Source organism: Aeromicrobium duanguangcaii, assembly GCF_024508295.1.
GTDB lineage: Bacteria > Actinomycetota > Actinomycetes > Propionibacteriales > Nocardioidaceae > Aeromicrobium > Aeromicrobium duanguangcaii.
This window is the reverse complement of record NZ_CP101990.1, coordinates 1,465,988-1,521,435: the sequence shown is the minus strand read 5'-3', so window position 1 is coordinate 1,521,435 and position 55,448 is coordinate 1,465,988. Positions and strand designations below refer to the sequence as shown.

Here is a 55,448-nt window from a genome sequence, read left to right as displayed (position 1 = left end):
CGGCGCTGCCAGGTTTCCCAGGTTCATGGTCTTGAGAGTTCTGGCACCTGTAGTCCCGTTGTCGCCGATACGCTCCGACTTCCTGAACCTTCAAGCGATGAGGCAACATGAGCGAGTTTGGCCGCGAACCTGGACCGGATCAGCCGCCCTACGTCTCCGTGACAGTCCTATCCGAGCGTCAGTCCTTGCCCGAAGTCATAGAGGCACTCTGGATCCTGGATCGAACTTGGACTCTGGCGGTAGGCCTAGCCACGGTAGATGAAGCGCTCCAGAGCTTCGATGCGCTGGAAATGTTCCCTGACCCGCCGACTCCCCGGACGAAAAGTCAGCAGTTCGCGCGTCCGTTGGCCGTCCAACCCGACGAGATTGGTGCCTTGCGATCCTCTTATGCTGGAGAACGTACGGTTCTGCGTCCACGAGTATCACTGTCAAAGCAATCGCCGCTGGTCGTCGAACTTTCCGGATGGATCGCCGGTGGATCACTCGGCGGGGTGGCTGCGTGGCAGGCCTTCAAGTACCTGGTAAGCAACGCAGAGAGCATCGCGGGATTGCCTCACAGGTTACGTTCCGGATGGTTTCTGTCGCGGACGAACGCCGATGACGCATCTCTTGTCGCGCGTGCGGTCCGCATGCGTCGAAAGTTGCTGGAGCTGGAGCTCGCGGAGGCTGAACAGGTCGAAGACATCGCACGGGCCCTTCGAGGACTAGGGCCACTTGACGTGGCTTCGAACGTAAGTGATGACCAATCCTTCTCCTGATATCGACCTGAGGTGCTAGGAGAACGCCGTCGGGCCGTCCCTTCACGGCGGGTGTGTGGGGTGGGGTGATTCCTCTCGCGCCGGGCAGGACCAGAGCCGACACCTACCTCACTTCCCCGCTCGCGTCGGCTGCGTGCGACCACCCACAAGCTTGCGGTCATCCGATATGCGCGCGCCTTCCAGGTGGTTAGGAATCGTCGCAGTGAGACAAGTTGGCGGGCCAACCGCATTTGCCATTGCCGCCTTTGAAGTAGACCAATCCGCGTGAGCCGATACTGGAGACGACTTGGCGATCACTCCAGTCATGCACTTCGCCGGTGCTGTGGTCCGCCCACGTCTGCTTGTGGACTACTTGGTCTCCCGCCGAGAGCCTTAGCTCCTGCAGCCTGTCTGCGGTGCGGACAGCCAAGTAGTGCTTGATCCACGCCGATGCAAGGCTCTTCCCGAGTGGCCCTCCCTCGAACGACCGGTCGTGGGCGATCGCCATTAGGAATTCGCGCTGCTTTTGAGTTGCGGGCGCGTCCTCGCGGCTGAGGGCCCCCCAGATTCGCGGGCGCAGATGCTCTTCGAGCATCGCTGCGGCAACGCCGCGAGGCACGTCGGCAGAGAGTGGAATTCCGACTTGCACCCCAAGTTCCAGTTGCTCGACCAGGACTGGGCCTGACTCCTCCCGCAACAAACGGACGGGTTCGATCCAGTCAAGAAACGTCATGAGAAGGATCATGACCTATTGCGTCGACGGTGACTGCTGCCGTGGCACAAGAAGGTGCTTTTATCCGCCGCGTTGGACGTATGACTCGGTAGGTGAGTCATTTGCGTCACTTCTCGCGGAGACGCAAGGATGTCGCCGTGCTCGCAAACCAAGCTAGGACCATCTCCAGTCGGGACGACCATCAACTTTTGTCGAGCGAATTGCTAGACGTTCGTATCCACCAGTTCTACGTGCTTCTCAAGAACCGCAACGCGTGGCACTCGACGACATCAAGACGGTATGACGGAGCCGAAGGACTGTTCACAACATCGGCAGATGCGAAGCACGCGGCTGAGGCTCTCCGTAGCAGGGGTTCATGGTTCACGGTTCTCAGCGTTCCTGCGATCAGTCTCGTCGCTGAGTTGGGAGCGATGGGCCTAGCTGACCATCACGCTCTCAACTCGTTCGGGAAGTGGGACCGCGAAAAAGGAGGCGCCTTCCTGCGGGTCGGCACACCGCTCAAGCAAACGCTCGCAGCATTCGAGGTGGATGGGTTGTGGCGTAGCCGGGTGAATGAACACTCGCTCATCGCTGGAACCCTTGAGCGCGTGACTGCACACGATCTGCTGGAGCAGGACCCGGCTTGGGTGTCATGGGATTCATACTCCCACGGCTCCGGCTACTACATGGGATGGACCGAACGCCAGAATCATTACGACACGTCGGCGGTTGAGAGCATCCGGTACCAGTTTGAGTCGGTGAATGGTCTCCAGCTCACTGGACTGAGCGGGTAACACCACGCGTCAGTCGACGCTCACAAGGCGCCCTTGGTCGTGACTGCGGGACGAAGTAATCGGATCCACGGCTAGCTAATGTGCGCAGATCGAGCAGGTTCTCGTTGTAACCACGCTCAACTGACGCAACTGCATCATTTCGCCGCAAATCTTCGTAAAGGCGGATTGCCAGCCTGCTTCTCGCCTTCTCTGCGCCGTACGGTGCTCCCATGGGAAGCCACCGCCGCGGAATCACTGCTGACGAACTCCAGCGCGACATGGAAGCGCGGTACCGCAACGACCCCGCGTATCGCGCCCAGGTTGACCGTGTCGAAACCGAGCACCAAGCGCGCAGTGAAGAACTGCGTCGAGCTGAACGACCCCTGATCGAAGAGTTGAGATCGGCCGGCGTGTTGGTCAGTTCTGTATGGCAGCTGTACGCGCATCCCGACAAGGGTGAGGTGGCGTTCCCCATCCTGCGCAGGCATCTCCTGCTGGACTACCCGGATCGGATTCTTGAGGGGATTGCCCGGGGCTTCACGAGGCAGGCCGTGCGGCAGAACTGGGCGCAACTGCTTGAGATCTACCTGCGTGAATCCCGACCCCCTGTGAGAGATGGCCTAGCAGCGACCCTGAGTATGCACGCCGTCCGGGCCCACTATGAGGACCTCATAGGGATCCTTGAGAACGAGGCACTCGGAGAGACACGGATCTACTTCCTGAGACCAGTCAACCTCATCGGGAACCGAATGGAACCGGGTCGCGGTCGCCAGGTCGTAGCGCAGGTTGCGGCTGACCCCCAGTTAGTGCGCGAGGCGACCGCAATCCTGCAGGGGCGCGATCGCAACCGATAAGCGAAACGATCTGCTGCAATCAACCTCCCGCGTCAAACCGCCGCGAGTGGCGCGAGCGGGCGTCCGCCAGGAACAGTTGTCCGCACATGACTACTCGGAACGCACTGAGATCGTCTCGCCCGTCGTAGGGTTCGGTTTATGAGGAGACGCGGCGAGTTCGCCTCTATCTCCGAACCGGAGAAACGGCCGTTGCGTACGACGATCCTGGTCTGGGTATCTGTGCTCTTGATCGGTGCCGCGATGATGGTCCTGTGTGGTGCTGTTCTCGCGGTTCTCATGGTCGAGACGGTTGATTTCTAGCGGGACCGATTCGGGAACTCTCTCTGCCTCCTGCCGAAGCTGACCTGAGGACCACGAGTGCCCCACTCCGCCGCGTAGGCAGCGGCCCGGATGCTGCAGGCCGTTTTCATCCGGCGACAGTCACCTGTCACACGATCTACGCACTTCGCAACCATCCACGTAGACACTGTCGTAGATTCCGGCCCATGACGACACCGGCTAACTGGTTTGCGGATCCAACGGGTCGCAATGAGATGCGTTACTGGAATGGTGATCAGTGGACTGAGCACGTCTCCAACCGCGGGGCGGTGGCGCGAGACCCAATCGAACTTTCAGAAGCCCAGGGGGACGCCGACCGAGCGAACAGTGAGGATGTAGCGGGGACAGGCGCGGAGGTGGAACTCACTGCTGATGTCACGCCCGGCTTGGCTCAGGCTGAAGCGAGGCAGGAATCGTCAGCGCTAGAGCCTCAAGAGCGCCGTGGCCCGAAATCGGAAGAACCTCAGTTCAGCCGGGAGACCGATCCCGCTAAGCCTGCGACGGACGAAAGCTTGCCCGATCTGACCCAGAGCGAAGACCGAGAAGAGGGCGAGACTGACACGACCATCCCTCGCCCGACGGTTCTCGACACGTCACCGACGTTCTTCAACGCCAAGGCTGTGGCTCAAACTGCGCTGGACGAACTGCGTACATTGTTCGACCGGGCCCAGCGAATGAGCGAGACTCTGTCGACTCAGTCCAGAGCTATCGCTCGGTTCGGGCTCGAAGATGTTGTCGAACGTGAGGCGCAAATCGACTCGCTACGTTCTGAGCTCACGCAAATCGAAGACGACCTCGCACGCCTCCGAAGCCAAGTGGCAGCGGCTGAGAAGGAACTTGTAGCGACACGTCAGCAAGTCGAGATGCAGTCCTTGGGCCTCTTCGACTTCGAACACCCAGCTGAGTCGTCTGCCGTCTTGGCGGACGAGCTCGCAAGGCTGCGGGCGGAGATCAGACAAATGAACAAGATCGGCCACGCGACAACGATGAACGAGAACTGGACAGTGAACGGTTCTGCCGCCGAGGGCAAGAAGATGTCCAAAGGGATCGCCCGCTTGATGTTGCGTGCTTACAACGCTGAAGCCGAGAACTGCATCAAGACCGTGAAGGCCGGAAACCTACACACGGCGCAAGCCCGCTTGCAGAAAGCTGTCGAAGCCGTCCACAAGAACGGTGTCATCATCGGCCTCGAAATCACGCACAAATTCCACAAGCTCCGTCTCGAAGAGCTCGCGCTCGCTTCCCAGCACCTCCAGACTGTTCAGGCCGAGCGAGAACTCGAGCGGGAGCGCAAAGCCGAACTGCGCGAACAGGCAAAGGCGGCTGCCGAACTCAAGCGTGAGCACGATCGGCTCGAAAAGGAGCGCAGCCACTACTTGAATTCGATCGCCGCCCTCGAAGCCAAGGGTGACGCCGAGGGTGCGGAACGACTCCGCGGCGAGCTCGCCAGCATCGACAGAGCCATCGATGATGTCGACTATCGAGCCGCGAACATCCGTGCCGGTTACGTTTACGTCATTTCGAACCTCGGTGCCTTCGGGGAAGAACTGGTCAAGATCGGAATGACACGACGGCTAGACCCGATGGACCGCGTCCGCGAGCTCGGCGACGCGTCCGTTCCGTTCCAGTTCGACGTTCACGCGCTGTTCTTCTCAAAGGACGCGGTTGCGGTCGAAGCGATGCTTCACCGGCATTTCGCAGATCAACGGATCAACAAGATCAATGCGCGCAAGGAGTTCTTCAGGGTCAAGCCGGCTGCGGTCCTCGAGGTGCTGAAGGACAACGACGTGGAAGTCATCGAGTTCGACCCAGAACAAAAAGCAGAACAGTTCCGTCTGAGCTGGCCGGACATGGCACTGGAGGCAGATCGAACGATCTGAACTGGCCGTCGTCGCGAACGGGCCGAGTCGCTGCCTTCCGCGGCGAAAGAGTCACTCTGGCCGATTTCCGCAAGCAGGGACCGATTACGCCCCGGCCGGGCAGGTCAGGCAGATGCAGCGGCAGCGTTTGACCCGCTGCGCAACCTGCTCGCCTCACCGCCCGACCTCCCGGTCAACGCCGGGCCTGGCCGCTCTCGACGAGACGCTCCGATTCCACGGAGTCGCGGTGGTCCACGCACCGCCAGGTACCGGCAAGACGGCCTTGGTCCCTCCCGCGGTCGCCGACGTCGTCAGCGGACGGGTCACGTGGCCCTGCGACCCCCGCACCGCGCCGGCCCCAGCGCACGAACACGAGGCGACGGTGACTGCAGGATCGCGCCTGCTCAGAGCCCCGGCTGCCGACTGGTCGGTGGACGTTCGTTGGCCCCCGGGTAGTCCGGCAGGGGTTGCGGCCCCTCAGTCAGGAGGTGGTGGTGCTTCCAGGCCCAGTACACGAGCTGCCCAGCGGCCACCGAGCCGAGCGAACCGAGCGCGAGGTCGCCCAGCGTGTCGGCATACCGATCGACGAAGCCCGAGGTGCTGAGGAAGGCGTAGTACTCGGCGATCTCCCAGACGAGCGCTGCGGTCACCCCGAAGGCGAGGGAGCGCTCGAACACCTGTGCACGCGTCGCCCGCCGCGGCAGAGTGAGGAGGATGAACGCCGCAGTCAGCACACCGGTGTTGACGAAGTGCATCACGTCGTCGAACCGTCGGACCGTGTCGTAGAGATCCATCCGGTTGCCCAGTGTGTCCGTGAAGCAGGTGAGGGTCACCAGCAGGTCCACGAGCCACGGAAACGTCACCCGGCGACGCCAGACCAGGAACCATGCGGCGGGGATGATGAACGCCGCCAGTGGATAGCCGACCGCCCGCGCGGTGGCGCCCTTGCCCTCGAGGTGGCCGAGCTCGGGATACCGGAGCGCGGTCATCAGCAGGAGCAGGAGCATCACCTTGGCCGCCACGTCGAGGACGATGACGACCCCCCGAAACGAAGGGCGGGCCGGGACCACGGTGAGTTCGCTCACGCGACCCACGCTAGCCGGATTTCACGAAAGCGGACCGACGAGTTGGGACCCCAACCGTCCCAAGGTCGACGGCCGGGCCATTGCAATTTGTCGTCGAGGGCGAGTTGCGGGTGCTGCGCCGCAGTGCCGGCGACCATGACGTCTACAAGAACCCTTGAGCCGCCGCCCTGCAGCAGACTCCCCATCAACTGCCCGGTGAGGATCGCCCATCGGGAACCTACCCTCCACGCGCCAGCTGGCGACGGGACCCACGACCCCCCACTGGGGCTGATCCCGGCCCATATGTCGGCCGAGGCATCCGGATCTGCCGTGCTCAGTGCGTCATTTCGCCGCCCAACTACGCCCGCCAGCAGCGCATCACTTCGCCGCGTATCGTCAAGGAACTTGGCGAAGGCAGCACGTCGGTACAGGTTTGACTGCGACGATCGCGATGTGACAGATATAGAGATTGCCCAAGTTGATGAGCGCGACAGTTCTTGGGAGGACCACCATCCTCGTTTCCGGGTCTACCTTCACGGCAGTGGCGAATCGTCGACCTACGGCTGGACCGATACCTACGACGTGACCGGGGCGGACGTCCTTCAGGTGATCGATTGGGCGCAGCGACAGGCAGGTGGTCTGCTGACTTACGCCGTCGCTCTGGTGTCCGACCTCGACAGTCACGCCGAAAAAGTCGAGGTTGACCGTGGTCTCACATGGCTGGTGGGAATCGACGGCAATGACAATACGGACCGCGACCCCCGCGGGGCCGAGAGTCAGCTTCGCATGCTCGCCCGCCGCCATGACCCCGTCATCATCCCGGCGAAGGATCGCCTGCCAGATGGCTTGCCCGCCCCGTACAACGACGGCACCGAAAGTCGCTGAACATTGGTCGGCTGAGCCGCCGAGCTAGTTTCCGGAATGCAAGGTGCCCCATTCCCCCGCGAGTGTGCGCATACGCAGGAGGACCGAGACAGGACGGTGCCGAGTTAGGAGATGAAGGCGTTCGTGAGACACGCCTCGGGTGTCTGGCTGTAGAACGGGTCGTCCTCGTCGAGCTGGATCCACCACCCACCGACGGTCACGTGGTCGCCAAGTTGATAGGTGCGTCCTTCGCTGTACACGGTGTACGGGTCGGACCCGACAGTCGTCCCCGGCGGCCAGATCACCACGGCCCTGCCTGACTCGGCTGCCTCGATCAGGGAGCGGGGATCGCGGCCACGGACGGGCACGGGAGCCGCGTCGACGATCCCCAGGCAGCCGTCGACGTCGGCCAGTCGTCCGGTGACGGAGTGCTGATAGGCGTCGCCCCCCAACCGGATCAGCACGGCCGGCCCATCTGACGTCGTGTGGACGCGAGCGAAGTCCTCGTCACCGGCGGCAGTCGCCTTGGAAACGACGACGCTGACCGGCGAGGCCACCACGACGGCCACCAGGAGAAGGCGCGACCCCGGCACGAACCTCGAGGTCATTCGGGCCAGAGCCCATGCCACGGCCCATCCCGCGGCAGCACCCACGGCACACAGAATCAGCGTCCCCAGGAGCAGCCCCAGAATCATGAGGAAAGCGAGGCTGAGAACAACGCTGAGGACCGAAGCACTCGCCGCGACACGGAAGCCGAACGACAAAGACTGGACACGGCCCACCGCCATGCCCACCAGGAGCGGGACCCACACGATGCTGCTGCGTTCGTCGTCCGACATGAAGAACACCGACCCGTAGCGCGACTCGAGGATCGCGTACGCGACCACGTAGTTGAGCGCCACGCACACGCCCAGGCCCACGCCCGACGGAACCGTGCGGCTCAGACCAGTCAGGACACGGGAGGTCGCCACGCGGTCATCCTAGGTTCGAGGTTCTTCTGGTGTCCCTTGATTCAGATCGCGACACAACGACGAAGCGGCCCACCGGTGCGAGACTCGAAGCATGACCTCGCCCACGTCTGACGCCGGGCCCGTGATGACGCGCCGTGACTGGGCGGCGCTGCTCACCATCGGTTTCGGCGTGTCGCTCGTCATCATGGACGCCACGATCGTGAACGTGGCGCTGCCGGTCGTCATCGAGGACCTCGACATGACGGCCACCGAGGCGCAGTGGATGAACGCGGTCTACGCGCTCGTGTTCGCGGCGCTGCTCATCACCGTCGGCCGCATCGGGGACCTGAAGGGCCGACGGCTGCTGTTCCTCATCGGCCTGATCCTGTTCATGGTCGCGTCGGTCTTCGCCGGCCTCGCGGTGAACGCGCACATGCTGATCGGCGCGCGATTCGTCCAGGGCGTCGGTGCCGCGATGATCCTGCCGACCACGCTGTCGAGCATGAACGCGCTGTTCGTCGGTCGCGCACGCGTCATCGCGTTCGCCGTCTACGGCTCGGCCATCGGCGGCATGGCGGCCATCGGCCCGCTGCTGGGCGGCTGGCTCGCCACGGACGTGTCCTGGCGCTGGGCGTTCTGGCTCAACATCCCCGTCGGACTCCTCGTCGCGTTCGGCATCGTCCGATCGCTGCCCGAGACCCGCGACCCCAACGCCCAGCCCAGCGGCGACTACCTGGCCATCATCCTCACGATGGTCGGCATGGGCGCCACGGTGTTCGCGCTCATCGAGTCCAGGAACTACGGGTGGTGGCGCACCGACAGTGGCACCATCTCGCCGGTCCCGATCGTGCTGGCCGTGGGCCTGGTGTCCCTGCTGCTCTTCGTACTGCACGAGCGTCGCCGCCGAGTCGCTGGCAAACCGGTGCTGGTCGACCTCACGCTGTTCCTCATCCCCACGTTCAGCGCGGGCATGCTCGCCGCTCTGATCGTCGCGCTGGGCGAGTTCGGTCTGCTGTTCACCCTGCCGCTGCTCCTGCAGGGCGCGCTCGGTTACACCGCTCTGCAGACCGGCTGGATCATCCTCGCGCTGGCGATGGGCACCTTCCTCATCTCCAGCGTCCTGCCGCGACTGTCCGACCAGCTGTCCCAACGCTCCGTGGTGCAGATCGGCCTCGCGCTGGAGACCGTGGCCGTCGGCGCGCTGGCCCTGCTCATCTCGAGGAACGTCCCCGCGTGGCACCTGGTGGTCTGCCTGTTCGTCTACGGCGTCGGAGTCGGCATGGCCACCGCCCAGCTGACCTCGCTGCTGCTCAAGGACGTCCCCGTCGACGAGAGCGGCCAGGCGTCCGGCCTGCAGTCCAGTGCCCGCCAGCTCGGTTCGGCGCTCGGCGTCGCGGTCCTCGGCGGTCTGCTCATCGCCAACCTCGGCCGCACCACGGAGGCCAACCTCAAGGCACTGTCCCTACCCGGTGAGACCGTCGACAAGCTCACCAAGGCCGTCGCCGATTCGGCCGGCATCGCCATCGAGGGCCTGCAGCGTCAGCAGGGCAGCACCGCGATCGCGGACGCGGCCACCGACGCGATGATCCACGCCAGTCAGCTCACCACGGGCTTCGCCGCACTCGCGCTGTTCATCGGCCTGCTGGCCACGTTCCGCCTGCCGAAGTCGACCGACAGTGAGGAAACGCCTCCGGCTGGCTGAATCACGAGGGCGGCGCTACGTGGGATCAGTAGATCTCAAGTGGGCGAGCTCGACCTTGATTTCATCGACCTGCGCCCGGATCCATGCCCTCTGTTCGCGAGGGATCCGGCGGAGTTGAAGATCTGCCACAGCGGTTGCTTGGGTCTCGTCGATCCCCAGCAGTTCACCGAGCTGGGTGATGAACTCTTCGGTGGATTCTGCTTCCCAGGCAAGGGCTGAGACCTCTGGCCACCGTTCCAGAGCGCTGTCGAGGGCTTGCATGATGTGGAGACGATCAGTGGCCTGGGCGAGCATCTCCGCGTGACTCGGCTCTCGGTGGCGGCGCATGACGCCATCGTGGCACCGATGGTGGCGACGGAGGCAGAGAACTGGCCCTACCGGTCGGTGTTCTGAACGAACGCGGACCATTCGGGCATGACATGGTTCAGGCGTGATCGCAGCCCTGACGACTGACGTGCTCGCTGCTTGCGTCTCTCTCTACGTCGACACTTTCAGTGCGCCGCCGTGGAACGAACCGTGGAAAGCCGACGATGCTGCGCAGCGGCTCGGCGACTTCCTCGCCACTCCTCGTGCCCACGGTGTCTGCTTGTGGGACTCCGAAGGCGAACTCCTCGGGTTCGCTCTCGGGCATCTGGAGCGCGCTGGAGCCGACGATCACTTCCTCCTGAAGGAGATGTGCGTCCGTGCAAGCGAGCAACGCAGGGGCCACGGCACCCTGCTCCTCGAAGCTCTCACCGCACAGCTCCCAGACGTGCGGCACTGGTATCTCCTGACTGCCCGTGACAGCTCCGCGTCGGCCTTCTATGAAAAGAACGGCTTCCGCGCCGCCGGCCGCATGGGCGTCTTCGTCCGACCGTGACGAAATGGAAAGACTGTCGAGTTGACCACGCACCGGCTTGGGCGAGCCAGCGCTGTTCGACCCGGCCGCGCCGGTAACGTCCGGAGGTGGCCAGTTCTCGCCGATCCAGCACTCGTCGACGCAGCGCGTCCCCGCGTCGCAGCGGGACGCGACAGCCGGCGCGGCCGTTGCCGGTGGCCGGTCCGGGTGAGCGGGTGTGGGTGCTCGATGTCCCGTACGGGACCCAGGTCGACGGCGCCGCGTGGCACCCGGCGGTCAAGACCCATCTCCACGTAGGACGTGACCTGCCCGCGCACCTCGCTCCCTACTCCCCCGGGCCGTACACGCTCGGTCGGTTCATCGAGAACTCGCTGAACCCCGACGACGCGACGCCGAGCCCCGAGGCGACGGGCGCTCTCGAGCCCCGGCAACTCCAGTACGAGGCAGCCGACGCAATCGCGGCACGGGCCGCTGCGGGCGGCCGACAGTTCCTGCTGGCCGACGAGCCCGGCGTGGGCAAGACGATCTCGGCCGTCCTCGGCGCGACAGCGGTGGGCGACCTGCGTGGTGCTCAGCGGGTGCTCGTCGTGGCCGACCGGCCCGCCGCGATCACCATCGGGCACTGGTGCCGCACCATCGGGGCGCTGGGCGACGGCGGCCTCGAGTGGGTGGTGATCACGTGGGACCGGTTGGAGAAGGTCAAGGACCACACGTGGGACGTGATCATCGCTGACGAGGCGCACGCGCTGCGACGCACGACGACGAAGCGGTGGAAGCACTGGGCGCGGATCTCGGGACACGGAAAGCCACACGACAAGGCGCCGTTCGTCATCGCAACGACCGCGACGCCCGGACACACGCCACTCGAGCTGCCCTACCTCGCTCCGGCCTATGCGCAGGTGCTCGACGAGCCGATGAAGGACTGGACCTCCGCCACGCAGCCCGGAGCGACGTTCGCCACCGCGCTCGAGCGCCACGGCGTCGGCGTGGAGCACGGCCGTTACGGCGCGACCTGGACCACCGATCCCGCCCAGCGCGCGGCCGATCTCAAGCTGGTGCGCGGCTGGCTGAACGACGAGCAGCCGCCCGCGATGCTGCACCGCGCCGCGCCGTGGGGGCCGGTGCCGATCTCGGGCATGCCCGTGACCCTCACCCCGACGGAGCGGAGCGCCTACGAGGCCGAGTGGGGCGAGTTCTGCCGCGAGATGGACATCGCCCGGCGCGGCCGCAGCGTCGCGAAGGGCCGGTCCGCGCTGCTGCGCTTCCGGCAGAAGGCGGGACTGATCCGCGTCGACTCCACCGTCGCCTGGATCGCCCAGCAGGTCGAGGCCGAGCGCCAGGTGGCCTGTTCCGTCGAGTTCGTCGGCACCGCCGCCGACCCGATCGCCGACCGACTGCGCGACAGCGGCATCGAGGTCGCCACGATCTACGGCCGCGACCGGTTCGACGTCGAGGCCGAGCGGCTCCGGTTCCAGACCGGGCAGGCGAAGGTCTGCGTGTTCACGACGGTCGCCTCGATCAGCCTGCACGCCGGCGAGACCCTGGCCGACGGCCGCCAAGCGAGCACCGAGCCGCGGGTCGGCGTCTTCCACCAAGCGCGCTTCTCGGGCATCGCCGGGCGCCAGGTGACCGGCCGGACGCACCGCGACCACCAGGTCTCGCCGTGGCACATCGCCTACGCCGAGGGCACCGTCGAGGAACACGTCGGCAAGGTCATGGTCGAGCGGATCGCCGCCGCCTCCGACACGGCCGGGAGCGACACCACCGGCCTCACCGAGCTCGCTGAGCTCCTCGGCGCCGACTGGCTGCCGCCCACGGCACTGACCGAGGACAGTCCCTGAGCCGAAGCACCTCTCCGGTTTCGTCGGTCACCGGGTCGTCGCGTACCTGAGCCTGATGGCGAAGTAGTCCTCGAGGTCCTTGAGGGTCTCTTCGTCGAGCGCGTCCTCCGGGTTGGCCGCGACGTCTCGCTGCATCCGCTCACGGGCCGCCTCGTAAACCGGGTCGCCCAGCGCGTACTCGAGATTGCGCACGTACCACCCCCGGAACCTGCGCGCGCCCAGTCGTTGAAGCGCCCGCGCCAAGAAGCCGGGCCGACCCCTGCGGACCCAGAATCCGACGGCCCGCCCGACGGCGAACGCCAGCGCCATCGACAGGGCCATGACGGTGATCGTCGCGACGATCTCGTCGCTCGCAAAGTTGTCCACCGCTGCCGACATGGCTCTGTAGTAAGCGCGGACCAGGATCTCGACCTTGTCAGAGAGTGGACCGAACTTCTCGGCCGTGTCTACGAGTTGCCGGATGGAGTCCAAGTCCGGCTTGGCGTCCCAAGCCTCCTTGAAGTGTCCGGCAGCACCAATGGGATCGGGTAGCGAGTCCTGCGCTCGCTCGAACTCCTCGTAGGTCGTCTCGATGCTTCGGAGGGTTCCGGAGCTCTTGTCGAGAGTCGCTTGGAGTTCAACTTGTTCCGGCGTCTGGTTTTCGAGGTAGTCGAGCGCGGACTGAATCTCCTCGCGGTGCTCGACCACGAACTTCGCGTCGTGGTACCTGTTCGCAAGCGTAGGGACGGACTTGAGCGCCACCTCGCCCTTCCCGCCCGCTGTCTCAGCATTGCCGATAGCGACACTCGTGGCGGCACCTACTCCGTACGCCTTGATCCCCATCTCAAGCAGGGACCCGAGGATCAGTCGCCCGGTCTCAGTCCGACGCCGCGGCGACGGACGATCGTTTCCAGTCTTCACAAGCAGCCCCCGAGAATCCCCGCGTCGAACGGTCGAATCGGCTCACGACCAACGGGAAAAAAGAATCTCAGATAGGTCGGCCGCGCGCAGGCGTTTCACTGTCACCGCCGGCACATCGAATTGCGTGCACCTGTAGTCCGAACATGAGCTACGCGGCAACATCCAGCACCGCGGGTATGCCTGTCAGGTCTCCTTCAGCGCGAAGGTCGCCAGCGCGTGCACGAGCGACTTCCCGTCCTGCTCGATCTCAGCCTCACAGATGGTGAGCCGGTCCCCGCGCTTGCGCACCGTGGCGGTGACCGTGAGCGGACCGGGCTTGCCGGGACGGAGATACGTCACCGTCAGCTGGCTCGTGGCGGGCACCTCGTCGTCCACGATGCTGAGGATGGCGGCGCCCATGGTCGTGTCGACCAAGGTGGCGAGCATTCCGCCGTGAACCGTGCCGGCGGGGTTGAGATGCTCGCTGCCGGCATCCATGGTCAGGGTCGCTTTTCCGTCGGCCGCTTCGTGCGTCGGAGCGCCGATCGTCGAGAGGAACGGGTGTTGGGTATCGGTCACCTGATCCCTGTACCCCGGGGCCCGCAGACGAATCATCCGTGACGCATGGCGGCGCCCCGAGCCGCGTCGGGCAGACTTCAGGAGTGTCCGACCCGCTGCGCAGCCTGCTCGCCGCACCGCCCGACCTCCCGGTCACCGCGGGACTGCCGGCGCTCGACGAGGCGCTCCGCACCAGCGGCATCGCGGTGGTCCACGCTCCTCCTGGCACCGGCAAGACGACCCTGGTCCCGCCCGCGGTCGCGAACGTCGTCACCGGACGGGTCGTCGTCACCCAGCCCAGCCGCATCGCAGCGCGCGCCGCCGCCCGCCGGTTGGCGCACCTGCTGGGTGAGCAGGTGGGCGAGACGGTCGGCTACTCGGTCCGCGGAGACCGGCGCACCAGCCGACGCACGCGGGTCGAGGTCGTCACCACGGGCCTGCTCCTCCGGCGGATCCAGCACGATCCCGAGCTGGTCGGCGTGGGCGCCGTCGTGCTCGACGAGGTTCACGAGCGCCATCTCGACGCCGACCTGACCCTGGCGCTGCTCGTCGACATCCGGACCAACCTCCGCGAGGACCTCGCGCTCGTGGCGATGTCGGCCACCATCGAGGCCGAGCGGACAGCCGCGCTGATCGGTGGCGCTCCGGTGATCAGCGTCCCCGGTGCCCTGCACCCCGTCGAGACGGTCTGGTGCCCGCTGCCGCCGGGGTCGCGCCGCACCGACGACCGCGGCATCACCCCGGCCTTCCACGATCACGTCGCCGCGACCGTGCGCCGGGCGCTGGCCGAGCACGAGGGCGACGTCCTGGTCTTCGTGCCGGGTGTCGCCGAGGTCGACGCGACCATGCGCCGCCTCACCAGCGTCGACGCCGACGTGCATCCCCTGCACGGACGTCTGTCCGGCGCCGAACAGGACCGCGCCCTCACCGAGGGCCCGCGTCGCCGCGTGATCGTCTCGACCGCCGTCGCCGAGTCGTCGCTGACGGTGCCCGGCGTGCGCGTCGTCGTGGATGCCGGATTCTCACGCGAGCCCCGCACCGACCACCGTCGCGGACTGGCCTCCCTGGTCACCGTCGCCGTGAGCCGGGCCTCGGCCGAGCAGCGCGCGGGACGCGCCGGTCGCCTGGGTCCGGGCGCCGTGCTGCGGTGCTGGTCCAAGGCGGAGCACGCGCATCTGGCCGCTCATCCCGAGCCCGAGATCGCCACCGCCGACCTGACCGCCTTCACCCTGGAGGTGGCGTGCTGGGGCACGGACGACGTGCGCGACCTGGCGCTGCTCGACCAGCCGCCGGAGCACGCCATGTCGGCCGCTCGGCAGGTGCTGCTGGACCTCGGAGCGATCACCGAGGACGGACGCGCCACGCCTCGAGGCCGGGTCATCGCCGGCGTGCCCGTCGATCCCCGGTTGGCTCGGGCGCTCATCGACGGTGCCGGCCTCGTCGGGACGAGACGGGCCGCCGAGGTCGTGGCAATGCTCAGCGAGGACGTCCGCGCTCCCGGAGCCGACCTGGTGGCTGCGCTCCGCTCCTTGCGCGGTGGTCACCGGGCGGGCGCGTGGCGCACCCAGGTGACCCGGCTCGAGGCCATCGCGAAGGAGCACGGCGCCCACGGCCGTGGCGCGGCACTGACCGACGACGTGGCGGTGGGGCTGGTGGTCGCGCTGGCACACCCGGACCGGATCGCGCGGAAGCGCTCCGGCTCATCCAGCTACCTGATGACCTCCGGCACGGGCGCAGCGCTCGATCAGCGCGACCCCGGTCCCCTGGCCGGCCTGGAGTGGCTCGCGATCGGTGATGCGGATCGGCGGTCCGGACAGCGGGAGGCCCGGATCCGGTCGGCGGCCCCGCTGACCGAGGACCTTGCGCTGGAGGCGGCGGGGTCGCTGTGGACCGAGGTCGACGAGGTCAGCTGGACCGGCGGGCGCGTGCTGGCGCGCCGGCGCACGCTGTTGGGTGCGATCGAGCTCAGCTCCGTCCGGCTCGAAGATCCACCGGCCGAGGCCGTGACCGCGGCCATCCGGGAGGCGCTGGAGAGCGAGGGAATCGGTCTCTTCACCTGGTCGGAGGCGGCCACAGCGCTGCGCGCTCGGCTCGACTTCCTGCACCGAGCGCTGGGCGACCCGTGGCCCGACGTCAGTGACGAGGCGCTGACCCAGAACCTCCAGTCATGGCTGGGGCCGCAGCTGGCGCGCGTCCGGTCGGCGCAGGACCTCCGCCGCATCGACATCCTCGGCGCGCTGCGGGCCTTGTTGCCGTGGCCCGAGGCCAGCAGGCTCGACGAGCTGGCCCCGGAGCGCGTCGAGGTCCCCAGCGGATCGGTCGTGCGGATCGACTACTCCCAGGAGCAACCCGTGCTCGCGGTCAGGCTGCAGGAGGTCTTCGGCTGGTCATCCGCGCCCGTCCTCGGCGGTGGCCGGGTGCCGCTCCTGCTGCACCTGCTCTCCCCCGCCCGCCGCCCCGCAGCCATCACGGCGGACCTCGATTCCTTCTGGGACACCGGCTACCCGGCCGTGCGGGCGGACCTGCGCGGCCGCTACCCCAAGCACTCCTGGCCCGACGATCCGCGCAGCGCACCGGCCACCCGACGGACGAACAAGCCGCGCCCTCGTTGACCATCATCAGCGCCATGACCTCTGCACGCGCCGACCACGTCCGGGCCCTCTACCAGTCGTTCAACGATCGAGACCTCGACGCCGTCCTCGCGGCGATGGCGCCGGACGTCGACTGGCCCAACGGCTGGGAAGGCGGGCGGTTGGCCGGTCGGGACGAGGTGGGGGCCTACTGGGAGCGGCAGTGGAACGAGATCCGACCGACGACCATCGTGCGGGACATCAAGGATCGCTCGGACGGAACCGTCGAGGCCCGCGTCCGCCTCGTCGTTCGCGACCCCGCCGGGAACGTGCTGGAGCGTTCCGAGGTCACTCACGCTATGAGTTCGTGGGTCCCCACGTCCAGCGCATGACGATCGAGCCGTAGAGCAGAAGATTCGCCGCCGGCCCGGCCACCAGCCAACGCGGTTGATCGTGCACAGCCCAGAGTGCCGACGCCGAGCTGGTTGCCGCCCAGTTCCTCGGAATGATCTCCAACGTCCGCTGCTGTCCACGTCGACTGGTGCCCGGATGGACGGCGAAGAAGGTCCTACTTGGCGGTCAGCTTCATGACGGTTCCCGACTGCTGGGTGCCGGTCTGGAAGAGGTGCCGGCCAGAACGGCGATAGGTGACGTCCGCGCCGTCGATCTCGAGCCGTCCGGGCTTCGTGGCGGTCAGCTTCATGAGCAGCTGCGAACGCCTCCCGTCCTGCAGACCGAACGATGCCCCGGCCGTGGGCCGCGTGCTGGCACAGAGTCGAGGAATATCCCCTTCGTCCGTCGCGCCGATTCCATCATCGGCATCCTTCAGGACACACGTCACGAACTCGTAGCGCGCAGCCGTCTCGTCACGCACGATGTGCGGCTCGATGCGGAGCACGCGGCTGGTCTCGTCGTACCCCGCCAGGTGATCCGCGATGTCGAAGACCTGGGTCTCTCCCACCGCGAGCTCGCCGCCGATCTCGGCCCCATGGGAGAGGGCCTGGGGGTGCGTCCACCAGTAGCCACCGCCCACCAGGGCGAGAACGGTGAGCAACGCGATCGCTCCGACACCGAGCCGTCGGTACGAGTCTGGACGGGCGGGACGCATGTCGAGCACTCTCCCAGGGGTGCCGGACGACGTCGTCCCCTCGTGGTCCACCGCTCAGTGGTGGTGGGGGTTGAGCGCCTGGAACATGGTGTGGTCCTGCCAGCTCCCGGCGATCTTGAGGTAGGCCGGCGCCACCCCGAACCGAACGAACCCGTTCTTCTCCAGAACGCGTTGTGATCGGACGTTGTGAGCCAAGGTGCCTGCCTCGATGCGGTGGAGCCCGAGATCGGCGAAGGCCACGTTCTTGATCGCCTGCAGCGCTGCGCTGGCGTGGCCACGACCGTTGGCATGCTGGCTCACCCAGTACCCGACGCCGCACGACTGGAAGGGGCCCAGCACCACGTTTCCCAGATTGATCCGCCCGATGATGCGAGCTGAGGCGTCGAGGATCACGTGCGGGTACGTGAGTCCTTGGCCGTGGCGCTCCAGCGCTTCCTCGAGGACTGCACGCTGTCCGTCGGTCGAGAAGAAGTCGTCCTCCCGGTCAGGCTCCCACGGCGCCAGGAAGCCGCGATTCGTCGCGAACAACGCCGCGAGTTCAGCGGCGTCATCCATCGTCACCAGCCGTATGGAACTCATCGGACGATGATCGCGGACCATCCAGCGGCGGCGGCAACCGGGCTCAGGCGCCGAACTCCTCCCCCAGAGCCGCGAGGAGGTCGGGCGCCGCCTCGAAGAACGGGTCCTGCCCCTCGTCGCCGATCTGGATCAGCGCGAGGTCGGTGAACCCCGCGTCGGCGAACGGCCGCACGGCCTCGATCAGCGCGTCGATGTCGTTGCCGCAGGGGATCTGGTCGGCCACGTCCTCAGGCCGGACGAACTGAGTGGCGGCGTCGAACGCCGACGGGCCGGGCAGCTCGGCGTTGACCTTCCACCCACCGGCGAACCAACGGAACTGCTCATGGGCCCGGGTGACGGCCCGGTCCGCGTCGGCGTCCCACGAGATCGGCAGTTGACCGACCTTGCGTGCCGGCGTCTTCGCGCGGGTCGCCTCGTCGAACGCCATGGCCGCATCGCCGTCGGGCTCGACCGCGATCATGAAATCGGCCCACGGAGCAGCGACCTCGATCGACTGCGGGCCACTGACCGCCACACCGATGGGCACCCGCGACTCCGGCAGGTCCCAGAGCTTCGCGGAGTCGACGCGATAGTGGTCGCCGACGAAGTTCACGTACCCGCCGTCGAAGAGTTCGTTGATGATCTGGAGCGCCTCGGAGAACCGCTCATGGCGCACGTTGACCGGGTCCCAGCCCTCGCCGATGACGTGCTCGTTGAGGTTCTCGCCCGCGCCCAGGCCCAGCGAGAAGCGTCCCTCGCTCAGGACCCCGAGCGTCGCGGCCTGCTGCGCCACCACGACCGGGTGATACCGCCCGATCGGGCACGTCACGTACGTCATCAGCTCGAGCGTCTGCGTCGCCTGGGCGACAGCGCCGAGGGTCACCCACGCGTTCGGGCTGTGACCCTGTTCCTTGAGCCACGGGTTGAAGTGGTCGCTCATGACGGCGAAGGGGAACCCCGCCTCCTCGGCGGCCTGGGCGTACGACACCAGTTTCGTCGGCGGGGACTGCTCGCACATGAGGGTGCATCCGATGGAGAGGCTCATGGTGGTCGTGTACCCGGGACGGCACGTCTCACTCTCGGCCACCGAGGCCGCGGCCGCCTCGGACCAGCCAGGTCCCTTACCGTGGAGTGGTGAAGCACCAGACGCCGGTCCGCATCTCCATCGTCAACGACTACGACGTGGTGGTTCAGGGCCTGGCGCGCATGTTCGAGCCGTTCAAGGATCGGATCCAGGTGGTGGAGGTCTCCACCAATCAACCCGGCCGGGAACGGGTGGACATCGCGCTCATCGACTCGTTCGCACAGACGCGCGACATCAACGAGGTCCTGGCCGCCGCGAACGCGGAGCGGTACGTCTTCTACAGCTGGAGCCTGAAACCCGAGCTCATCGAGACCTGGTCACGGTTCGGGGTGATCGACTTCCTCGACAAGAGACTGACGGCCGAGGAGCTGGCCGACGCGCTCGAGCGGATCGCTCGTGGCGAGAGCGGCGTCGTCAGCTCCGACTATCCGACGTCGCCCGACGCGGACCTCGGAGAGTGGCCCGGCCGCGAGTACGGGTTGAGTGCCCGTGAGTCCGAGGTGATCGCGCTGATCACCCAGGGCTTCGGCAACGAGGAGATCGCCGCACGCACCTTCACCAGCATCAACACCGTGAAGACGAACATCCGGACGGCCTATCGAAAGATCGGCGTGGACAGTCGGACTCGGGCGGTCCTCTGGGGTGTCGATCACGGGTTTCGACCTGACGCCATCAAGGCCGCAACGCCTGACGCAGCGAGCGAGTGATCCATCCCGCCCGCCTCCGGCCGTGATTCACCCTTAAGGGTGAGGCGTGGGCCCGGCGCGAAAGCCTAGGTTGGCACCGGGTGATGCGCAGAGGGGCCGCAACTGCGGCTCCAGGTCTCGCCTGATGGAACGCCACGGTCCAGCCTCGGGAGGCTCGACGTCGGCTTCGGACGTCGATCGGATGGAGACACGCCACATGGCGGCTGACACGATGCGCTCCCCCGCGCCCTCGGCGCGGGCGGCGGCACTCACGTCATTGGCGGCCCTGGCCGCAGAGAGCATCCCCGGTGTCGACTTCGCCAGCATCACCGTCCACATCGACGGTGGCTTTCGGACCGTCGCGGCAACCGATGCGTTGGCGAACGAGTGCGACCAGCTCCAGTACGACGTCGGTGAGGGTCCTTGCGTCGCCGCGGTCACCTACGAACGCCTGGTCCTGGTCAACGACCTGGTCCATGCGGAGCCCTTCAGCCATTACGGCCCGCTCGCAGCCAGACGCGGCGTCGGTTCCCAGGCCGCCGTCCAGCTCACCCACACCGATCAGGTCGCCGGGCTGAACCTCTACTCCCGCCGACGTGGCGCCTTCGACGAGTTGACCACGCACCTCGTCGAGCTCTTCGCCAGCTACGGCGCCGTCCTGCTCCGTTCCGCGCACCAGGTGGAGCACCTGAGCCGGGCCGTCGACTCTCGGCAGGACATCGGCGCCGCGGTCGGCATCCTCATGGAGCGCTACGGACTCGATTGGGACCGAGCGTTCGCCTTTCTCGTGCGCAACTCGCAGCATCGCAACGTCAAGCTCCGAGTGCTGGCCCAACAGGTCCTCGACGGCTCGTTCCGGACCGTGAGCCAAGACGATCCTCACACCCGTTCCGGCGGCGGGATCAGGCTCGCCTCCCAGGACTTGGCGGCCGGCTAGAACTCACCCCGGACATCCGAGTGGTCCCGGAGATCGGCATACTGGCACCTGTCGGTCTCGTCAGAGACCGGCGTCGCGGACGTGGTGTAGTTGCAGCATGCTTCCCTTCCAGGGAATGGGTCGAGGTTCAAATCCTCGCGTCCGCTCCACCGGCCGGCCTAGAGGACGGCGACGATCCTGTACCGGTCGCCCAGCTCGCGGCGCAGATCGCGCAGCAGTCCCTGGGTCACCTCCGGGTCCGGCCCCGGCAGGTGATTCACCCGGTGGTCCGGCTCGGCCTCGACCGCCCATGCGCGCAGCCGGTCGGCCAACGCGTCGGACAGCATCGGCCAGTCGTCCCGGTCGCTGCCACCGTCATCGGTCCACAGCGGCCAGTCGCACCCGTACTCCCCCATGAGCCTGACCTCGTTGACGCCAGGGCTGCGGCTCACGACGACATCCCAGTCCCCGCCGAGACGGCGACGCAGCGAGAGCTCGACGCGGTCGGCGGCCGTGAGGAAGGCGTGCCGACTCGACTCGTCGCGCCAGCCGCCGGCGACGTCCAACTCGAGGGGACGGACCGCCCCATACGCATCGGCCAGCAGGTCGAGCACGCCATCCAGCTCTGGTCCGACGACCTCGCAGCTGCGAGGCAGTCCCGCACGCTCGTTTCCGTCCTGCAGCTGCCGCCAGACGCTCACGACGAACGGAGGCGGGGTCACCCACTGGCCGCCCCGAGCCGACCAGTCCGGGACGAACCTGACGGACAGGCGATGACGCGCCATTCCCTCCTCCTCCCGTCGACGCGCTCATCATGCCCGGCGAAGCGTCGAGGGGTGGTCGGGTTGGACCGCGAGGGCAAAGATTGATCCGTGCTCGGACTCGAGATGGTCGTCCTGCTGGGAATCGCCCTCGTGGTGTGCGGCGCGCTGGCGCGCCGGTACCCGATCGCCCCGGCCATCCTGCTGGTGATCGCCGGCGTGCTCATCGGATTCGTGCCGCACCTACGGCATGCCCACCTGCCGCCCGAGGTCATCCTCCTGGTCTTCCTGCCCGCGATCCTCTACTGGGAGAGCCTGACCACCTCGTTGCGCGAGATCCGCAACAACCTGCGCGTCGTGGTGCTCACCAGCACGGCGCTCGTGGTGGCCACCGCCGGAGCGGTCGCCGTGACCGCACACGCGCTCGGCATGCCGTGGGGACCCGCCTGGGTGCTGGGTGCCGCACTCGCGCCGACCGACGCGACCGCGGTCGGGGTGCTGGCGCGCAACCTGCCGCGCCGGACCGTCACGACGCTGCGCGCCGAGAGCCTCGTGAACGACGGCACCGCGCTGGTTCTCTACGGACTCGCCGTGGGCGTCACCGTCGGCGAGGAGACCCTGACCGGGTGGCACGTCACGTGGCTGCTGGTGGTCTCCTACGGTGGCGGCGTCCTGGCGGGCGGACTTGTCGGTCTGCTCAGCTGGCAGATCCGGCGGCGGATGGACGACCCGATGCTCGAGGGCATCGCGATGCTCGTCACGCCGTTCGCCGCGTTCCTGGCGGCGGAGGTCATCGGGGCGTCGGGCGTGCTCGCCGTCGTGGCGTGCGGACTGTTCATCAGCCAGGTCGCGCCACGCATCACGACCGCCGCCACCCGGCACCTCGTGACCCCGTTCTGGACACTCTCGACGACGGTGCTGAGCAGCGCCCTGTTCGTCCTGATCGGGCTCGAGGCCCAGTCCGCTTTCCGTGGCCTGTCGAGCACCACCCTGCAACGCGCATGGCTGGACATCCTCCTGGTCACGGCCGTCGTGATCGGGGTTCGCTGGGCGTGGATCTACACCACTCCCTACCTGATCCGCGCCATCGACCGCCGCCCGTCCCAGCGCGAGCGTCGGGTCAGCGCGCGCCAGCGCACCGTCAGCGCGACGGCCGGTTTCCGCGGAGCGATCTCGCTCGCGGCGGTGCTCGCCGTACCCCGCACGCTCGACTCCGGTGCGCCGTTTCCCGACCGCGACCTGATCGTGGTGATCGCCTGCGGCGTCATCGTGCTGAGCCTGCTGCAGGCGCTGGTGCTCCCCGCCGTCGTCCGTTACGCCCGGTTGCCCAGCGACCAGTCCGTCATCGACGAGATCCAGCTCGCCGAGGTCTTCACCCTGGACGCGGCGATCGAGGCCCTCGACGACGCTGCTGCCGAGCTCGGCGTCGACGGGCACGTGACCGAGCGGGTCCGTAATGAGCTCGACAAGCAGCGACGACTCGTGGACGCCGAAGGAGCCGGCGACGACCCGCTCGTCCAGCACACCAGCGAGTACACGAGCCTGTCGCTCGCACTCCTCGCGCTGCGCCGCGACGCGCTCCTGCAACTGCGCGACGAGCGGCGGATCGACGACATCGTGCTGCGTCAGGTGCAGGCCCGACTGGACATCGAGGAGGTCCGCTTCTCCCGCGCCACTCCCCCGGAGTGAGGTGGCGAGTCGGGCGACTCAGAGCGGCGCGACCATCCGCATCGACTCCTCCCAGAGTCGCCGCCCGACCTCGCCGTCGTGGGCCTCGGGCGCCGACTTCGCGGGCTTCTTCTTCTCGTAGTACTGACCGCGTTCCCAGTCCGTGCCGGGCGTCGACGTGGCGAGCCAGACGAGCTGCTCCGCCCCGCGCTCGGGCGAGATCGTGAAGAGCTTGCTCACCATCGGTGTGTGGTAGACGAAGTTCAGCGGCGACTTCGTGCCGTGGGCGAAGTTGGAGCCGACCAGGCCGGGATGGAACGCCGCGGCCGAGATCCCCTGGTCGCGGTAGCGCCGGTCCAGCTCTCGGGTGAACAGGATGTTCTCCAGCTTCGTGTTCCCGTACGCCCGCTGGCCTCCGTCGTGCCGCGTGTTCTGCAGGTCGTCGATGTCGAAGTCACTGAACAGCTTCGCCGCGATCGACGCGGTCTGGATGACGGTGGCGCGGCTCTCGATCAGCTGTGGCAGTAGAAGTTGCGTCAGGAGGAACCCGGCGAGGTGGTTCACCTGGAAGGTCTTCTCGAACCCGTCCACGGTGATGGCCCGGTGGTCCGTCAACGCGCCGGCGTTGTTCGCCAGGACGTCGATGCGCGGGTACGCCTCGTTCAGCTCCGTCGCGAGACGACGGACCTGCGCGAGGTCGGCGTAGTCGGCCAGGTGGAACGGGACTCCCAGCTCCTCGGCCACCGTGCGGGTCTTCTGCGGGTCGCGCCCCACGATGACCACGTGGTGGCCGTGGTCGCTGAGCTCCTGAGCGGCTGCCGCGCCGATCCCGTCGCTGGCTCCCGTGATGACGATCGTCTTCTGCTCCATGTCGTCATGGGTACCCGGATACGGGAATCCCGCACGTCATGACCCGCTCCGGTTACAGTCCGGGGATGCCGGGTGCGCCAGCAGAAGTCCCCACGCTGCTGATCGGCGCGCCGCTGGGATGTGCCGTCTTCCGGGCGGCACTGCTCCTCCGCCCGTGTCCCGTCTGGCCACCGCCGCGACGTGGCCGCCATTGCGTTCGCGCCCGGGCGTAGCGTCAGCGCCATGATCGAGATCCGCACGGCTCGCCTCCTGCTTCGGCCGTGGCGCGCGTCCGACCTCGCGCCATGGGCCGCCATGAACGCCGACCCCGAGGTTCGAGAGCACCTGGGCGGTCCGCTGACGCGCGCCCAGAGCGACGACTCGGTCGCGAGTTTCACAGCCGACTTCGCCCAGCGCGGATACGGGTGGTGGGCGGTCGAGGAGCAGGTCACCGGTGACTTCATCGGATTCGCCGGGTTGGATCGGGTCGACGAACACCTGCCGTTCACCGGCGTCGAAGTGGGCTGGCGGCTCGCCCGCCCCGCCTGGGGCCACGGATATGCGACGGAGGCCGCGCTCGCCACACTCACGTTCGCCTTCGAGTCCCTCGCTCTGCCTGAGGTCCTGGCCATCACCACCGTCGACAATCTCCGGTCGCAAGCGGTGATGCGACGCATCGGCATGACGCGCGACCCAGCCGGCGACTTCGACGACCACAGCACGGCGGACGGCACACCCACGCGCAACGTCCTCCATCGGATCTCCGACCCGAGGACGTGAGTCCGCGGGTGCCTCTGTCCTATCCTCCACGTGTGCCCGACCAAGCCCTCGAACTCAGCTTCGAGCCCGCGTCCGACGCTGCGGTCGTGGCTCAGTGGGAGGCGCTGAAGGCAGCGGGAGTCCCGTCGCAGGCAGACCACCGGTCGATGACCAATGCGCCGCACCTGACCCTGGTGGCTGCCGTCGGCATCGGCGCCGACGTCCTGCCGGTGGCCCGCGAGGCGATCGCGCCACTGCTGCCCGCGCGCCTGGGCGTTCGAGGTCTGGTCCTGTTCGGTCAGGGCGCCCGCGTCACCATCGCGCACCTGATCGAGCCCGAGCCGGCACTGGCGGCCGCCACGGCACGCATCCGCGAACTGGTGCCTAGCGTGCGGCACCCTGTCTGGACTCCGCACGTCACCTTGGCGCGCCGCGTCCCCCGGCGCCTGTTGCCTGCTGCCCTCGACGTCCTGGATTCCACGGAGGCCCCGGCCGACCTGGTCTGCGATCGCCTCCACTGGTGGGACCCCGCGCAGAACCTGATCGAGACGATCGCGATCGGCTGACGCGCTCGGTCGAACGGCCGCGCGGACCACGCCGCCCTGAGCCCCAATGCGTGAGATTCTGAGAGTCCGAACTCACGTGGGGGAAACATGCGACTACTGCTCAACATCTTGTGGCTCGTCATCTCGGGCTTCTGGATGTTTCTCGGCTACATGGTCGCCGGGGCGCTCTGGTGCATCACGATCATCGGCATCCCGTTCGGCATCGCGTCGTTCAGGATCGGCCTGTTCGCCCTCTGGCCGTTCGGGCGCACGGTCGTCACCAAGCCCACCGCCGGAGTCGGCTCGGGCATCGGCAACGTCATCTGGTTCGTGCTCTCCGGGTTCTGGCTGGCCATCGGGCACGCCGTGACCGGCGCCCTGCTCTGCATCACCATCATCGGGATCCCGCTGGGGCTGGCGAACTTCAAGCTGATCCCCGTCTCGCTGTGGCCCCTGGGTCGGGACATCGTCCCGGTGGACGCCGCCCATCCGCCGTTGGTCGCCACCTGACGAGACGAGCGTCAGGTCCCCGGAGCCAGCACCATCCCGACCGAGTGCGGTGCGCTCTCGACGAAGCCGTGACGCTCGTACAGACGTCGTCCCGGCGGATCGGCCATCAGCGAGACGTAGGCGCCGGGAGGGGCGTCCCGGCGGATCACGTCCAGCAAATGCGAGAGGACACGATCACCGAGCCCTCGCCGCTGGTGGTCCGGCAGCACGGCCATGTCGACGAGGTGGAAGTACCAGCCACCGTCGCCGATGACGCGACCCATCGCCACCGTCTCGCCGCTCGTGTGGCGAACGTGGCAGGCGGCCCACCCGCCCGCGAGCGCCGGCCTCGCCTGCTCGGGCGACTTGGGCGTGAGCCCCGAGGCGCGCCGCAGGTGGAGGTAGTCCGCTTCGTCGGGGGCTGACTCGATCAACGTGTACTCGTCCGTCACTCCCCCACCTTTCCATCACAGCCGACCGCAGACTGCGTCGACCTGCGCATCCAACTCGAGGGTTTCGAGCACCACCAGCAGTTGTCGCTCTTGTAGCGGAGGTGCGACTGCATGACGGCGGCGAAACCCTCGAAGTGACTGTCGACGCAGGCGCTCGCTCAAACTGTGGATGGGCTTCCGTGATCGAGGGGAAGAGCGGGCGGTCCTCACCTTCGTGGTACCGCGTCAGCGCGGTGCGGAACCCGTGACAGAACAAGACATGTCACGGCTCGCGGCTTCGGCGGCATCACCGTCCGCCAATGCTTGGCGCGCGATGTGCAGGGCCTCCGGCAGACGTCCGTGGACGCCGCAACTCTCGACTCCAGTCGACCACCGTGGACTTCTCGCCCTCGGCATGTGAGGGCGAAGGGGTGAACGACATCATCGTCACGTCCCTCCGGACCCCACGCCTCCCATGCTTCACACGGTCTGCCACGACACGCGACGCACCGCTCAGGTTTCCATGCTCTGGTCCTCTGCAAGGACGCAACCCAGACGAACTCATTCGTCCGAACCACGGCTCTCGGACCGAGATCCACGCGAGGATGTCCCGGTGAACCACGTGACCTGGGGCCTCGACGTCTCGACCAACAAGAAGAAGACCGCGGCCGTCGCCATCGACTGGTCAGTTCCAGGTGAGGCTCGGGTTGTCGACGTGCGTCACCCACTCGAAGCCATCGCCATCGCACCACTGATCGCTGAGCACCGGGAAAGCACCTGGGCCGTCGACGTCCCATTCGGATGGCCGGATCTGTTCGTCGCTCTGATGGCGAAACGGCACGACCAGCCTCTGCCCGATGATGACTTGCCTCGCCCGGGTGACTGGAGCGTCTGGCGCACCAAGCAGGTCGCCCAACGACGCACCGACCGGTTCCTCACGGAACATCCTGCGATCAGAACTCGTCCGCTCCCCGCGTCGTTCCAGATGCTCGGGGCGACCGCTGCCATGTGGGTGCTGGTTGAGGCAGAACTGCTTCGTCTCGGTGTCGCTGTCGATCGGTCCGGGTCGGACGGAACGGTGTGCGAGACCTATCCCGCAGCAGCGCTCTCGGCTTGGGAGTTCGGCAAGTCGAAGCTTGCGTGGCCCGCCTTGCAGTCGAACTTTCCGTTCCTGACCGCAGACCAGGATTTGGTCCCAAGGTTCTTCAAGAGCGACGACGTGTGCGACGCCGTAGTGTGTGCGCTCGTCGCACGAGCACGCGATCTCGACCTGACCATCCCCCCGCCTGGCGAAGACGCCGCTGCAGCGCGGAGGGAGGGCTGGATTCACGTCACGTGCGAGCCCAGCGAACGCTTGGCCAACCACGAGCCGTGAGACGTTGCGGTCGTTAGTCGTTCGTCGTTTGCCTCAAATGTGTGGCCGCGGAGATCTACACTCCCTGCAGGGTGACGGACCGTCCGGGCACCGCCGCACCACCCGACTCGCCAGGAGACAAAATGCCCGAGAACGTCTCGGACGGCACCGATGAGCCTATCGATGGCCAGGAGTCCGGCCCCGGTAGACCGGGGCTTCCCAACGAAGAAGACGAATCGCGGGCGAACGAGACGGCACCGGAACTCGTCGAGGTGCTCCCTAACGTCGTTGCCGTTTTCGGTGAGCTCCCCGAGGAGCTGGAAAACTCCCTCGAACGACTGAACACGGGGCTGCTCTCAACGCGCGATCACACGCACATCGCCAGCGTCGTTGCGGCCGCAGGTACCGCCGCCACAGTGGGTGGAAACCTCGCTCAGGGCGCCGCAAGCATGCAGGGGCTTTACCGACTCTCGGAGGAGAGCCGAGCCCTGCTGAATGCAGGCGGGCGGCTCGCGGTCAAGGACGGCAAGAACCTCGGAACCATCCTGCTCCCGAAAGGTTCGACAAAAACGCTCGCCCAAGCACGATTTACTCCCGCGGCAGGTGTAAGCGTTGCCCAGACGGCCGTCGCGCTCGGTCCCGCCCTCGCGATGGTTGCGCTACAGACTCAACTGAACGAGGTCAGCGCACTAGTCCGGAGGAACATCGATCTGACGCAAAGCGTGATCGAGAGCAACCGCCGAGACGAACGAGCGCGGCTGATGAGTCTCATCGAGTCCGTCGACCAGGCGCTCGAAGCTGCTCAGATCGCAGGTTCAGTGCCTGCGTCACTGTGGGACACGATCGCGAGCAAGAAGACTGACATAGGTACGGAACGCAACAAGTACCGTTCAAGTATCGAGGACCATCTTCGGAAGATCACCGAACTGAACGTTCGCCAGCGGCGGGAGTTCCTGCAGTCGAATGCGCAAACGATCGCGTTCGACGCCTTCGCCCTCTTGGCAGCAGTGAAGGCGTGGACCGGATTCCAAGCGCTCGCGGGTGCCGTCGCGCGAGAGGCGGGCGCAACAGACCCCGCCGAAGCAAAGCACTTCGAGTCCATCGTCGAGAACACTCAGCGCGAGCTCACCTCCGACCTCGACGACATTGCGACCCTGTTGGGTTCGCTCACGCGAGAGTTACGGATCATCGTCGCGATGCCGGGACCCAGCTCGCTCAAGTTGTCTTCGAAGCGAAAAGACATCGACACCACTCGAAAGCTTGCGTCGAGCGTCCTCGAAGCCATTGCCCCACTGGGGGACACGTTTCTCGCGCCCTCGGCACCCCTCGCGAGACCTGAAGTCGTGTGTGCTCCTCCGGACGTGGCCCTTGACCCGTACTGGGAGCTCCTGCGTTGGTTACTGGAACCCGACGAGCAACTACGCGCCATCGGCTTGGGCGCTGAGAACCCTGCCCATGGCAGAGTCGGTGCTGTCGTGAGCGCGGCGAAGGAGAAGATCGGCTCGACTCTCGACAAGGACCCGAACCGCGTCATGGTCGCCGTCACCGACCGTCGAATCCTGACTGGTGACACGACTGGGTTATTCAAGGAAGCTGTCTTCCAAGACGACACCAAGCTCGACGAGGTTCGCTACGTGCGAGCCATCGTTAGTGAAGGTGAGTCCCAGGAAAGCAGGATCGATCTCATTACCCGAATGAAGAATCACGAGTGGTTCTTCTCGCCTCAGATCGGAACGCGCGACGTCGAGGCGCTCGCAGCGATCCTGGCGGAGTCAATGATGCTTCCCGAGTCCGAACGCCTCCAGTTCGCGGGTCGTGATGAGATCCCCGACCGATCGATTGCAGCTTCGGACGGGCTCGGCCGGTAGGCCCTACTGGCACGCCGGCCGAATCGTCGGCACCGGTGGCACGCGCGCCGCGACCAGGCACACCGGGAGTGACTCGGCCCCAGTAACTGGACCCGCCTGCTCCCGCACCTGGACCGGTTGCCCTCCGGTACTGAAGCGCGTCGTTCATTCCACATGCTGATGACGCTGGGATCGCTTTGGGCCATGGCCTCCGACTCCTGTCTTGCCTAGTGTTCACGCATGCCCATCAAGCTCGAGAACGTCGGCATCGCCGTCCGCGACATCGACGCGGCGATCGCCTTCTTCACCGATCTCGGCCTCACGGAGCTCGGTCGCGACACCGTCAGCGGCGAGTGGGCCGAGACCGCCGTCGGCCTCGACGGGAACCACGTGCGCATCGCGATGCTCCAGACCCCCGACGGCCACGGCCGCCTGGAGCTGTTCGAGTACATCCACCCCGACCCCATCGAGACGGAGCCGACCCGGCCGAACGAGATCGGCATGCACCGTGTGGCCTTCTCCGTAGACGACCTCGACGAGGCCCTCGAGATCGCCGCCTGGCACGGCTGCCACCCGCTGCGAGGGGTCGCGACGTATGAGGGCATCTACAGGCTCACCTACGTCCGCGGACCCAGCGGCATCATCGTGATGCTCGCCGAGGCACTCCAGAAGGCCGAGGCACTCCGGAAGGGCTGAGCACCGCCGGAGCCGTGCGGCTAGCCTGTGACGCGTGAGATCGAGCGGTGCTGCGGTCGGCGTCATCGTGGCGGCCGGCCTGGCGATCACCGGATGGCGCTTCATCGGGCCGGACCATCTCGCCTACGCGATCGTCGTACAGGGCGGATTCACCTTCCTGGGTCTGCTCACCGGGCCGCTGTTCGTCGACACCGCACGCCGCCGATACGCGGTCGCCAGCGCAGAACCGAGAATCTATGCACTGCTCGGGGCCGACGCGCTGCGTCGACTGCTGGGACGCATCGGCTGGAACTCGGTCATCGGCAGCCTGCGTGAGCAAGGTGAGGGTCACACCCGCCTGAGTCGCCTGCTCCGCGGCACAGAACTCTCCGAGACGGGTCACGCCATCGCCTGGGTGGCCACGCTTCCGCTGGCAGTCGCGACCGTCGGCGCAGGGCATGCCGTCGGAGCCGTCCAGGTCCTTTTGGCCGGCCTCTTCCTCCACGGGTATCCGATCATGATCCAGCGCATCGTCCGTCAACGCCTACGGCATCCTCAGAATCGGTGACCGCCCGCTGAGACGGTGTCGCGACCAATGAGGACGTCCACACACTCACCTAGGTCCGCGGGCCAACGGCGTCTTCGTGATGGTCGCCAAAGCGCTCCAAACGGGCAGACCCGGAGCCCAACACACGGACCGTGGTGATTTCTGCGCCAGAGTTGGAGATGGCCTACGGAATCGAACGGTGAAGATCCGCGATTCGCTGCAGCACTGAACGAACCTGCGACCAGTGGGCCACGACGTCCCGAGACGGGAGGGACGGGATCTTCGCGGTCAATGCCTTGTCCGTCAGCCCATTCAAGGATGCGTGGAGTGACTCCGCCTGATCGACGAGTCCACGCGCTCTCCACCGCTCCAACGGGATGTCGAGGCTGTCGTATGGGTCGAGGTAGACGTTCGCGACAGTCTCTCGCTCCGAGGTCTCGAGAACGGCGCCGCCAGGCGTCTCTCGGACCGTGAGTCCGGCTGCCGGCGCGAACCCCGTGATGAGCTCGATCAGTCGAATCGTCTCGGGCCTGGACGCATCAACAGCAGTCGCTCGATCCCGCATGCGCCGCTGCGGGTTCTTCGTACTTGCTGCGGCGGTCCGTCCGTAGACGGCCGGGACGATCACGCTGTCCTCGTGCCCTTGCGCCCGGAACCGCTTGACCTGGACAGCGAAGACCTCCGCCGGGTTCATCTGCTCGTTGAGGAACTCGACGATTCGCATGAGTTCATCGGGGATGACATCGGCGACGAACACCATCCTGATGCGCCCGGCGCGGAGGTTGTCACCGACTCGGGCAAAGAACCCCTCGGCACTTACGTCGCCGTCGTCGCACAGCGACGCGAGAGTTCCACGTGGACTGTTCCCGAGCGCCGATTGGGTCGCTTCGAATGCCAGTTGCAGGCTCTCAGCCGGCCAGTACCTGACCCCGTTCGCGGCGTAGTCCAACATCTGTCCGACGACCTCACGGCGGATGCGGGTGTCCGTCGATCGCTTGACCTCCACCAAGGTGGGAACCGCGTCCTGATCGACGAACAGATGGTCGACACTCCAGCGCGATCCCGAGTCATCACGATCCGGAACGCCCTGCTCACGCTTCACGAGTGCCCAGCGACGCGGGACTTCAGGGGTCATCTGTGCCCCTGCGAGCAGGTCAGGGTGCGTTTCGAGAAGTGCTTGCAGAACGTCCTCGGCCTCATAGGGCGTCACTTCGAGCGAGAGAAGCTCCCCTCCCGGACTGATCTGAAAGATGCCCTCGCCGTTCACGCTGCCCGCCCCGTGAGTCATATCCGCATACTGCCGCAGTGGAGGACCTGCCGAGGCGGGATTGCGGATCCCATGGATTGCGCCGTCGCGCGTCCCTCGAAGAACTGTCGGTGGCGCCCACTACGTTGGGTGCATGGAGTTCGAAACCACGGCTGGCGCGTTCGACGGTGTCCGTCGCGCCCGGGCGATGGCCGAGTTCGCAGAATGGCAGTTGATCACCCGGCACCATGACCGCCGAGTGGCCGAGATCGATCGCTCCGACGACATCGTCCTGAGCAAGGAGCTGGCCCGGCGCGAGGTCACGCTTGAGATCGCCCAGGCTCTGCGGGTCACCGAGCGCCATGTCTGGGCGATCGTCTTCGAGACCGAGACCCTGCGCGAGCGGACGCCCGCCGTGTGGGCGGCGTTCCGCGTCGGCGATGTGGATGCCTCCCGTGCCAGTGCGATCGCCGACACCGCCGAACGACTCACCGAACGCGAGAGTTGGGAAGCTCTCGAGCGGGCGGCCATCACCTATGCGTCAACCCACACCGTCGGCGAGCTGAAGGGCTGGCTGCGCCGCTTCCGCGCCCGGATCGAGCCCGAGCAGGCGGCCGCCGAGACGGCACGCGCCGTCGAAACCCGCCGCGTCTCGGTCACCCACAACGACGACGGCACCAGCTGGCTCAACGCACTGCTGCCCACGGGCGTGGCCATCGCCGCGGCCGAACGCCTGCGCAAGGCGGCCCGTGCCCTTCCCGGCATCGACCCCGAGACCGACACCCGCGACACCCGCACGCGCGACCAGAAGCAGGCCGACATCCTCGGGCACTGGCTCACGTCCTGCACCGGCACGTCCACCGACATCCGCGCCGAGATCGCGATCAGCATCGCGGCCACCGATCTGATCGGCCTCACCACCGGCCCGGGGATCACCCGCGACGGCGAGCCGCTGGGCCACGAATGGGTCCGCGAACTGGCGGCCAGCGAGCACACCGTGTTCCGTCGACTGGTGCTCGACCCGATGGGTGGGGTACTCGACACCACGGTCCTGGCGTACCGCCCCACCGAGTCACTGAGACAGGCCCTCCACTGGCGGGACGGCACCTGTCGGGTCGCCGGGTGCCGAGCACCGGTGTTCGAGACCGACCTCGACCACGCCCAGGACTACGACTCAGGCGGCGAGACCTCGGCACGGAATCTGCGATGCCTGTGCCGCAAGCACCACAACATGAAGTCGCACGGTCACCTCGCCGAGCGGCACCTCGACCCGCCGGCCAGCTGGACCGAGCGATATGTGACGAGTGCTCCCCCCTTGCTCAACTAGGGCGATCTCGACGAGCCCGAGCGGCTGTTCGCCTGACCTCCTCGGCCCGGCCGAGCAACAGGCCCCGCTCGCTCGCGTTCCGCGTGAGGGACGCGGCTTCCATGAACGCCGCCTCCGCCTCGACGTGCGCGCCCGCTCGCTCCAACAGGTCGGCGCGCACACTCGGCACGAGTGGCGCTCCGCTCAGCGCGTCGGCGTCCAGCGCGTCGAGCACCGCCAGCCCCGCGGCGGCCCCGAACGCGCGCCCGTGCGCGACGGCGCGGTTCACCTCGACGACCGGACCCGGTGCCGCCGCCGCCAGCACGTCGTACAGGGCAGCGATCCGCCGCCAGTGCGTGTCCTGCGCCCGCGCGGCACGCGCATGCTGGGCAGCGATCGATGCCTGCAGGAAGTAACGGCCCACCGGGACCCCCTCCGCCGCCAGCTGCTCGGCCCGCGCGAGGTCGGCCAAGCCCCGTCGGATCAAGCCCGTGTCCCACCGCGAGCGGTCCTGCTCCTCCAACAGCACCGGCGCGCCCGAGTCGTCGAGACGGGCGGGTATGCGCGAGGCCTGCAGCTGCACGAGGGATGACAGTCCCAGCACCTCCGGCTCGTGGGGAGCGAGGTCCGCCAGCATCCGGGCGAGACGGATCGCCTCGTGCGTCAGGTCCGGCCGCATCCAGTCGACGCCGCTCGTGGCTGTGTACCCCTCGTTGAAGATCAGGTAGACGACCGCCATGACGTCGTCGAGGCGTGCCTCGCGCTCGGCTCCGGTGGGCAGGTCGAACTCCGCCCGGACCGCCGAGAGCCTAGCCTTCGCCCGTGAGATCCGCTGGCCGATGGCGGGCTCCGACGCCAGGAAGCCGCGCGCGATCTCGCCCGTCGTGAGCCCGCCGACCAGACGCAGGGTCAGTGCCGCCCGGGACTCGGGCGTCAGAGCGGGATGGCAGGTCAGGAACATGAGGCGCAGCGCGTCGTCCTCGATGTGGTCGATCGGCGGCATGACCTCCTCCTCGCCATCACGGGCGAGCTCTCGGAGCTTGTGACGCAGCACGTCGGCGCGGCGGAACTGGTCGATGGCGCGCCGACGGGCGGTCGTCAGGAGCCACGCGCCCGGCTCGTCCGGCACGCCGGTCGCAGGCCAGTGCTCGAGAGCGGCCACGAGTGCGTCCTGAGCGAGGTCCTCTGCCAGCGCGATGTCACCGGTCAGGCGCGTGAGCGCTCCGACGAGGCGGGCCGACTCGGCCCGCCACGTCGTGATGATCGCCTCGTGCGGGCGCGACGCGGTACTCAGTCGCCCGGGTTGTCGGGACCGTTGGAGATCTGGCGCAGGGTCGAGATGACCGTGACCTCGGGCCAGTACTTCGCGTGCAGCTCGGCGAACTCCTGCTGCTCGGCCGCCGCCTCCTCGACGGTGTCGTACTGCAGGATCGCCCAGCCACCGACGACCTCCTTGGCCTCGGCGTAGGGGCCGTCGACGCGGGTGACCTGGCCCTCACGGACCACGTAGTTCACCGCGTCCTCCGTCCCGTAGAGCCCGCCCCCGTCGAGGAACACGCCCTTCTCCACCTGGTTGCCGATGTAGGCATCCATCGCCTCGAACAGCTCCTGCGGCGGCGTACCCACGCCCTCGGCCATCCGCACGAATCCCATGAAACGCGGCATCTCGATCACTCCTCCTGGTTGTCGGAAAGTCTCCTCGCACACAGGACGAACGGGAACCGGGTTCTTCGACATCGGTCAGAGAATTTTCTTCGGCAAGCAGTCGGACTAGCTCGGTGACGCGTCCACTCCGTGCAGGCGCAGGCCGTAGGTCAGCGCGTCCACGAGCGCCTCGAAGGAGGCCTCGATCATGTTCGGGCCCACGCCGACCGTGACCCACGAGCTCTTGCCGTCCGTGGTCTCGATCAGCACGCGCGTCACGGCGTCCGTGCCGTGCCCCTGGTCGAGGATCCGGACGCGGAAGTCGATCAGGTGGAACTGGGCGACATCCGGGTAGATCCTCTCGATCGCCTGGCGCAGCGCGTGGTCGAGGGCGTTGACCGGGCCGTTGCCCTCCCCCACCACGGCGGTCCGGCGACCACCCGCGACGACCTTGACGATCGCCTCGGCGCCACCGTCACCCGCCGAGCCGGCGATCACGCGCCAGGACTCGACGTCGAAGTAGGCCGGGCGCACGCCCGTGACCGCCTCGGTCAGCAGCAGCTCGAACGAGGCGTCGGCCGCCTCGAACGTGTAGCCGTCCTGCTCCATCTTCTTGACCTGGTCGGTGATCCGGGTCAGCAGCTCGTTGTCGCCCGACAGGTCGAAGCCGAGCTCACGGCCCTTGAGCTCGATCGTCGCGCGACCGGCCATCTCCGAGACGAGAAGCCGCATGTCATTGCCGACCAGCGCCGGATCCATGTGCTGGTACAGGTCCGGATCGACGCGGATCGCACTGGCGTGCAGCCCGGCCTTGTGCGCGAACGCCGACACGCCCGTGTACGGCTGGCGGGCCACCGGCGGGTAGTTCGTGATCTCGCTGATCGCGTGCGAGATGCGCGTGGCATCGGCCAGCACGCCGTCGGGCATGATGCTCATCCCGAGCTTGAACTCCAGGTTGGCGACACAGGTGACGAGGTCGGCGTTGCCGGTGCGTTCGCCGTAGCCGTTGACGCAACCCTGCACGTGGGTCGCGCCCGCCTGGACGGCGGCGATCGAGTTCGCCACGGCGCACCCGGTGTCGTTGTGGGCGTGGATGCCCAGGCGGGCGCCCGTCGAGGACAGGACGTCGGCGACGATCTCGTTCACCCAGTGCGGCAGCATCCCGCCGTTCGTGTCGCAGAGCACCGCGACCTCGGCGCCGGCCTCGGTCGCGACGCGCACGACCTCGAGGGCGTAGTCGCGGTTCTCGCGGTAGCCGTCGAAGAAGTGCTCGCAGTCCAGGAAGACCCGCTGGCCCTCCCCGCGCAGGTGCGTCACGGTGTCGCGGACCATTGCGAGGTTCTCGTCCAGCGTGGTGCGCAGGGCGCGGAGCACATGCTGGTCGTGGCTCTTGGCCACGACGGTCACGACCGAGGCGCCCGAGTCACGCAGCGCGGCGACCTGCGGATCGTCGGCGGCCACCGCGCCGGCGCGCCGGGTCGAGCCGAACGCGGCCAGGGTCGCGTGCTTCAGGTCGAGCTCCTTGGCCGCGAGGGCGAAGAACTCGGTGTCCTTGGGGTTCGAGCCGGGCCAGCCGCCCTCGATGTAACCCACACCCAGCGCGTCGAGGTGCTGGGAGATGGCCATCTTGTCTTGAATCGACAGGTTCAGGCCCTCCTGCTGGGCGCCGTCACGCAGCGTCGTGTCGTAGACGTGGAAGTCCGCCGGGTCGTGCTTGCCGAAGCTCGTGCTCATGGTCGTCCTGCTCTGTTCGTTCCACACACTGGCCGTTCACAAAAAAAGCCCCCCGGGTACGGGAGGCGGCGCGTCTGAGGTGATGCTTCAGACGCGCTTTCCAATGATGATCACCGACGTGTTCATGGCCACAGCGTACACGCACGCTGTGGCCACCCGACCAGACCTCAGACGCCGCCGGAGCGGTCCGCCGGCTTCGGCCCCAGATGGGCCAGCGTCTCGGGCCGTAGGATCCGCTCGAGCTCGTCCGCGGGCAGCAGGCCCTTCTCCAGCACGAGCTCGGCGACACCGCGCCCCGTGAGCAGCGCCTCCTTGGCCAGCTCGGTGGCGGTCTGGTAGCCCAGGTACGGGTTCAGTGCGGTCACGAGTCCGACGGAGTTGGCGACCTCGGCGGCGAGGTGCTCACGGTTGGCGGTGATCCCCCGGACGCAGTGCTCGGTCAGCGACTCGATCGCCATGCGCAGACGGTAGAGACCGGCGGACAGGGAGTAGCAGATCACCGGCTCGAAGGCGTTGAGCTGCAGCTGCCCGGCCTCGGCGGCCATCGAGACCGTGACGTCGTGGCCGATGATCTGGAAGGCCACCTGGTTGACGACCTCGGGGATGACCGGGTTGACCTTGCCCGGCATGATGCTGGACCCGGCCTGGCGGGCAGGCAGGTTGATCTCGCCGAGTCCGGCGCGCGGTCCGGACGACAGCAGGCGCAGGTCGTTGCAGATCTTCGAGAGCTTCACCGCGACGCGCTTGAGCACGCCGGACATCTGGACGAACGAGCCGCAGTCCTGCGTCGCCTCGATGAGGTCCACGGCTGTGCGCAGCGGCAGTCCGGTGATGCGCGACAGGTGCTCGCGGGCGCGCGGGACGTACCCCTGTGGCGCGTTGAGCTGGGTGCCGATCGCGGTGGCGCCGAGGTTGATCTCGTGCAGCAGCAGGACGGCCTCACGCAGGCGCGCACGGTCCTCACCGATCATCAGCGCGTACGTGCCGAACTCCTGGCCGAGCGTCATCGGCACGGCGTCCTGCAGCTGGGTGCGGCCCATCTTGAGGACCTCGTGGAACTCGACCGCCTTCTCGGCGAAAGCGTCCTCCAGCCGGCCCATCGAGTCGATCAGGTCGTACGTCGCGTTGATGACCGCGATCTTCACGGCCGTGGGGTAGACGTCGTTGGTCGACTGGCTCAGGTTCACCTGCTCGTTCGGATGCAGGCGGTCGTAGTCGCCGAAGGGATGCCCGAGGATCTCCAGCGCGCGGTTGGCGATGACCTCGTTGGCGTTCATGTTCGTCGACGTGCCGGCGCCACCCTGGATGACGTCGACGACGAACTGGTCGTGCAGCTCGCCGGCCCGGATCTCGCGGCAGGCCTGCACGATCGCCGCGTGGCGGTCGTCGTCCAGCAGGCCGAGGTCGTGGTTCGCCTCGGCTGCCGCCTCCTTCACCGCGGCCAGGGCCTGCGGCAGGTACGGGCTGATGGCAATGGGCACACCGGTGATCGGAAAGTTCTCCAGGGCGCGCAGGGTGTGCACTCCCCAGTAGACGTCCGCCGGTACGTCGCGCTCCCCCAGCAGGTCATGCTCGGTCCGAACGCTCTCGTGGTCGGTCATGCAGACATGTAACCACTCCGGCCACTCCCGTGCCGGTCAGCGCAGCTGTGCTCCGAGTGTCGCGGCGGCCGTCACGATCTGGTCGCGCGCGGCCTTGATGTCGGCCTCGGTGAGCGTCCGGTCGTCGGCACGCAGGCGCACCTTGAAGGCCAAGGACTTGCGGCCCTCGCCCACCTGGTCGCCGGTGTAGACGTCGAACAGTCGCACCGACTCCAGCAGGTCGCTGGCACCGGCGATGACCGACTCCAGCTCACCCGCGGGCAGCGCCTCGTCGACGATGAACGCGAAGTCCTCCTTCGCGACCGGGAAGGCCGAGAAGTCGGGCTTGGGGCCGACCAGCGGCGCCGCCTCGATCAAGGCGTCCAGGTCAAGCTCGCCGATGGCGACCCGGCCGGGCAGGCCGTAGGCCTCGGCGACCTTCGGGTGCAGCTCGCCGACGTGGCCGACGATCTGCTCCCCCACGCTCAGCTGCGCGCAGCGGCCGGGGTGGAACGGCGCCAGCTGCGCCGCCTCGACCGTCAGGTCGACATGCAGGTTCTGCGCGACGAGGCGCGCCAGAGCCAGAGCATCGGTCCAGGCGACGGGTCGGCCGGGGCCGGACCAGCCGGAGCGCTCGCGCTCGCCCACCAGGACGAAGCCGACGTGGCGCGGCTGCTCGGGCAGAGCGGCGTCGAGGGCAGCCAGCTCCTCGGCCGTCGGACGACGGTCGACGCCGTAGATCGGTGCGACGGCGTCGCCGGAGCGCGGGTGGAACACGCGGCCGATCTCGCTGATCTGGACGGAGTCGTGACCGCGACCGATGTTGAGCGAGGCCGCGCGCAGCAGCCCGATCAGCAGCGTCGGGGTCAGGCCCGGCTCCTCGGCCGACAGCGGGTTGGCCAGGCGGACGAGGTCGCGTCGCGGGTCGTCCTGCGGTAGCGCGAGCCGGTCGAGGTCGGCGTCGCCGACGAACGGCAGCGTCGTGACCTCGACGAGGCCGGCGCCGGCCAGTACGTGGCCGACGCGGCGGCGCAGCTCCTGCGAGCGGGTGAGTCCGCGGCCGCCGGTGGGCGTGGGCAGCACGGAGGGCACGTTCTCGTACCCGGCCGTGCGCAGCGCCTCCTCGACGAAGTCGTACGGATCGTTGAGGTCGAAGCGCCACGACGGAGGCGTCACGGTGAACCGGTCGCCGGTCACCTCGACGACACAGCCGTTGCGCTCGTACGTGTCACGCGCCTGCTCGGTCGTGATCGGCAGGCCGCTGATCCGGGCGGGCAGCTCGGTCGAGAACGTGACCGGTCGCCTTGACGGAGCAGTGCCGACGACGGTGGCGCCGGCGACGAGGGTGCCGCCGGCCAGCTCGACCAGCAGCTCGGCGACCCGGGCGGCGGCGCGCAGCGGCAGCTCGGGGTCGACACCACGCTCGAAGCGCTTGGCGGCCTCGGTGGGCAGCTTGTGCCGCTTCTGGGTGCGGAAGATCGTGACGGGGTCGAAGTGCGCGGCCTCGATGACGACGTCGGTGCTGGTCGCGTCGATCTCGACGCGGTCGCCGCCCATGACGCCGGCCAGGCCGATAGGGCCCGCGGCGTCGGTGATCAGCAGGTCGTCGGTGCTCAGCTTGCGGTCGACGTCGTCGAGCGTGCGCAGCGTCTCGCCCTCGTGCGCGCGGCGGACGACGATGTCGCCGCTCAGCTTGGCGCGGTCGTAGCAGTGGTTGGGCTGACCGAGCTCGAGCATGACGTAGTTGCTGACGTCGACGGTCAGCGAGATGGGACGCATGCCGGCGTCGGTGATCCGCTTGGCCAGCCACGCCGGGGTCTTCGCAGCCGGGTCGATGCCCTCGACGACGAGCGTCGTGAAGACAGGGCAGCCGGTCGGGTCCTCGACGCGCACCGGGTAGGCACCGGCATCGGTGGACGGCACGGGACGGTCGGCCGGGTCGGTGAACGGCACGTCGAACGCCAGGGCCGCGTCGCGGGCGACGCCGCGCAGGCTCAGCGCGTAGGCGCGGTCGGGGTTCACCTCGAGGTCGAGGGTCTGATCGGCCAGACCCAGCAGCGCGATCGCGTCGTCACCGGGCTCGGCCGAGCCGGGCTCGAGCACGACGATGCCGTGGGCGGTCGACTCGTCCTCGGCCAGACCCAGCTCGGTGGTCGAGCAGATCATGCCGTCGGACACGTGACCGTAGGTCTTGCGCGAGCCGATCTCGAAGCCGAGGGCCGGCAGGTACGTGCCCGGCAGCGACACGACGACGAGGTCGCCGACGCCGAAGTTGTGCGCGCCGCAGATGATGCCGCGCGAGGGCACGTCCTCACCGGGAGCATCGGGCACGGACGGCACGTTCTGGTCGCCGACGTCGACGCGGCACCAGTTGATCGTCTTGCCGTTCTTCTGCTCCTCGGGCGAGATCGCCAGCACGCGGCCGACCGTCAGCGGTCCGGACAGGCCGCCGCCGAGGATCTCCTCGAGCTTGAGGTCGTACATGGTCAGGCGATCGGCCAACTGCTCCGTCGTGACGGCGTCGGGAAGTTCGACGAGTGACCGCAGCCACTCCACGGGGACACGCATGTCAGAGACCAACTCCGAAGGGCTCGGTGAAGCGAACGTCGCCGTCCCACAGGTCACGCAGGTCGGCGATGTCGTAACGACTGGTGATGGTGCGGTCCAGGCCCATGCCGAACGCGAAGCCCGAGTACTCCTCGGGATCGACGCCGCAGGCGATCAGGACGCGCGGGTTGACGACTCCGCAGCCGCCCCACTCGACCCAGCCCTCCCCGCCGCACGTGCGGCACGAGGCGACCTCGGCCGGATCGTTGTGGCAGACGTAGCAGAGCAGGTCCACCTCGGCGCTGGGCTCGGTGAACGGGAAGTACGACGGGCGGAACCGGGTGGTGATCTCGGTGCCGTAGATGGCGCGCGCGAAGTGGTCGAGCGTGCCCTTGAGGTGGGCCATCGACAGGCCCTTGTCGATCGCCAGGCCCTCGACCTGGTGGAAGACGGGCATGTGGGTCGCGTCGGCCTCGTCGGTGCGGTAGACCCGCCCGGGGCAGACGACGTAGATCGGCGGCTCGTTGGTGAGCATCGTGCGGGCCTGGACCGGCGACGTGTGCGTGCGCAGGACCATCGCGGCGGACTCCGGCGAGAGCCAGAAGGTGTCCTGCATCGTGCGGGCCGGATGATCCGGGCCCAGGTTGAGCGCGTCGAAGTTCAGCCACTCGGCCTCGACCTCGGGGCCCTCGGCGACCTCCCAGCCCATCGCGACGAAGATGTCGGCGACGTGCTCCTGGATCGTGGTGATCGGGTGACGGGCGCCCACGGGCTCGACGTCGGTCGGCAGCGTGACGTCGACCGTCTCGGCGGCCAGGCGACGCTCGAACTCGACGGCCTCGACCTCGGCGGTGCGGGCGGCCAGCGCCTGGTTGACGGCGCCACGGGCCTGGCCGACGCGCTTGCCGGCCTCCTTGCGGGCGGCAGGCGGCAGCGCACCGATCTCGCGGTTGGCCAACGCCAGCGGCGAGCGGTCGCCGGTGTGGTCGATGCGCACCTGCTTGATGGCGTCGAGGGAGTCGGCCGCGGCGATGGCCGCGAGGGCCTCGTCACGCATGCGTTCGACCTCGTCGGCGCGCAGAGGCGTCACCTCGACCGGGTCGTAGTCGGAATTGGGCGCAGACACGCCCTCGAGTCTATCGGCGGGTCAGGAGGTCAGGGAGTCCGGCTCGTTGACCGGGAACCACACGCAGATCGAGGCTCCCCCGCCGTCGGCGTCCTCGATCGAGATCGAGCCGCCGTGCTGGTCCACGACACCGCGCACGATGAACATGCCCAGGCCGCTTCCGGCCCCCGGGCCGGAGCGCCAGAACCGGCTGAAGATGCGCACGCGCGACTCCTCCGGGATGCCCGGGCCGTTGTCGACGATGCGGACGGCCACGCCCGGCTGCGAGCCACGGTCCTCGAGCGACAGCACCAGCTCGCGCAGGCCCTCGCCGTGGCGGATCGCGTTCTCGACGAGGTTGGTCAGCACCTGGGTCACCCGGTCGGAGTCGCCCCAGACCACCGGGATCTCACCGGTGACCCGCGGCTCCGGCGGCTCGTCGGTGGTGGAGAAGACCGACTTCAGCACCCGATCGGCCACCTCCTCGAGACGCACCGGCTCGGTGCGCAGCGAGAGCCGGCCCGCGTCGATCCGGGCGGCGTCGAGCAGCTCGGTGATGAGGCGGCTCAACCGGTCGGCGTCCGCGTCGATCGTCTGCAGCATGAAGAGGCGCTGCTCCTCGGTGAACGCGTCCCAGCGACTCAGCAGGGTCGCGGTGAACCCCTTGATGCCGGTCAGCGGCGACCGCAGCTCGTGGGCGACCGTGGCGACCATGTCGGACTTCTCGCGGTCGCGCTGCAGGCGGACGCGGGCGTTGCGCACCGAGACGACGACCTTGATGACCTTGCCGGCCGGCCGGTCGCGCACGAGGGCGGCGGTGATCAGGTACTCACTGCCGCGCGGGGAGTACCAGGACGCCTCGCTGATGCGGGTGCGGATCGCGAGACCGTCGTACGGGTGCACCGAGTCGAACCAGCTGTTGCCCGCCAGATCGTCGAAGGGGACGGCGTCGTTCAGATGCATCCCGAGCATCTCGTCGCCCTTGGCGCGGGCCCAGTACTTGATCCATTCGTTGACGAACGTCACGCGCCCATCGGCGTCGGCGACGATGATGCCGTCGGGGTATTCGTCTGAGGGCACGAGCCAGAGCCTAACCCTGCTCGCGCGCCGAGGAGTAGAGGCAGACCGCTGCGGCGGTGGCCAGGTTCAGGCTCTCGGCCCGGCCCAGGATCGGCACGTGGACGACCCGGTCGGCCAGCGCGGACCACGCGTCGGGCAGTCCGTGGGCCTCGTTGCCCATCATCCAGGCGGTGGGCGCCGCCAGGTCGAGGTCGGGGTCGAACAGGCCCGTCTCCCCCGCGCCGTCGGCCGCGAGCACCTGGACGCCGCGCGACTGCAGCTCGGCGATGACGGCGTCCACGTCGTCCTCGACCGCGATGGGCAGATGGAACAGCGAGCCGGCCGTGGCGCGAACGACCTTGGGATTGAGCGGGTCGACACTCTCGCCGGCGACGATGACGCCGGCGGCCCCGGCCGCGTCGGCGCAGCGGATGACCGCGCCGAGGTTGCCCGGGTCGCGGATCTCGGCGCAGACCAGCACGAGACGCGCGTCCTCGGGGATGTCCTCGATCGTGGTCAGCACCGAGTGACAGCGGGCCACGAGGCCCTGGGGCGTGACGGAGTCGGCGATCTCGGCGACGACGTCGTCGGTGACGACGTGCCACGTCTCGGCCTGATCCGCGAGCTCGGGGTACCGCTCGGTGGCGTCGACGGTCGCGAAGACCTCGATCACCACGCCCGGCTCAGCGAGAGCCTCTCGAACCGCCTGGGGTCCCTCGGCGAGGAACTCGCCGGTCTTGACCCGGAACGCACGCGTGGCGAGCCGCCGCGCGACCTTGACCCGTCCGGAACGGACGGTGAGATCGCCGGGGCTCGCCACGAGTGAGAGTTTGAGCCGGAGCTCAGACGGCCTGGTCGGCCTTGGGGGCGTTGACGTCCTCGGGCAGGTTCGCCTTGGCGACCTCGACGAGAGCGTTGAACGCGGCGATGTCGTTGACGGCCAGATCCGCGAGGATCTTGCGGTCGACCTCGACCTCGGCGGCCTTGAGGCCCTGGATGAAGCGGTTGTACGTCATGCCCTGGGCGCGAGCCGCGGCATTGATTCGCTGGATCCAGAGACGACGGAAGTCGCCCTTGCGAGCCTTGCGGTCGTTGTACGAGTAGACCAGCGAGTGGGTGACCTGCTCCTTGGCCTTGCGGTACAACCGCGAGCGCTGGCCCCGGTAGCCGGACGCCCGCTCGAGGACTTCGCGGCGCTTCTTCTGCGCGTTCACTGAACGCTTGACGCGTGCCACAGTGTTACTCCTTCAAATCTTTGGGGGGTGGGGCGCTCAGAGACCGAGCAGCTTCTTGACCGCCTTGGTGTCGGCCTTCGACACCTGGGTCGTGCCGGCGAGACGGCGCTTCCGGGTCGAGGACTTGACCTCAAGGAGGTGGCGGCGGTTGGTCTGCTCGCGGCGGAGCTTGCCCTTGCCGGTGATCTTGATGCGCTTCTTCATGCCCGAGTGGGGCTTGAACTTCGGCACGGTTATGCCTCCATGTCTGGGTCGAGGTTCTCGGAGCGGCGACGAGGCTTCTTCGCCGTCGCTGTCTTCTTGTGTTCTTCGCGATGCGCCTTCTCGGCCTCGGCCTCGGCCTCGCGCTCAGCCTCACGCGCGGCGGTGGTCACGGCCTTGGCGGCCTTGACCTCGGCCTGCGCCTCGGACTTCTTCTTGTGCGGAGCGAGCACCATCGTCATGTTGCGGCCGTCCTGGCGCGCATTGGACTCGATGAAGCCCAGATCCTCGACGTCGGCGGCCAGCTTCTGCAGCAGCCGGTACCCGAGCTCGGGACGGTGCTGCTCGCGGCCACGGAACATGATCGTGATCTTGACCTTGTCGCCTGCCTGGAGGAACCGCACGACGTGGCCCTTCTTCGTGGCGTAGTCGTGCTGGTCGATCTTCGGGCGGAGCTTCATCTCCTTGATGACCGTGTTCGTCTGGTTGCGACGGGACTCACGAGCCTTCTGCGCCGACTCGTACTTGAACTTTCCGAAGTCCATGAGACGGCACACCGGGGGACGCTCGTGGGGCGCGATCTCGACCAGGTCGAGATCGGCTTCTGCAGCCAGGCGCATGGCATCTTCGATACGAACGATGCCGACCTGTTCACCGCTGGGTCCGACGAGCCGGACCTCGGGTACGCGAATGCGCTCGTTGACGCGCAGATCTGTGCTGATGGATCCTCCTGAGATCGGTGGTGGAGGACACAAAAAAGGTGACCTCCGTCGAAGCGAAAGTCACCACACGCACCCTACGGTGCCGCACACCGCGCGATCGCCAGAGACGACCCGCAATGGGTGACCCCCGGATCAGAAACCCGGCAGGTGGGAGTGACCTCCACTTCGATCAACCATGCTAGCAGCCAGATCCTTCCCAACGGAAATCGCACTCCCCCGCGCGTCTGGCTAGCCTGAGCACGTGACTCGGGGAATCGTGCGGTGGTCAGGTCGGCTCGTGGTGCCCGTGGTGGTCACGGCGCTGGTCTTGGGGTCGGCAGCCATGGCGCGAGCCGACGAGCCCTCGGCGCCTGAGGAGCCGCCGGCTCCGCCGCCGTCGGTGGCGTGGAGCCGTGCATCGGCCTCGGGTCCCATCGGCACCCAGGTCACCCTGACCGGCGCCGCCGCAGACCTCCCGCAGGGCGCGACGGTCCGACTGCAGCGACTCGGGAAGGACTGGACCAACGCCGGCGGCCTGAGCGTCGACGGGCCGCGCCTCACCGTCCGCCTGCGCACCGCCGTCGATCCGATCCGGGTCCGTCTGCAGGCCGTCGACGCCGCCGGGACGGTCCTCGCGACCTCGGGCGCGGCCACCGTGACGGGCACCCGCATCGCGACGTCCCTGCGGCTGCAGAGCCCGTCGCGCGTCGTCGACTACCGCAAGGCGCGCTTCGTCGCGTCGTGGAAGGCCGCGCACGGCCCGGCGCCCACGGGCTCGGTGCGGCTCGAGTTCCGCAAGGCCGGCACGAAGACCTGGCGCAAGGCCCGCACCATCAGCGTCCGCAACGGCACCGGAGCGGTCGCGTTCGCGCCTCGCAACGACGGCCGGTACCGCCTCCGGTTCACCGGCACGCGCACGTACGCCAAGGCGACCTCGGCGACCCGCGCCCTCGACAACCTCCCGCCCGGCACGCGGGTCGTCCTGCCCAAGGGCGCTCCCCGCCCCAGCAGCCTGCCGGCCCAGCCGCGCGCATCGCGGAAGGCCGCCGACGCGAAGATCTCCAAGCTCTCGGACTCGGTGTGGAAGTCGATGAAGGGCCGCAGCTGGCACTCCGGCTGCCCCGTCGGGCGCAAGGATCTGCGCATCGTGCGGGTCAATTACTGGGCGTTCGACGGATACGTGCGCCGCGGCGAGATCGTCGTCCACCGCAAGGTCGCCGGCAAGACAGCCCGCGCCTTCACTGCGATGTTCAAGGGCAAGCACCCGATCCGGAACATGTACCGGGTCGACCGCTTCGGCTGGTCGAAGTCGCTGAAGGGCGCCGACGACCGCAAGTCGATGCGGGCGGACAACACCTCGGGGTTCAACTGCCGCAAGGTCGTCGGCCGGTCGGTGCGCAGCCCGCACGCCTACGGTCGCGCCATCGACGTGAACCCGTGGGAGAACCCGTTCCACTCCTCCGGCGGATGGGTGCCGAACCGCTGGTTCGTCACGCACGCCAGCCCGGCGCGGGTGACGTGGCGCAGCTCGTCGGACCCGGTCGTGAAGCTCATGCGCAAGCACGGCTTCCGGTGGTCGTACGGACGCTCCGACATGCATCACTTCGACGGCTGACGCCCCCTAGGCTGTGCCCATGCAGAGTGAGCTGTTCGGCCAGGCCAACCTCGAGAAGCAGACGAACGAGCGCTTCGTCGTCCAGAACCCCCAGATGCTGCGCGTCTCGCTCGGCGACGACGTGCTGGCCGTCAAGGGCGCGATGGTCGCGTACCAGGGCGCCGTCACGTTCAACCACGAGAGCGCCGGCTCGATGGGCCGCCTGCTGAAGAAGGCCGTCAGCGGCGACGACGTGCCGCTCATGCGCGTCTCCGGTCAGGGCGAGGTCTTCTTCGCCGACACGGCCGGCTACGTGTTCCTCGTGCAGCTGACCGGCGACGCGCTCAGCGTCAGCGGCCGCAACCTGCTGGCGTTCGACTCGTCCCTGAAGTGGGACATCAAGCGGGTCAAGGCCGGCAGCATGATGGCCGGCGGCCTGTTCAACATGGAGCTCTCGGGCACCGGGACCGTGGCGCTGCACGCCGTCGGCCAGCCCGTGGTGCTCGACTGCGCCCAGCAGGCCACCCACGTCGACGTGAACGCGGCGGTGGCCTGGTCGTCGCACCTGCAGCCGCAGCTGGTCAACTCGATGAACGTGCGCTCCATGCTGCGCGGCGGATCGGGCGAGGCGTTCCAGTACCGCTACCACGGTCAGGGCTTCGTGGTCGTCCAGCCGAGCGAGTGGGACAGCGGCGCCAGCGGCTCCTCCGGCGGGTCCTCCGGCGGCGGCGGCATCATCGGCGACCTGTTCAGCTGACCTGACCATGAGCGCTCTTCGCACGATGACATCGCTCGCCGTCGGCGCTCTCGCCGTGGCGGCCGGCGGGTTCGGCGTTGCCCGAGCGGGCGCCTCTCCTGCGTCACCTCCCCCCAGCATCGCCGAGATCGCCGACCACGTTCGAGCGATGGGCGGCGACTCGTTCGCCGGCCTGGAGGTGGACCCCGACAAGAAGGTCATCACCGCCAGATGGCACGGTTCGGTGCCGGCCAAGGTGGCGGAGTACGCGGCCGAGACTCCCGAGGGCATCCGGATCGTCGCGACGTCCCAGGCCGCCTACACCCGCGCCGAGCTGCAGGTGGTGGCACGGAAGCTGGCCGGCTCGGCGGAGGGCCGAGCCCTCGGCCTCACGGAGGTCTCGGTGCACTCGGACGGATCCGGCGTGCGGGCCGGCGTGACCGCCGATGTGCCGAGTCAGGACGAGCAGCGCGAGCTCGCGCGGTTCGCGGGTCTGCCGCCCTCGGCGATCACGTACGAAGCCGACGTGAACCTCGTCAATCTGCCGGCCACGCGCATCGATCAGGACTAGGCCGGCTCGACCCAGGCGGTGCCGGCGGGCGTCCTGACGAGGACGTGCTCGGCGGCGAGGTGCTCGAGGTCCTCGGTCTCGACGACACTGAACGACGGCTGGGCCAGGTCGAGCAGCAGGGCCGAGGCGCCCTCAGCGATCGCGGAACGCGCGGCGTCACGACCGTAGACCGGGACGGGGCGCGAGTTCGGGTTCCAGCGCGTCATCGTCTCGATCGAGCTGAACGCCAGCAGGGCGGTGCGGCCGTCGGCGCCGGTCATCAGCACCGCGGCCATGTCGGAGTTCTTGTCACTGCCGTCGGTGGCCTGCTCCCCCAGCACCGCGACCACGGGGACGAACACCCGGGCCGTGCCGAGGGTCGCCAGCACCGTCGTGTCGTCCGTGAGGTCCAGCGTGGGATCGGTCGAGCCGTCGTCGTCCGGGAACGCCGGCGAGGCGAGCGAACGGCCTCCGCCGTGGACGCTCATCGCATGTGCCCGACGAGCCACGACACCGCGTCGCGCGCGGAGCCGCCCTCGCTGCCCTGGATCGCGAACACCGGCAGCCGCCGGCCGTCCTTGGTCTCGACGGTGGGCCACGGCGCACCGGCGCGCATCGAGATGACGGCGATCTCGTCCCAGCGCAGGACGTGCTTGCGGAACCCGTTGACGAAGGTCAGCGACTCCTCGTCGCCGCTGGCCCGGCTCAGGGTGCAGGCCAGCGCGAAGATCGCCACGGCGCCGATCAACACGCCGATCGTCGCGGTCTCGGAGGTGCGGAACTGGTAGTCCTCGGGCAGTCGGGTGCCGATGACGAAGGCCATGACGGTCAGCACGACCACCATCGCCCACATCACGACGATGACGCCGGTGGGACGGAAGGTGCGGCGAGTGGTCATATCCATCAGATCCGGCACGACAGGATGTCGGTGACGAGGATGCCGCGACCGCCGAGGGCGTAGAGGTCGTCCATGATCCGCTGGCTGGCGTCGCGCGGAACCATCGCCCGCACCGCGACCCAGCCCTCACGATGCAGCGGCGAGACCGTGGGCGACTCGATGCCGGGCGTCAGGTTGACGGCCTTCTCGACGTTCTCGACGCGGATGTCGTAGTCCATCATCACGTAGGTGCGAGCGACGATGACGCTCTCGAGCCGGCGACGGAAGACCTCCAGGCCGGCGGGAGCCTCGGAGGCCGAGCGCGTGATCATCAGCGCCTCGGACTGCAGGATCGGCTCGCCGAAGACCTCGAGCCCCGCCTGACGCAGCGTGGTGCCGGTCTCGACGACGTCGGCGATCGCGTCGGCGACGCCCAGCCGGATCGAGGTCTCGACCGCGCCGTCGAGGCGCACGACCTGGGCGTCGATGCCGAGGGTCTCCAGGTGCGCCCGGACGATGCCCGGGTACGAGGTGGCGATGCGGCGTCCGGCCAGCTCGGCCTCGGACGTCAGCGTGCCCCGGGGCGCGGCGAAGCGGAACGTCGAGCCGGCGAAGCCCAGCGTCATGGCCTCGTCGGCCTTGGCGCCGGAGTCCAGCAGCAGGTCCCGGCCGGTGATCCCGGCGTCGAGGGTGCCCTCGCCGACGTAGATCGCGATGTCGCGCGGTCGCAGGTAGAAGAACTCGACCTCGTTGTCGGCATCGACGCAGACGAGGTCCTTGGCGTTGCGGCGCTGGCGGTAGCCGGCCTCGGCCAGCATCTCGGCAGCAGCCTCGGACAGGGCCCCCTTGTTGGGGACGGCGACCTTGAGCATGTGGTTCCTAGAGGTGTGAGTAGACGTCATCGAGGGAGATGCCAGCGGCGATCATCATCACCTGCGCGTGGTACAGCAGCTGGCTGATCTCCTCGGCCGCACGCGCAGGTCCCTCGTGCTCGGCGGCCATCCACGACTCGGCGGCCTCCTCGACGAGCTTCTTGCCGATCGCGTGCACGCCCGCGTCGAGCTCCTCGACCGTGCGGGAGCCCTCGGGGCGGGTTGCGGCCTTCTCGGACAGTTCCGCGAACAGGCCATCGAACGTCTTCATCGAGTCGATCCTATCGGCGGGGTGCCAGACCCCGGAGGGTCACCCATGCCGCGAGCGCGGCCTCGGCGGCCTCGCGGCCCTTGTCCTCGTTCGAACCGGGCAGTCCGGCGCGGTCCAGCGCCTGCTGCTCGTCGTCGCACGTGAGCAGTCCGAAGCCCACCGGGACGCCCGTGTCGAGCGCGACGCGCGACAGTCCGTCGGTGGTCGCGGCGGACACGTACTCGAAGTGCGGCGTGCCGCCACGGATGATGACGCCGAGCGCCACCACCACGTCGTAGCCGGCCTTCGCGCAGCCCTGCGCGATGATCGGCAGCTCGAACGAGCCGGCGGCCCGCACGAGCGTCGGGTCGCTGACGCCGGCCTCCTTGAGCGCGCGCTCGGCCCCGGCGACGAGGCCGTCCATGACCTCGGTGTGCCAGCTGGACGCCACGATGGCGACCTTCGCGCCGGTGCCGTCGACCGTCAGTTCGGGGGCGCCGTGTCCGGCCATGTCAGCTCTCCTCGTCGATGTGCAGATCGGGCAGGTCGTGGCCCATCCGCGCGGCCTTGGTCTGCAGGTACCGCAGGTTGTCGGGCGTGGGCGCGATGACCACCGGGAGCCGCTCGGCGACCTTGACGCCGTACTGCTCCAGCTGGGTCGCCTTGTCGGGGTTGTTCGTCAGGAGCCGCACCGAGGTGATGCCCAGGTCGCGCAGGATCTGGGCGCCCGCGGCGTAGTCTCGCTCGTCCTCACCGAAGCCGAGGGCGAGGTTCGCGTCGACGGTGTCCTGGCCCTCGTCCTGCAGCTCGTAGGCCTGCAGCTTGTGCAGCAGGCCGATCCCCCGGCCCTCGTGGCCGCGCAGGTAGACGACGATGCCGGCGCCCTCGGCGACGACGGCGGCCATCGCGGCCTCGAACTGCGGTCCGCAGTCGCAGCGCCGCGACCCGAAGACGTCCCCGGTCAGGCACTCCGAGTGCAGGCGCACCAGCACGTCCTCGGTGCCGGGCTCGCCGTGGACCAGAGCGACGTGCTCGGCGCCCTCGATCCGGTCGCGGTACCCGAGCGCCCGGAACTGGCCGAACTCGGTGGGCAGGCGCGTCTCGGCGAGACGGTCGACCTGCGACTCGTGCAGCCGCAGGTGCACCTGCAGGTCGGCGATCGAGACGAGCGCCAGCCCGTGCTCGTCGGCGAACTCGCGCAGCTCGGGAGCGCGCTTGAGCGTGCCGTCGTCGTTCATGACCTCGCCGATCACGCCGGCGGGCGTCAGCCCGGCCAGGCGGGCGAAGTCGACCGCGGCCTCGGTGTGGCCGGGGCGCTCGAGCACGCCACCGGGCTTCGCGCGCAGCGGCACGATGTGACCGGGCTGGGTGATCTCGAACGGCTCGGTCGCCGAGTCCGCCAGGACGCGGCAGGTGCGGGCACGGTCGGACGCCGAGATGCCGGTCGTGACGCCGTCGCGGGCGTCGATCGACACCGTGTACGCCGTGCGCAGGCGGTCGCGGTTGTGCGGCGTCATCAGCGGGATCGCGAGCCGGTCGAGGATCTCGCCGGTGACCGGCGCGCAGACCAGGCCGCTGGAGTAGCGGACCAGGAAGGCCATCAGCTCGGGCGTGGCCTTGGAGGCGGCGAAGATGATGTCGCCCTCGTTCTCGCGGCCCTCGTCGTCGACGACGACGATCGCCTTGCCCTCGCGGATGTCGTCGATCGCGCGCTCGATGCTGTCGAGGCGGACCCCGGAGTACTGCTCACTCATGCGTGAGCTCCCTTCTCGAGCAGCCGCTCGACGTACTTGGCGATGACGTCCACCTCGAGGTTGACGCGGTCGCCGGGTTGACGGGTGCCGAGCACGGTGTCGGCCAAGGTGGTGGGGATCAGCGAGACGCTGAACCAGTCGTCGCCGGCCTCGACGACCGTCAGCGACGTGCCGTCGACGGTGATCGATCCCTTGTCGACGACATAGCGGGCCAGCTCGGACGGCAGGCTGAAGCGGACAACCTCCCAGTGCTCGCTGGGGGTGCGGGCGAGCAGCGTGGCGGTGCCGTCGACGTGGCCCTGGACGATGTGACCGCCCATGCGAGCGCCGGCCTGCATCGCGCGCTCGAGGTTCACCTCGGCGCCCTCTGTCAGGTCACCCAGGCTGGTGCGGTCGAGCGACTCGCGCATGACGTCGGCGCTGAACGTGTCGTCGGTGGGGTCGACGACCGTCAGGCAGCAGCCGTTGACGGCGATCGAGTCGCCGTGCGCGGCGTCCGACGTGACGACAGGTCCGCGGATCGTGATCCGCACGGAGTCGCCGAGGTCGTCCAGGGACACGACCGTGCCCTTCTCCTCCACCAGTCCGGTGAACATCAGTCCATGTCCTCTCTGGGCGCCCGGCCGGGCGTGCCGATGATGCGGATGTCGGGGCCGACCATGGTCAGGTCGGTGATGTCGATGGGGCGGATGTCGGCCAGCGTGGTGGCCTCGCCCTCCAGCGCGGCGCGGCCGGAGCCGAGCATCGCCGGCGCCAGGTAGCCGATGACGCGGTCGATCAGCCCTGCTCCCCAGAAGGCGCCCGCCAGGCGGGGTCCGCCCTCGAGCCACACGTGGTGGATGCCCTCGTCGTTCAGCACGCCCAGCACCTCGTGCGGGTCGCGCGACTGGATCAGGCGCGTGGGAGCCACGCGGTCGAGCACGCGGTAGTACTGCGGGATCTTCGACTCCCCCACCACGACCCGCAGCGGCTGGCGGTCGTACGGGAGGGGCCGGTCGTCGTCGTCGCGCACCGTCAGGCGCGGATCGTCGGTGAGCACCGAGTTCGTGCCCGCCATGATGGCGTCGCACTCGGCCCGGAACTGCTGCACGTCGCGGCGCGCGGTCTGGCTGGTGATCCACTGGCTCGTGCCGTCCGGCGCCGCGCTGAGCCCGTCGAGCGTGGCGGCGTACTTCCAGGTCACGAACGGGCGGCCGTTGACGTGGCGGAACGCCCAGAACCGGATCAGCTCGTCGGTCTCCTCGGCCAGGACGCCGCTCTCGACGTCGACGCCGGCGTCGATGAGCGCCTTCGCTCCGCCGGCGCCCTCGGCGGGATCGCTGGAGCCGTGGACGACGCGCGCGACGCCCGCCTCGAGCAGCGCGCGGGTGCAGGGTCCGGTCCGGCCAGTGTGGTCGCAGGGCTCGAGGGTCACGACGGCGGTGGCGCCCCGGGCTCGGTCACCGGCCTGCTTGAGGGCGTCGACCTCGGCGTGATCGGTGCCGGCGCCGCGGTGGTGGCCGACGGCGATCTCGGTGCCGTCAGGCGCGAGGAGAACGCACCCGACCGGCGGATTGGGCAGCGTGCGGCCCGCCGTGCGTGCGGCGTCGATCGCTCGACGCATCGCGTCGATCTCGGTCTGACTGGCCACCGGGCCCCCTGCGGTCGGGCTCACGACACACCGGGGACGGCTCGGACGCGTCGCGCCCGAGCAGCGTGCACCTTCCATCCGGACTTTAACCGTCGGTACCGGAGTTCCACCGGTTCAACCTCAGCCCCGGAGGGCCTCGGGTCGCGGACTGTCACCGCCGGTTCGGACTTTCACCGACCCCGGAGCACGCGAGCGTTAGCTCGTTCTGCGGGAAGTCTACCGGCTCAGTGGCAGGCGCCGGCGGCCGTCTCACGCAGACGCTCGACCATGGCGCCCGGGTCGTCCGCGCCGTAGACCGCGGAGCCCGCCACGAACGTGTCCGCGCCGGCCTCGGCGCAGCGCTCGATCGTCTCCAGCGACACTCCCCCGTCGACCTGCAGCCAGATGTCACCGCCGACCTTGTCGAGCAGCGCGCGCGTGCGGCGGATCTTGGGCAGGCACAGGTCGAGGAACTTCTGGCCGCCGAAACCGGGCTCGACGGTCATGATCAGCACCATGTCGAGCTCGGGCAGCAGGTCCTCGTAGGGCTCGATCGGCGTCGCGGGCTTGAGCGCCATCGAGGCGCGAGCCCCCTGGGCGCGGATCTCACGGGCCAGCCGGACCGGGGCCTTCGCGGCCTCGACGTGGAACGTCACGCTGGACGCTCCCGCCTCGACGAACTGCGGCGCCCAGCGGTCGGGCTCCTCGATCATCAGATGCGCGTCGATCGGCTGCGGCGCCGCCTTCGCGAGCGCCTCGATCACCGGCGCGCCGAGCGTCAGGTTCGGCACGAAGTGGTTGTCCATCACGTCCATGTGCAGGTAGTCGGCACTGGGAATCCGGGCCGCCTCCCCCGCCAGGTTCGCGAAGTCGGCGTTCAGCAGGCTCGGCGTGATGCGCATGGGGCGAGGGTACCGAGATCAGGAGCGTCGGACGATGGCGAGGTACATCGCGTCGGTGCCGTCGGTGTGCGGCCACCAGTGGTGCTCGGACTCGAGCTTCAGGTCGGGACGGTCCGTGAGGACCGCGTCCACGACCTCGCGGGTCTCGGCCAGCAGCGGCGAGCACGTCGCGTAGCCGACGACGCCACCCGGGCGGACGAGGTCGACGGCGCGGCCCAGCAGCTCGCGCTGCAGCGTCACGAGCTCGGGGATGTCCTCGGGCTTGCGACGCCAGCGGGCCTCCGGACGCCGGCGGAGCGCGCCGAGCCCGGTGCAGGGCGCGTCGAGCAGCACGCGGTCGAAGGACTCCTCCTCCCACGGGCCCTCACGGCCGTCGAAGACGGTGACCTCGACGTTGTTCAGCGCCTTGACCGACTGGCGCACCAGGTCGGCCCGGTGCGGCTGCATCTCGTTGGCGACGAGGGTGGCGCCGCGTTGGGCCGCGAGGGCGCCGAGCAGGGCGGCCTTGCCACCGGGACCGGCGGCGAGGTCGAGCCAGTGGGTGTCGTACCCCTCGAGGGGTGCCTCGGCGGTGGTGATCGCGACCATCTGCGACCCCTCGTCCTGCACGCCGGCGCGGCCGTCGCGCACGGCCGGCACGGCGCCGGGATCGCCGCCGCCGGTCATCACCCGGGCGTACGGGCTGAGCCGGCCGGTCTCGCCGGGCAGCGATCGCGGGTCGACGAGGCCCGGGCGGGCGACGAGCGTGACGTACGGCGGCAGGTTGTCGGCCTCGAGCAGGTCCTCGAGCTCGTCGGCGCCGACGGCCTTCTCGAGTGCCTCGACGACCCACTTCGGGTGCGAGTACCGCACGGCGAGCGCGTCGAGGCGGCTCAGACCGGCGGTGACCTCGTTCAACCACATCCCGAGGTCCTTCTGGCCGATCTTGCGCAGCACCGCGTTGGTGAAGCCGACCGGGCGGTGCCCGATCCGGCGACGCACGAGGTTCACGGTCGTGTCGACGGCCGCGTGCGGGGGCACGCGCATCGCGAGCAGCTGGTGGGCGCCGAGCCGCAGCGCGTCACGGACCGCCGGGTGGACCGTGCCGGTCGCGACGCGGTCGATGATCGCGTCGTACGTGCCCTGGTTGCGAATCGTGTTGTGGGTCAGC

At 68.3% G+C, this 55,448-nt stretch carries 58 protein-coding genes, 1 tRNA gene and 1 riboswitch (1 of these 60 cut by a window edge); of the genes, 25 read left to right on the top strand and 34 right to left on the bottom strand.

Annotated elements, in window-relative coordinates:
* Positions 1–107 precede the first annotated feature (107 nt).
* On the top strand, positions 108–758 hold the full coding sequence (locus NP095_RS07645) for a hypothetical protein (RefSeq protein ID WP_232416502.1): 651 nt from the start codon (positions 108–110) through the stop codon (positions 756–758).
* 187 nt (positions 759–945) lie between these two features.
* Here NP095_RS07645 and NP095_RS07640 read toward each other — a convergent pair whose 3' ends face one another.
* Positions 946–1,470, bottom strand: coding sequence for a hypothetical protein (locus NP095_RS07640; protein WP_232416503.1), 525 nt, complete (start codon positions 1,468–1,470; stop codon positions 946–948).
* A 137-nt stretch (positions 1,471–1,607) separates the two neighbouring features.
* On the opposite strand from NP095_RS07640, the gene NP095_RS07635 reads away from it, so the two are divergent.
* From NP095_RS07635 to NP095_RS07625, 3 genes are all read left to right on the top strand, one after another.
* Positions 1,608–2,243, top strand: coding sequence for a hypothetical protein (locus NP095_RS07635; RefSeq protein WP_232416504.1), 636 nt, complete (start codon positions 1,608–1,610; stop codon positions 2,241–2,243).
* Between the two features lie 209 nt (positions 2,244–2,452).
* A complete protein-coding gene (locus tag NP095_RS07630; RefSeq protein ID WP_232416505.1) occupies positions 2,453–3,076 on the top strand; it encodes a hypothetical protein in 624 nt (207 codons plus the stop codon).
* 485 nt (positions 3,077–3,561) lie between these two features.
* A complete protein-coding gene (locus tag NP095_RS07625; protein ID WP_232416506.1) occupies positions 3,562–5,274 on the top strand; it encodes a DUF4041 domain-containing protein in 1,713 nt (570 codons plus the stop codon).
* A gap of 383 nt (positions 5,275–5,657) precedes the next feature.
* Here NP095_RS07625 and NP095_RS07620 read toward each other — a convergent pair whose 3' ends face one another.
* The gene (locus tag NP095_RS07620; protein ID WP_232416507.1) at positions 5,658–6,338 is read right to left on the bottom strand and encodes a hypothetical protein; all 681 of its coding nucleotides are present in this window, start codon (positions 6,336–6,338) and stop codon (positions 5,658–5,660) included.
* Positions 6,339–6,722: 384 nt separating this feature from the next.
* Between NP095_RS07620 and NP095_RS07615 the strand changes: the two genes are divergently transcribed.
* Complete coding sequence (locus tag NP095_RS07615) at positions 6,723–7,202, top strand: hypothetical protein (RefSeq protein WP_232416508.1); 480 nt, start codon at positions 6,723–6,725, stop codon at positions 7,200–7,202.
* Positions 7,203–7,306: 104 nt separating this feature from the next.
* Here NP095_RS07615 and NP095_RS07610 read toward each other — a convergent pair whose 3' ends face one another.
* On the bottom strand, positions 7,307–8,152 hold the full coding sequence (locus NP095_RS07610) for a hypothetical protein (protein ID WP_232416509.1): 846 nt from the start codon (positions 8,150–8,152) through the stop codon (positions 7,307–7,309).
* A 91-nt stretch (positions 8,153–8,243) separates the two neighbouring features.
* Here NP095_RS07610 and NP095_RS07605 point away from each other — a divergent pair, with 91 nt between their 5' ends.
* Positions 8,244–9,833 (top strand): MFS transporter, encoded by a 1,590-nt coding sequence (locus NP095_RS07605; protein WP_232416510.1) that lies wholly within the window; start codon positions 8,244–8,246, stop codon positions 9,831–9,833.
* Positions 9,834–9,848: 15 nt separating this feature from the next.
* On the opposite strand, the gene NP095_RS07600 is transcribed toward NP095_RS07605, so the two are convergent.
* Entirely contained in the window at positions 9,849–10,160 is a 312-nt protein-coding gene (locus tag NP095_RS07600; RefSeq protein ID WP_232416511.1) for a DNA gyrase subunit A, read from the bottom strand.
* Positions 10,161–10,263: 103 nt separating this feature from the next.
* On the opposite strand from NP095_RS07600, the gene NP095_RS07595 reads away from it, so the two are divergent.
* Positions 10,264–10,692 carry a GNAT family N-acetyltransferase gene (locus NP095_RS07595; protein WP_232416512.1) on the top strand — a complete coding sequence of 143 codons (429 nt, stop codon included), beginning with the start codon at positions 10,264–10,266 and terminating at the stop codon, positions 10,690–10,692.
* Between the two features lie 200 nt (positions 10,693–10,892).
* Positions 10,893–12,512, top strand: coding sequence for a DEAD/DEAH box helicase (locus NP095_RS07590; protein ID WP_232416513.1), 1,620 nt, complete (start codon positions 10,893–10,895; stop codon positions 12,510–12,512).
* A 27-nt stretch (positions 12,513–12,539) separates the two neighbouring features.
* On the opposite strand, the gene NP095_RS07585 is transcribed toward NP095_RS07590, so the two are convergent.
* Together NP095_RS07585 and NP095_RS07580 are read right to left on the bottom strand one after the other, a co-directional pair.
* Positions 12,540–13,334, bottom strand: coding sequence for a hypothetical protein (locus NP095_RS07585; protein ID WP_232416514.1), 795 nt, complete (start codon positions 13,332–13,334; stop codon positions 12,540–12,542).
* A 261-nt stretch (positions 13,335–13,595) separates the two neighbouring features.
* Positions 13,596–13,970 (bottom strand): PaaI family thioesterase, encoded by a 375-nt coding sequence (locus tag NP095_RS07580; RefSeq protein ID WP_232416515.1) that lies wholly within the window; start codon positions 13,968–13,970, stop codon positions 13,596–13,598.
* An 83-nt stretch (positions 13,971–14,053) separates the two neighbouring features.
* Here NP095_RS07580 and hrpB point away from each other — a divergent pair, with 83 nt between their 5' ends.
* Together hrpB and NP095_RS07570 are read left to right on the top strand one after the other, a co-directional pair.
* The gene (gene hrpB, locus NP095_RS07575; protein WP_232416516.1) at positions 14,054–16,561 is read left to right on the top strand and encodes an ATP-dependent helicase HrpB; all 2,508 of its coding nucleotides are present in this window, start codon (positions 14,054–14,056) and stop codon (positions 16,559–16,561) included.
* A gap of 14 nt (positions 16,562–16,575) precedes the next feature.
* A complete protein-coding gene (locus NP095_RS07570) occupies positions 16,576–16,911 on the top strand; it encodes a nuclear transport factor 2 family protein (protein WP_232416517.1) in 336 nt (111 codons plus the stop codon).
* A 176-nt stretch (positions 16,912–17,087) separates the two neighbouring features.
* Here NP095_RS07570 and NP095_RS07565 read toward each other — a convergent pair whose 3' ends face one another.
* Genes NP095_RS07565 through NP095_RS07555 form a run of 3 tightly spaced genes read right to left on the bottom strand, consistent with a single transcriptional unit; the run spans position 17,088 to position 19,230 of the window.
* Positions 17,088–17,627, bottom strand: a complete 540-nt coding sequence (locus NP095_RS07565; RefSeq protein ID WP_232416518.1) for a hypothetical protein — start codon at positions 17,625–17,627, stop codon at positions 17,088–17,090.
* A 54-nt stretch (positions 17,628–17,681) separates the two neighbouring features.
* A complete protein-coding gene (locus NP095_RS07560) occupies positions 17,682–18,206 on the bottom strand; it encodes a GNAT family N-acetyltransferase (RefSeq protein ID WP_232416519.1) in 525 nt (174 codons plus the stop codon).
* A gap of 43 nt (positions 18,207–18,249) precedes the next feature.
* Entirely contained in the window at positions 18,250–19,230 is a 981-nt protein-coding gene (locus tag NP095_RS07555) for a TIGR03557 family F420-dependent LLM class oxidoreductase (RefSeq protein WP_232416520.1), read from the bottom strand.
* Positions 19,231–19,319: 89 nt separating this feature from the next.
* Between NP095_RS07555 and NP095_RS07550 the strand changes: the two genes are divergently transcribed.
* The 3 genes from NP095_RS07550 to NP095_RS07540 all read left to right on the top strand — a co-directional run bounded on the left by NP095_RS07550 (position 19,320) and on the right by NP095_RS07540 (position 21,041).
* Entirely contained in the window at positions 19,320–19,976 is a 657-nt protein-coding gene (locus tag NP095_RS07550) for a response regulator transcription factor (protein WP_232416521.1), read from the top strand.
* Positions 19,977–20,172: 196 nt separating this feature from the next.
* Entirely contained in the window at positions 20,173–20,892 is a 720-nt protein-coding gene (locus NP095_RS07545) for a GAF and ANTAR domain-containing protein (RefSeq protein WP_232416522.1), read from the top strand.
* Positions 20,893–20,967: 75 nt separating this feature from the next.
* Positions 20,968–21,041, top strand: a tRNA-Gly gene (locus NP095_RS07540).
* A 9-nt stretch (positions 21,042–21,050) separates the two neighbouring features.
* Here NP095_RS07540 and NP095_RS07535 read toward each other — a convergent pair.
* Positions 21,051–21,656 carry a hypothetical protein gene (locus tag NP095_RS07535; RefSeq protein WP_232416523.1) on the bottom strand — a complete coding sequence of 202 codons (606 nt, stop codon included), beginning with the start codon at positions 21,654–21,656 and terminating at the stop codon, positions 21,051–21,053.
* Positions 21,657–21,743: 87 nt separating this feature from the next.
* Between NP095_RS07535 and NP095_RS07530 the strand changes: the two genes are divergently transcribed.
* Positions 21,744–23,321 (top strand): Na+/H+ antiporter, encoded by a 1,578-nt coding sequence (locus NP095_RS07530; RefSeq protein WP_232416524.1) that lies wholly within the window; start codon positions 21,744–21,746, stop codon positions 23,319–23,321.
* Between the two features lie 18 nt (positions 23,322–23,339).
* On the opposite strand, the gene NP095_RS07525 is transcribed toward NP095_RS07530, so the two are convergent.
* Positions 23,340–24,170, bottom strand: coding sequence for an SDR family NAD(P)-dependent oxidoreductase (locus NP095_RS07525; RefSeq protein WP_232416525.1), 831 nt, complete (start codon positions 24,168–24,170; stop codon positions 23,340–23,342).
* A 222-nt stretch (positions 24,171–24,392) separates the two neighbouring features.
* Here NP095_RS07525 and NP095_RS07520 point away from each other — a divergent pair, with 222 nt between their 5' ends.
* The 3 genes from NP095_RS07520 to NP095_RS07510 all read left to right on the top strand — a co-directional run bounded on the left by NP095_RS07520 (position 24,393) and on the right by NP095_RS07510 (position 25,963).
* Complete coding sequence (locus tag NP095_RS07520; RefSeq protein WP_232416526.1) at positions 24,393–24,929, top strand: GNAT family N-acetyltransferase; 537 nt, start codon at positions 24,393–24,395, stop codon at positions 24,927–24,929.
* Between the two features lie 32 nt (positions 24,930–24,961).
* On the top strand, positions 24,962–25,474 hold the full coding sequence (locus tag NP095_RS07515) for a 2'-5' RNA ligase family protein (protein ID WP_232416527.1): 513 nt from the start codon (positions 24,962–24,964) through the stop codon (positions 25,472–25,474).
* Positions 25,475–25,561: 87 nt separating this feature from the next.
* Positions 25,562–25,963 carry a YccF domain-containing protein gene (locus NP095_RS07510; RefSeq protein WP_232416528.1) on the top strand — a complete coding sequence of 134 codons (402 nt, stop codon included), beginning with the start codon at positions 25,562–25,564 and terminating at the stop codon, positions 25,961–25,963.
* 11 nt (positions 25,964–25,974) lie between these two features.
* On the opposite strand, the gene NP095_RS07505 is transcribed toward NP095_RS07510, so the two are convergent.
* Positions 25,975–26,376, bottom strand: coding sequence for a GNAT family N-acetyltransferase (locus tag NP095_RS07505; protein WP_255668690.1), 402 nt, complete (start codon positions 26,374–26,376; stop codon positions 25,975–25,977).
* Between the two features lie 610 nt (positions 26,377–26,986).
* On the opposite strand from NP095_RS07505, the gene NP095_RS07500 reads away from it, so the two are divergent.
* From NP095_RS07500 to NP095_RS07485, 4 genes are all read left to right on the top strand, one after another.
* Positions 26,987–27,748 (top strand): DUF429 domain-containing protein, encoded by a 762-nt coding sequence (locus NP095_RS07500; protein WP_232416530.1) that lies wholly within the window; start codon positions 26,987–26,989, stop codon positions 27,746–27,748.
* A 122-nt stretch (positions 27,749–27,870) separates the two neighbouring features.
* Complete coding sequence (locus NP095_RS07495) at positions 27,871–29,595, top strand: hypothetical protein (RefSeq protein WP_232416531.1); 1,725 nt, start codon at positions 27,871–27,873, stop codon at positions 29,593–29,595.
* Between the two features lie 219 nt (positions 29,596–29,814).
* Positions 29,815–30,270, top strand: coding sequence for a VOC family protein (locus NP095_RS07490; RefSeq protein ID WP_232416532.1), 456 nt, complete (start codon positions 29,815–29,817; stop codon positions 30,268–30,270).
* 34 nt (positions 30,271–30,304) lie between these two features.
* The gene (locus NP095_RS07485; RefSeq protein ID WP_232416533.1) at positions 30,305–30,817 is read left to right on the top strand and encodes a glycosyl-4,4'-diaponeurosporenoate acyltransferase CrtO family protein; all 513 of its coding nucleotides are present in this window, start codon (positions 30,305–30,307) and stop codon (positions 30,815–30,817) included.
* Positions 30,818–30,980: 163 nt separating this feature from the next.
* On the opposite strand, the gene NP095_RS07480 is transcribed toward NP095_RS07485, so the two are convergent.
* A complete protein-coding gene (locus NP095_RS07480) occupies positions 30,981–32,084 on the bottom strand; it encodes a hypothetical protein (protein WP_232416534.1) in 1,104 nt (367 codons plus the stop codon).
* Between the two features lie 112 nt (positions 32,085–32,196).
* Here NP095_RS07480 and NP095_RS07475 point away from each other — a divergent pair, with 112 nt between their 5' ends.
* Entirely contained in the window at positions 32,197–33,369 is a 1,173-nt protein-coding gene (locus tag NP095_RS07475; protein ID WP_232416535.1) for an HNH endonuclease signature motif containing protein, read from the top strand.
* Here the strand turns inward: NP095_RS07475 and NP095_RS07470 are convergent.
* The 11 genes from NP095_RS07470 to infC all read right to left on the bottom strand — a co-directional run bounded on the left by NP095_RS07470 (position 33,362) and on the right by infC (position 45,208).
* On the bottom strand, positions 33,362–34,642 hold the full coding sequence (locus tag NP095_RS07470) for an RNA polymerase sigma factor (RefSeq protein WP_232416608.1): 1,281 nt from the start codon (positions 34,640–34,642) through the stop codon (positions 33,362–33,364). The genes NP095_RS07475 and NP095_RS07470 overlap by 8 nt on opposite strands.
* Complete coding sequence (locus NP095_RS07465; protein WP_232416536.1) at positions 34,639–35,013, bottom strand: YciI family protein; 375 nt, start codon at positions 35,011–35,013, stop codon at positions 34,639–34,641. The genes NP095_RS07470 and NP095_RS07465 overlap by 4 nt, the downstream gene beginning before the upstream one ends.
* A 105-nt stretch (positions 35,014–35,118) precedes the next feature.
* Positions 35,119–36,726: a citramalate synthase gene (gene cimA, locus NP095_RS07460; protein WP_232416537.1), complete on the bottom strand. Its 1,608-nt coding sequence runs from the start codon at positions 36,724–36,726 to the stop codon at positions 35,119–35,121.
* Between the two features lie 167 nt (positions 36,727–36,893).
* Complete coding sequence (locus tag NP095_RS07455; RefSeq protein WP_232416538.1) at positions 36,894–38,327, bottom strand: aspartate ammonia-lyase; 1,434 nt, start codon at positions 38,325–38,327, stop codon at positions 36,894–36,896.
* Between the two features lie 36 nt (positions 38,328–38,363).
* Complete coding sequence (gene pheT / locus NP095_RS07450) at positions 38,364–40,874, bottom strand: phenylalanine--tRNA ligase subunit beta (RefSeq protein ID WP_232416539.1); 2,511 nt, start codon at positions 40,872–40,874, stop codon at positions 38,364–38,366.
* A gap of 1 nt (position 40,875) precedes the next feature.
* A complete protein-coding gene (pheS, locus tag NP095_RS07445) occupies positions 40,876–41,979 on the bottom strand; it encodes a phenylalanine--tRNA ligase subunit alpha (RefSeq protein ID WP_232416540.1) in 1,104 nt (367 codons plus the stop codon).
* A 21-nt stretch (positions 41,980–42,000) separates the two neighbouring features.
* Entirely contained in the window at positions 42,001–43,038 is a 1,038-nt protein-coding gene (locus NP095_RS07440) for a sensor histidine kinase (protein WP_232416541.1), read from the bottom strand.
* Positions 43,039–43,048: 10 nt separating this feature from the next.
* The gene (locus tag NP095_RS07435) at positions 43,049–43,837 is read right to left on the bottom strand and encodes a TrmH family RNA methyltransferase (RefSeq protein ID WP_232416542.1); all 789 of its coding nucleotides are present in this window, start codon (positions 43,835–43,837) and stop codon (positions 43,049–43,051) included.
* 22 nt (positions 43,838–43,859) lie between these two features.
* Complete coding sequence (rplT, locus tag NP095_RS07430; protein ID WP_146825451.1) at positions 43,860–44,252, bottom strand: 50S ribosomal protein L20; 393 nt, start codon at positions 44,250–44,252, stop codon at positions 43,860–43,862.
* A 36-nt stretch (positions 44,253–44,288) separates the two neighbouring features.
* The gene (gene rpmI / locus NP095_RS07425; RefSeq protein WP_256766134.1) at positions 44,289–44,483 is read right to left on the bottom strand and encodes a 50S ribosomal protein L35; all 195 of its coding nucleotides are present in this window, start codon (positions 44,481–44,483) and stop codon (positions 44,289–44,291) included.
* Between the two features lie 2 nt (positions 44,484–44,485).
* Positions 44,486–45,208, bottom strand: a complete 723-nt coding sequence (gene infC, locus NP095_RS07420) for a translation initiation factor IF-3 (RefSeq protein WP_232416544.1) — start codon at positions 45,206–45,208, stop codon at positions 44,486–44,488.
* 208 nt (positions 45,209–45,416) lie between these two features.
* Between infC and NP095_RS07415 the strand changes: the two genes are divergently transcribed.
* Genes NP095_RS07415 through NP095_RS07405 form a run of 3 tightly spaced genes read left to right on the top strand, consistent with a single transcriptional unit; the run spans position 45,417 to position 48,055 of the window.
* Entirely contained in the window at positions 45,417–46,769 is a 1,353-nt protein-coding gene (locus NP095_RS07415; RefSeq protein ID WP_232416546.1) for a M15 family metallopeptidase, read from the top strand.
* 19 nt (positions 46,770–46,788) lie between these two features.
* Positions 46,789–47,505, top strand: a complete 717-nt coding sequence (locus tag NP095_RS07410; RefSeq protein ID WP_232416547.1) for an AIM24 family protein — start codon at positions 46,789–46,791, stop codon at positions 47,503–47,505.
* A 7-nt stretch (positions 47,506–47,512) separates the two neighbouring features.
* Positions 47,513–48,055 carry a hypothetical protein gene (locus tag NP095_RS07405; protein WP_232416549.1) on the top strand — a complete coding sequence of 181 codons (543 nt, stop codon included), beginning with the start codon at positions 47,513–47,515 and terminating at the stop codon, positions 48,053–48,055.
* Here the strand turns inward: NP095_RS07405 and NP095_RS07400 are convergent.
* The 10 genes from NP095_RS07400 to NP095_RS07355 all read right to left on the bottom strand — a co-directional run.
* Positions 48,052–48,522, bottom strand: coding sequence for an SseB family protein (locus tag NP095_RS07400; protein ID WP_232416550.1), 471 nt, complete (start codon positions 48,520–48,522; stop codon positions 48,052–48,054). The genes NP095_RS07405 and NP095_RS07400 overlap by 4 nt on opposite strands.
* On the bottom strand, positions 48,519–48,932 hold the full coding sequence (locus NP095_RS07395; protein ID WP_232416552.1) for a PH domain-containing protein: 414 nt from the start codon (positions 48,930–48,932) through the stop codon (positions 48,519–48,521). Before NP095_RS07395 ends, NP095_RS07400 begins: the two co-directional genes overlap by 4 nt.
* Positions 48,933–48,937: 5 nt before the next feature.
* A complete protein-coding gene (gene hisG / locus NP095_RS07390) occupies positions 48,938–49,783 on the bottom strand; it encodes an ATP phosphoribosyltransferase (protein WP_232416554.1) in 846 nt (281 codons plus the stop codon).
* 7 nt (positions 49,784–49,790) lie between these two features.
* Positions 49,791–50,054: a phosphoribosyl-ATP diphosphatase gene (locus NP095_RS07385; RefSeq protein WP_232416556.1), complete on the bottom strand. Its 264-nt coding sequence runs from the start codon at positions 50,052–50,054 to the stop codon at positions 49,791–49,793.
* 10 nt (positions 50,055–50,064) lie between these two features.
* Positions 50,065–50,544, bottom strand: a complete 480-nt coding sequence (gene ribH / locus NP095_RS07380) for a 6,7-dimethyl-8-ribityllumazine synthase (RefSeq protein ID WP_232416557.1) — start codon at positions 50,542–50,544, stop codon at positions 50,065–50,067.
* A 1-nt stretch (position 50,545) separates the two neighbouring features.
* Positions 50,546–51,787: a bifunctional 3,4-dihydroxy-2-butanone-4-phosphate synthase/GTP cyclohydrolase II gene (locus NP095_RS07375; protein ID WP_232416559.1), complete on the bottom strand. Its 1,242-nt coding sequence runs from the start codon at positions 51,785–51,787 to the stop codon at positions 50,546–50,548.
* The gene (locus NP095_RS07370; RefSeq protein ID WP_232416561.1) at positions 51,784–52,383 is read right to left on the bottom strand and encodes a riboflavin synthase; all 600 of its coding nucleotides are present in this window, start codon (positions 52,381–52,383) and stop codon (positions 51,784–51,786) included. The genes NP095_RS07375 and NP095_RS07370 overlap by 4 nt, the downstream gene beginning before the upstream one ends.
* Complete coding sequence (ribD, locus tag NP095_RS07365) at positions 52,383–53,390, bottom strand: bifunctional diaminohydroxyphosphoribosylaminopyrimidine deaminase/5-amino-6-(5-phosphoribosylamino)uracil reductase RibD (RefSeq protein ID WP_255668695.1); 1,008 nt, start codon at positions 53,388–53,390, stop codon at positions 52,383–52,385. Before ribD ends, NP095_RS07370 begins: the two co-directional genes overlap by 1 nt.
* Before the next feature lie 89 nt (positions 53,391–53,479).
* A riboswitch (FMN riboswitch) is annotated at positions 53,480–53,608 on the bottom strand.
* A gap of 33 nt (positions 53,609–53,641) precedes the next feature.
* A complete protein-coding gene (rpe, locus tag NP095_RS07360) occupies positions 53,642–54,298 on the bottom strand; it encodes a ribulose-phosphate 3-epimerase (protein ID WP_232416565.1) in 657 nt (218 codons plus the stop codon).
* 18 nt (positions 54,299–54,316) lie between these two features.
* A protein-coding gene (locus tag NP095_RS07355) for an RsmB/NOP family class I SAM-dependent RNA methyltransferase (RefSeq protein ID WP_232416567.1) crosses the window boundary here: on the bottom strand, positions 54,317–55,448 show its 3' portion. 140 nt of this gene lie beyond the right edge of the window; only the last 1,132 of its 1,272 coding nucleotides appear in the window; the start codon falls outside the window, past its right edge; its stop codon occupies positions 54,317–54,319.

What these genes read in the sequence shown, in the direction of transcription:
- ribH (WP_232416557.1), bottom strand. Translation starts at nt 50,544, where the DNA reads ATGGCCGGACACGGCGCCCCCGAACTGACGGTCGACGGCACCGGCGCG.
- NP095_RS07625 (WP_232416506.1), top strand. Translation starts at nt 3,562, where the DNA reads ATGACGACACCGGCTAACTGGTTTGCGGATCCAACGGGTCGCAATGAG.
- NP095_RS07370 (WP_232416561.1), bottom strand. Translation starts at nt 52,383, where the DNA reads ATGTTCACCGGACTGGTGGAGGAGAAGGGCACGGTCGTGTCCCTGGAC.
- NP095_RS07640 (WP_232416503.1), bottom strand. Translation starts at nt 1,470, where the DNA reads ATGACGTTTCTTGACTGGATCGAACCCGTCCGTTTGTTGCGGGAGGAG.
- NP095_RS07630 (WP_232416505.1), top strand. Translation starts at nt 2,453, where the DNA reads ATGGGAAGCCACCGCCGCGGAATCACTGCTGACGAACTCCAGCGCGAC.
- NP095_RS07560 (WP_232416519.1), bottom strand. Translation starts at nt 18,206, where the DNA reads ATGAGTTCCATACGGCTGGTGACGATGGATGACGCCGCTGAACTCGCG.
- NP095_RS07600 (WP_232416511.1), bottom strand. Translation starts at nt 10,160, where the DNA reads ATGCGCCGCCACCGAGAGCCGAGTCACGCGGAGATGCTCGCCCAGGCC.
- NP095_RS07455 (WP_232416538.1), bottom strand. Translation starts at nt 38,327, where the DNA reads ATGACCGACCACGAGAGCGTTCGGACCGAGCATGACCTGCTGGGGGAG.
- cimA (WP_232416537.1), bottom strand. Translation starts at nt 36,726, where the DNA reads ATGAGCACGAGCTTCGGCAAGCACGACCCGGCGGACTTCCACGTCTAC.
- NP095_RS07645 (WP_232416502.1), top strand. Translation starts at nt 108, where the DNA reads ATGAGCGAGTTTGGCCGCGAACCTGGACCGGATCAGCCGCCCTACGTC.
- NP095_RS07570 (WP_232416517.1), top strand. Translation starts at nt 16,576, where the DNA reads ATGACCTCTGCACGCGCCGACCACGTCCGGGCCCTCTACCAGTCGTTC.
- ribD (WP_255668695.1), bottom strand. Translation starts at nt 53,390, where the DNA reads ATGCGTCGAGCGATCGACGCCGCACGCACGGCGGGCCGCACGCTGCCC.
- NP095_RS07555 (WP_232416520.1), bottom strand. Translation starts at nt 19,230, where the DNA reads ATGAGCCTCTCCATCGGATGCACCCTCATGTGCGAGCAGTCCCCGCCG.
- NP095_RS07565 (WP_232416518.1), bottom strand. Translation starts at nt 17,627, where the DNA reads ATGCGTCCCGCCCGTCCAGACTCGTACCGACGGCTCGGTGTCGGAGCG.
- NP095_RS07605 (WP_232416510.1), top strand. Translation starts at nt 8,244, where the DNA reads ATGACCTCGCCCACGTCTGACGCCGGGCCCGTGATGACGCGCCGTGAC.
- NP095_RS07480 (WP_232416534.1), bottom strand. Translation starts at nt 32,084, where the DNA reads ATGACTCACGGGGCGGGCAGCGTGAACGGCGAGGGCATCTTTCAGATC.
- NP095_RS07535 (WP_232416523.1), bottom strand. Translation starts at nt 21,656, where the DNA reads ATGGCGCGTCATCGCCTGTCCGTCAGGTTCGTCCCGGACTGGTCGGCT.
- NP095_RS07520 (WP_232416526.1), top strand. Translation starts at nt 24,393, where the DNA reads ATGATCGAGATCCGCACGGCTCGCCTCCTGCTTCGGCCGTGGCGCGCG.
- NP095_RS07395 (WP_232416552.1), bottom strand. Translation starts at nt 48,932, where the DNA reads ATGACCACTCGCCGCACCTTCCGTCCCACCGGCGTCATCGTCGTGATG.
- NP095_RS07585 (WP_232416514.1), bottom strand. Translation starts at nt 13,334, where the DNA reads ATGGGGATCAAGGCGTACGGAGTAGGTGCCGCCACGAGTGTCGCTATC.
- NP095_RS07410 (WP_232416547.1), top strand. Translation starts at nt 46,789, where the DNA reads ATGCAGAGTGAGCTGTTCGGCCAGGCCAACCTCGAGAAGCAGACGAAC.
- pheT (WP_232416539.1), bottom strand. Translation starts at nt 40,874, where the DNA reads ATGCGTGTCCCCGTGGAGTGGCTGCGGTCACTCGTCGAACTTCCCGAC.
- NP095_RS07510 (WP_232416528.1), top strand. Translation starts at nt 25,562, where the DNA reads ATGCGACTACTGCTCAACATCTTGTGGCTCGTCATCTCGGGCTTCTGG.
- NP095_RS07465 (WP_232416536.1), bottom strand. Translation starts at nt 35,013, where the DNA reads ATGCCGCGTTTCATGGGATTCGTGCGGATGGCCGAGGGCGTGGGTACG.
- NP095_RS07525 (WP_232416525.1), bottom strand. Translation starts at nt 24,170, where the DNA reads ATGGAGCAGAAGACGATCGTCATCACGGGAGCCAGCGACGGGATCGGC.
- NP095_RS07375 (WP_232416559.1), bottom strand. Translation starts at nt 51,787, where the DNA reads ATGAGTGAGCAGTACTCCGGGGTCCGCCTCGACAGCATCGAGCGCGCG.
- NP095_RS07405 (WP_232416549.1), top strand. Translation starts at nt 47,513, where the DNA reads ATGAGCGCTCTTCGCACGATGACATCGCTCGCCGTCGGCGCTCTCGCC.
- rpe (WP_232416565.1), bottom strand. Translation starts at nt 54,298, where the DNA reads ATGCGCATCACGCCGAGCCTGCTGAACGCCGACTTCGCGAACCTGGCG.
- NP095_RS07490 (WP_232416532.1), top strand. Translation starts at nt 29,815, where the DNA reads ATGCCCATCAAGCTCGAGAACGTCGGCATCGCCGTCCGCGACATCGAC.
- hisG (WP_232416554.1), bottom strand. Translation starts at nt 49,783, where the DNA reads ATGCTCAAGGTCGCCGTCCCCAACAAGGGGGCCCTGTCCGAGGCTGCT.
- NP095_RS07400 (WP_232416550.1), bottom strand. Translation starts at nt 48,522, where the DNA reads ATGAGCGTCCACGGCGGAGGCCGTTCGCTCGCCTCGCCGGCGTTCCCG.
- NP095_RS07545 (WP_232416522.1), top strand. Translation starts at nt 20,173, where the DNA reads ATGGCGGCTGACACGATGCGCTCCCCCGCGCCCTCGGCGCGGGCGGCG.
- NP095_RS07495 (WP_232416531.1), top strand. Translation starts at nt 27,871, where the DNA reads ATGCCCGAGAACGTCTCGGACGGCACCGATGAGCCTATCGATGGCCAG.
- NP095_RS07385 (WP_232416556.1), bottom strand. Translation starts at nt 50,054, where the DNA reads ATGAAGACGTTCGATGGCCTGTTCGCGGAACTGTCCGAGAAGGCCGCA.
- NP095_RS07475 (WP_232416535.1), top strand. Translation starts at nt 32,197, where the DNA reads ATGGAGTTCGAAACCACGGCTGGCGCGTTCGACGGTGTCCGTCGCGCC.